Source organism: Rickettsiales bacterium (genome assembly GCA_041396965.1).
GTDB lineage: Bacteria > Pseudomonadota > Alphaproteobacteria > Rickettsiales > SXRF01 > SXRF01.
In genome coordinates, this window is sequence record JAWKXN010000001.1 from 1,150,451 (window position 1) to 1,208,121 (window position 57,671).

Below are 57,671 nucleotides of genomic sequence, written 5' to 3' on the forward strand. Positions count from 1 at the left end.
CAAATTACTGTACAAACTGATTGGAATTCAGGCGGAAGCAATAATACAAGAGGCTTTTGCAACCAGAGGCTTCGGAGAGTGGCTACCTAACTCACCACTTACAGTTAAATTAAAGGGTTCAGATAGTCCGCTAATTGATACTGCAGAACTGAGGAAAAGTATAAGTTCAGAAGTAGTAAGCAAATGAATTATATGAATAAAATTAATAAAATGCCTAAAATGAATAGAACGTTTGGCAAATGGATGTTACCAGTCACCCTTAATATAATCACTCAAAATATAGAAGATGGACTAGTTGTAGAGAGGGTTAGGAAAATAGATTTCAAAGGAATGATTCAACCATTAAGTGCGGAAAAGATGGAATCTAAGCCTGAAGGCTGGCGTTCTTGGCAGTGGCTACAAATTCATGCTGTCGCAGGAATCCTCAATTTAAGCACCAATGATATTATAGACTATGATGGTATAAAGTATAAAATAATGAGCGTTTACGACTATAGTCTAAACGGTTTTATAGAATATCATTGTGTGAGGGATTATGAACAGATTAGTGGAGCAACTTGTAGTTGAGATTTTAAGAAAACAACTTAATTTGGATGAAAATAGAGTCATAATAGGATTGCTAAACAAAAAAGCGCCTAGAGACGACAAAATGTATATAACCGTAAGCTCAGTCAGCGACATGGTTTATGGTAGTACTAATAAGATAATTGAAAAAGTAAAAATTGAAGATGGAACTATACAGTATTTTGAAAGACAAGAGACATCCAATGAAGAGCTTGTACAGATTGATGTCATGTCTTATTCCAAAGATGCTTTGCTTAGGCACAAGGAAGTGGTCACTGCTGTAAATTCGGTGTACTCCAAACAATTGCAGGAAAAATATAACTTTACTTTAGCAAAAGTATTCAATGCTATTAACGCCTCTCATTTAGAAGGCAGCGGCAAGCTTACGCGAATAGTTTACACATTAAAAGCTCTTACTTTTTTTAGAAAAGACATAGAACTTAATCCCAGTGATTCTTTTAACGAGTTTACTATAGGCGTTGATAACGCCGAAACTATTGAGACAGACAAAAGACTTATAGAACTTAAATTTTCTGGAGAGGAAACATGAGCCAAATAGATATTAGCAACATAATTAATGTTAGTATAACTAACACTCCTCAGGGCGTAGGGGTTCGTAATGTAAATAATTTACTTTTGCTTACTAATGAAAAGCCAAACAATTATGATGTCTATCGTAGTTATGTATCAGCTTCTGCCGTAGCTGAAGATTATGGTACCGATTCACTTACCACGAAAATGGCAACGGCTATTTTTGCTCAAACTCCTAATATATTAACTGGAAAAGGAAGACTTAATATAACCCCGATGAAATCTGCGGTAAGCGCGACATCAGGAAAATCCACTACAGTGAATTTAACCAGTGAATTATCGGCTATTACAGCCGTTGGTGATGGAGATTTGAGAGTTACCATAAATAGTGTAATTAATGATCTTGCAAACTTAGATTTCACAGGTGCAACTACTTTGGAAGATGTGGCGGCTGTCATGGGTAGCAGGCTCATAGATGCTGAAGTAAAAGCGCTTAACAATACATTAATATTTACCAGCAAGAAAGTTGGTAGCTCATCAGCGGTAACTATATCAGCTCTTAGCGGTGGTTCTGGTACTGATTTGGCAGGAGCAAGTTACTTTGATTCGGCAAACGCTACTGAAACGGTAGGGAGTAATAGTAGCGGTGAATCGGTATTAGAAGCCATAACTAGGATAGATGGCGGCGTGCCTTTTACTGGTGTAATGACTAGTTTGGATTTAGAAGACGCTGCTATCTCAACCATTGCCGCATTTATTCAAGCCAGAGACAATCTCTTTCTACATCACGCGGCATCAACTCAAGATATAGCGGGAATAGTAAAAACTATAAAAGACGCATCACAAAAGAAAACAAGGCTATTACTTTATACTAAATCTATAGCAGACGCTAATATTATGAAAGCCGCTTACGCGGGCAGAGCTTTCAGCGTTAATATGGATGGTTCTCAATTAGCGCAAACCATGCACTTAAAAAGCCTGTCTAACATAACTCCTGATACAGGTATAAGCCAGACTCTGTATGATTTAGCAAAAACTAATGGTTGCGACATTTATGTTGATTATGGAGTTCCAGCCATTTGCTCAACAGGTGGCAACGACTATTTTGATAACCAATACAGCAATCTTGCTATCAAATTCGCCCTTACTACCGCTGGATTTAATTTTTTAAGACAAACTAATACTAAAGTACCTCAAACAGAAGAGGGTATGAACGGACTTAAATCAGCCTATAGTGTGGTATGTGAACAATTCGTAAAAAACGGATTTATAGCTGGCGGGTCGTGGACTAGCTCAGAAACTTTTGGTGATCCGGAGATATTCAAAGAAAACATTTTAAGAAAAGGCTTTTATGTATATAGCCTACCTATAACCCAGCAAAACTCTACGGAAAGGGAAGCAAGAAAAGCTCCACTTGTACAAATAGCGCTAAAAAGATCTGGGGCAATTCATGAGTCAGACGTAATAGCTATAATTAATCCATAATAAAGAGGTAAATCATGAACATATACACCATAACTGGAAGTGATACGCTTACCATTTGGGGTCGTACTTTTGTAGATTTTGCAGATGGCGATAATTCAACGATCGTATTTCAGAATGATTTAGTGAAAATTAAAACTGGAAAAAATAAAAACACTATATTCTCAAGGGACGAATCCGGCAATAATTGTGAGGTGACTTTAAGAATATTAAGAGGTTCAGCAGATGACCGCTTTTTGCAAGGTAAGCTTAGTCAGATATTGGGAGATTTTCCATCAACTGAGCTAGGGGAAGGTCAATTAGTTAAACGTTTAGGTGATGGTCTAGGTAATGTTATTAGTGATGTGGTTACACTACAAGGTGGGGTTATAGCTCGTAATGTTGATACAAAAGACAATTCAGAAGGTGACTACACACAAGGCATAAGCATTTATAAGATATTCTTTGCTTCAGGTAAACGCTCTATTCAGTAAGAGGTAGATTATGGACTTAAAAATAAACATAGCTTCTTTTGAGGAAGGTTGGAATTTGCAACGAGCAGTTCTAAGCGCTGTAAAGAAAGAAGGATTTAATATAAATGAGATGCAAGGAGAGGATGCCCTGCAGAAGCTTATAGATATAGTCTTGACTATAAACTGCGATATAGAGGTAAATGAGGCTTTGTGGATTTGTTTGCGGCGTTGCACTTACAATGGAGAAAAAATCACTAAAGATAAATTTGAAGACGCGGAATCCAGAAAGGATTATATGATGGTGGCTTTCAAGTGTCTGGAGATGAATTTGGAGCCTTTTACAGACGGGTTGCTTTCAGTGTTCAAAGCCCTTTCCGGCAACCCGCAAATTATCCAAAAACTACAATAGAAAACGATATATCTTTCTGGGCAATAAAACTCGCTAAGGCTGGGTATTATTCTGGAAACCCTGATAAAGTCCGTTGCGCGCCACTTACAACCGTACTTGATATTATATCCTACGAGAAATTTGAAGAAGATTATTACAACAGTTATACCGAGTTAAATAAATGAAATTAGGTGAATTATTCTTTGAACTCAAAACCAAAGATACCAGTTTCAGCGCTCAAATAAAACAAGCGGAAAAAAATACACTATTATTCGCCGCTAAAGTGTCTGGGGCATATTATAGCTTAGATCGTTTGGTCGGAGGAACACTCCGAACGGGAACCGGTCTTGTGAATCTTGCTACTGAAGCTGGGGTATCAGCAAGCGCGATAAACGCGGTAGGCATAGCAGCCGCAAAGCTCAACGCCGGTCTTAGCTTAGGTGATGCAAATAATCAGTTAGCTGGATTTCTTGCAAATCTGCAACAAATAAGAACAACAGGGCAAGGAAACACAGAATTTCTTGGCAAAATATCTGAACTTTCAGGTGTTGGCACAGGAGCGTTAAATTTATTAGATGGGTCTGTGCTTGACGCTTTCATGAGAATAGCCGACGTTACCGAAAAGATGGATAGGCAAAAAGTGTCTCAGATCGTAAGATCTATGGGGCTAGGCATTGGCTGGGTTGATTTTATGATGAAACCTAGAGCGGAAAGAGAAAATTTACTGGCTGAATCTGGAACAATATCCGATAAGCAAATAAAAGCCGCTGATGAAGCTAATAGAGCCATAAAAAATACAAGTATAGCTCTTGAAGTATTGACTAATAAGATTTTAGCAGAGCTTGCTCCGGCGATTTCAGATGCCGCGAAATGGATAACTGAAAAAATTAATGAAGTAGACGCTAGTAAAATAGAAATATTTTTTAATGGCTGGATTGATGGAATTAAAGGTGTTGGAAAAACAGTCGCAGATAGTGCCGACTTAGCCCTGACATCTGGAATGCTTGGTATTTCCAAACTTCAAGATCTTATGAGTGGCAAAGATAGACAGGAAACAGCGCAATTATATAAGCATGCGGGAAAATTGATTGGAGATATTGGGAATACTGTAGGTCTTTTTCCTAACATGAAAGAATCTGTAGAGGATTTTGTCGCCCAGCATGGAGGTAAGGGCGGGACTAAACCAGTAATACTTTTGCCTATGACGGAAGAACAAGACAGGGCGATGAAGATGACTGATATTTTCGGTGACAACGCCAATATTCCGCTGCCATCACCAGATAAAACACTTAACATGAATAACGATATAAAAGTAACAGTACACTCTTCAAATATTGATGACGGCAAAAAAGTCGGTGAGAATATAGGGAAGGGCATTAGTGGACAAATAATGAAAGCCGCTGACCGTCAGAATATAGGACAATATTAATGGCTGAGGAAGAAAGCGGCAAAAAAGTATTTAATGATGTTAAGGACTCTTTTGGTAAATATATCGTTGCCCCTATAAGTCAGTTTGGTTTAGGAGGCTTTGTTTTTGACGGTGAAGAAGAGACTGTATTAAATTTACATGCCGACATTACCGACCATTTTACTGAAGGCAATTTTTCTGTTCAAGACCATATAGCCTTAAAGCCGAAAATAGTTAAGTTAAACACATTTGTAGGAGAGTTGGTTCATCATAATGAAATACAGGGCAGTGGAGACACGCAGAGAATAGCGCGCAAACTAACGACTATAAATAGTTATCTGCCGTCTTTAAGTGCCGCATCCAACCAAATAAAAAAAATATTAGATAAAAACGACAAGGAACAGATTTTTAACAATGTAACCGATAATGCGCTTAATATATACGGTATGATTAAAAACATAGCTCCTCCACTACCAAAACAGCAAGTGGCTTATCAATATCTCAAAGCTCTATACGAGCAAAAAATACCAGTTAGTTTGCAAACACCTTTTGAATTTTGCTCTTCTATGGCAATAGAAGATATAACTGCCATTCAGGATGAGCATAGTCGCTACATCAGTAATTTTATTATTACCTTAAAAGAGATACGAACAGTATCATTTAACATTTTATCATTCAGTAAAATTTTAGACGGTAGGGCTGGGCAACAGGCCACAAAAGAAGTTGATAGAGGTGTTATAAAGGGAATAGAATCCACTGTGAACTCTATCGTGGAGAGTTTCAAATGAGGCTTATAGATAAGATTACAGCAAATGCTGCACAGAAAATAACACTAAATTCGGATGATGGAGAAGAAATAAAATTATATCTACGTTATTTACCATCTGTTGAATCATGGAGTTATGAGCTTAATTATAAAAATTATACGGTAAAAGGCGAGAGGCTGGTACTTTCTCCTAATATTTTAAGAAAATATAAAAACCTCTTTTTATTTGGAATAGCAATCATATCGGAGGACGGGCTAGATCCCTCATATATAGACGATTTTGCTACAGGTAGAGTTAAGCTTTATTTGCTATCTAATGACGATAAAAATGTTTTAGAAAACGAAATTTATGAAAAAATTTAACCGCAATTACCGGCTTAGTGTACAGGTAATGGTTTATGACGGCGGTTCTTGGAAAGCAGACAGTGATAAATTAATATTTTCTTATCCGCTTACCGCTGAATTTTCTATAAAAAGGTCTATTGGCGGTGATTTTAATAGTATGGATATAAATCTATACAACCTAGATGAAACTGTAAGACGTAAAATTTATCAAAATAGGTTCACAGCATCTAAAGAAATATCTGATTTCAAATCTAGAATGACTTTAGTTGAATTGGAGGCTGGGTATGGCGATGATATAAAGTTGGTTCATAAAGGAAGGATTCTAGACGCAGCAAACATACGGCAGGGTGCGAATATAATCACTCATATCCATTCGGTAGATAATGGAATAGGAGTTGATTACACTAACACATATGAAACATTCAGCGTGCCTTCAAACAAGCGGTTAATAGAAGAATTAGCTAAAACAATACCTTTTCTGCAAGTAGGAGTGATAGCTGATGACAATATAAGATACGATAAAGCGGTATCAATTTCTGATAACACATATAGCGCAATCCAAAAATTAGCTGGTGATGATGCGTTCATAGATTTAGGAATTCTTAACGTATTAAAACCTAATCAAGTTATTAATGATGAATTGGTAAATATAGACTCTAGTACAGGTTTACTTAGAGCGCTGGTTGTTGGTGATTCTAATCTCGTAGTTAGTGTATTATTTGAGCCATCAGTAAGGATAGGGCAGGCAATAAGCTTAAGTAGCGAGATACAACCAGAATATAACGGTACTTATAAAATAATAGCCATCCAACATGATTGCGTTATTTCTGGCGCGGTAGGCGGGATCTGTCAAACAACATTACAGCTTAATTCGGTTCTCTCAGGGTTTAAGAAATTTGAGTATATAGGGAAAACATAAAAAAGGTTGAATTTATGAGACAAATAACCAACCCTGATATATTTTCTTTAATAGAGCGCGGGAAAAGAGCTGCTAGTCTTGCTCTAAACGCAGTTAATATAGGTATAATAAATAAATATGACGAGAGCGAGCAAACGGCTGAAATTCAGATTGTTATTAAAAAAGTAGAAAATATTGATTTCTCAGGAGTAAAAACGATAAAAGAGCACCCTCTCCTCTTGCGTTGCCCTGTAATGACATTGTTTGGCGGTAATTCTTTTATCAGCTTACCGATAAAGCAAGGTGATAGCTGCATAGTTTTATTCAATGACCGTGATATTGAAAATTGGTTGCTTAAAGGTGGGATGCAAGTACCAAATACTAATAGAGCCCATGATCTAAGCGACGCTATAGCTATTGTTGGTATTAAGGATCTGCAAAACTCTATAGCAGCAATAATAACGAACGGTATTAGAATACAATTCGCCGATAACTCAAAAATAGATCTAACGAATGATGCTATAGAATCAATCGCTGCTTTGTTTACTCATAATGGAGATATTCTTGTAAAAGGAGGATTATCTATTACCGGCACGATGAAGGGGCTGGCATCTGGCGGATTAGAAATAGATAGCGATATTACACAAGCAAATGGCAAAGTTCTAAAAGCAGGTAATGGGGCTACCGGAACATTTGATCAGGTGGTAGTTGAAAATGGTATAGTGGTAGGCGGGACTTAGTATATGAAGATAAGGGGCTTAGATCTAAACCATGACTGGCTTTTTGGCAGAGGTAAAAACGATTATTTGCTTGCTGACTCAGCTATCGCACTTAATATAAAAACTAGAATTTTAAGTTGGGTTGGCGATTGTTTCTTTGACATGACCGCAGGAATTGATTGGATAAATCGTCTAGGTAAAACAAAACAAAGAGAATTGTTGGAGCTTGATTTAAGGAGAATAATTTTAACCAGTGAAGGAGTGACGGGGATAATATCATTTAATTCACAGTTAATAGATAGAAGTTTTTCCGCTCAATATGAAGTCAGAACAGAAAATTCCACAACATTTTTAGACAATATAAAAGCAGGCGGGTTTAATGGTTGACAAAATAGATGCTGATGGACTTTCTGTAAAATCTCTATCTGAGATAAAAACATCGTTAGAAAATGGAATGAAAGGCATTTTTGGTAGCGATATAAATATAGAACAGAATTCCCCAGATGGGCAGCTAATAAATATATTCGCCCAAGCAGCGGTTGATATTAGGGAGTTAGCAGTCTCAATTAACAGCGGATTTGACCCTAACCAAGCTAGTGGCAGGGTGTTAGATGAACGAGTTACTCTTAATAACATTATAAGGAAAGCTGGAACATACACTATCCAGCCCATATCTATTACAGTTGACAGAAATGTTTATTTATCTGGTTTAGACGCTGATTTTAACAATCCTGATGGCGCAGGTTACACTATTCAAGATTCAGCAGGAAATAGATTTATATTAATTGATAGCGTGACTCTTGTGGCAGGAACTACTTCTAAAAATTTTAGAGCTGAAAATATAGGGCAAACGCTTACCACAATAAATACTATAACAACACCGGTCACATCAGTGTTAGGCGTTACAGCAATAAACAACCCTAGTTCAGCTATAACTATAGGTGAAGATGAAGAGACAGACGCGGCATTGCGACTTCGTAGAGAAAGATCTGTAGCGATTAATTCTAGTGGCTATTTGAACGGATTAAACGGACTTTTACTTTCCATTGATGGGGTAACTGATGTCAAGATACACGAGAACCCGACAGGAAGTGTTGATAGTAATTCTATACCCGCACATGGAGTTTGGGTAGTAATTGACGGTGGGGCTAATTCTGACATAGCTAATGCTATTTATCAGAAAAAATCGTATGGATGTGCGTTAAAAGGTAGTGTTTCCGTAAATATAGACACTGAGTCAGGAGAGGTATTCATCGCTAAATTTGATAGACCTACAGCAGAAAATATTTATATTAGATTTGATATACAGCCTGTGTTATCAGGAGCAGTGTTTGATCAGGCTCTTATAAAAAATTCTGTAATAGACAGCCTTTCTTTTAACATCGGAGAATATTCGGAAACTTCTAGCCTTACAGCTATCGCTTTAGCCTCTATAAACGAGAACGGAGGCGGTGGTGTTCCAGTGAATATGGAAATATCAAAAAACGGCACTAACTGGTTTGATTATTTAATTCCTAGCACTCCAGATAAACAATTTGTCGCCGATGTCTCAAGAATAACCATAACCGAATTGTAAAATAATGGCTGATATTGGCAATATTGTAAGCGGATATATAAATCTGCTAATAATACAATATGCGACCAAACCAAAAGCGCGAGCTATTATAGAGCTGTTTGTTAGCGAGTTACTAGCAAATGGAATATTACAAGACATTAGAGACGCTTATAATGTTGATACGGCGACGGGCAGACAACTAGATATTCTAGGCAAATATGTCGGTGTAGATAGATTTTACAAAAATCAGGACTTAAAAAATTATTTTGCTGTTACTAATTACGATGAAGAAATTATAGATGTTAATAAATTTGGGTTTGTTAATTATTCAAATTCGGACGATGCAATATCAAACGGAACTTTAGATTATAATGATGTTATTCAGGCTAATTTTAGATTGAACGATGATAGTTATAGAATCTTAATTAAGCTGAAAATAATACAAAATCATTCTAATCATTCGCATAAATCAATAGATGATTCCATTTATAACTTTTTTGGCAGCACCGTAATTCCTAGTAGCGACGGGAAAATGGATGTTTATTACTTTATCCCTAAGGAATTAGAAGAAGTTATAAAAGCCGCCATTTTTAAGCAGGTAATGCCGAGACCTATGGGGGTAAGTATTGGGTATATAGCGCAAGAATCCCCATTCTTTGCTTTTACCGGATACGAGAACAACAATAGCGCAAACATCAATATAACAGGATTTACTGATTACGATTCAGGCTTTGAAAAGTCTGGCGCGTCACTTGATTTTAACAAAGTTAATAACGGAGAATAGAAAGTGGCTACTTTAGAAAGAAAACATCAAAAAATATTTGCCGGTAACGCAAATAATAATGGGCAATTTGGCAGCCTGCAAGCTACAACTAAAGTAAAAAGTCAGGACTTAGACGTGCTGCAAGCCCTTACCGCCTTTGTTAACGGCTGGACTGATGCTGTAATCAGCGGTAGACAACTACCAGCTTTAGAAGAATTTCAGGCGCTAAACTATATTAACACCTACCAGCTGTCTTACTTGTTTCAAGAGGGTATTCCAGAGTGGGATGTTGAGACTGAGTATAGGATAGGGTCTGTTGTTAAAAAATCAGAAGCAACAGAACTGTATAAATCAAAAATTAATGGAAATATCGGCAATTCTATCCCCGACGCAACCAGTGATTCAAATTGGTTATATTTAGGTGATTTAGCTGATTTAGTTAATATAAATGTTGAATCAGCAGGAGTGATTCCTATAGGTGGGGTTATTTCTTATGACGGTTCTACTGAGCCTGCAAACTGGATGTTTTGTGATGGACGAGCGATAAGTAGGACTACATATTCTGATCTATATGCCGCGATAGGTACTACGTTTGGGGTTGGTGACGGCTCTACCACCTTTAACATTCCCGACAGACGCGGCATATTTGACGTTGGTAAAGACGATATGGGCGGGACTTCCGCAGGAAGAATTACATCTTCAGGTGGTGGTGTAGATGGCACCGTTTTAGGAGAAACCGGCGGATCTGAAACACACACACTCACTGAATCAGAGCTTCCATCGCATGATCACGATATAGGTAATTTAATTTTAAGCGATACACCTCAACTTGGAACGGGTCCGGTCAAAACCTTTCTTGCCGCAGGTGGTGGCCAAGCTGCTGCTGAAACAACAGGAACGACTGGAAGTGGCGACGCTTTTAGCATTCTCCCTCCTACTATGGTAACCAACAAAATAATCAGGGTATTGTAGGTATACGGTATGATTCCAGCGCAATACGATATTGAGGTGATTCAAGGTTCTGATGATATTAAAGATTTTTTGGTAACCGACCCTGATGGGATTCCTGAAGATTTTACTGGATGCAGCGCAAAGCTACAGGCTAGGCAAGGCGTAGATTCTTCAAGCGCCTTTTTAGAGCTAACCACAGAAAATGGTGGTGTAATTTTGGGTGGAAATGAAGGGACGATTGAAATCATATTTAACAAAGAATTAACTTCCTCCCTAAAAATTTATAAAGGTGTTTATGATTTTGAGATTACCAGCCTCAGTGGAAATGTAAGTCGTTATTTTGAAGGAATTATTACCATCAATAGGGAAGTTACGCGATGAGTGATAAATGTATTGTGAAAATAGTCACGGAGTATCGTGGAGCAAAAGGAGCGAAGGGGGATACAGGCAATAGCGGTAGTACCCTAAGCTTGATAGCTGGTGAGGATCTAGCAGCTTTTAAGATTGTATACAAAAACCCACTAGATCTAAAAGCTTTTTATGCCGACAAAAATGCAATTGAGTCCGCCGATAAAATAGTTGGAATGACTTTAGAGGCGGCTAGTGCTGGCAATAGCGCAGAAATATCCATCGGCAACGAAGTTACAAATCTTGATTGGGATTGGGATTTAGATAAAGATTTAAGGCTATTTCTTGATTCTTCAGGTGAGATAGTGCAGGGCGCACCGGATGAAGCGTTAGTTCTAGTTAAAGTCGGGATAGTTTTAAGCAATACAAAAATATTAGTGCGGATAAGCGACTCAATTTTACTTGAAGGGGATGAGGATATGGTATCGCAGAAAATGGTAGCAAGCGAAAATCTTGCAGCCGGAGATTTAGTGAATATTTTTAATGATAATGGAACAACAAAAGCCAGAAAAGCAAATAACGCTCAAGACAGGCAAGCGCATGGTTTTGTTCTTTCGGCTGCTGCAGCTAACAGTATAGCCGTAATTTTTCTAAATGGCAAAATAACAGGACTCAGCGGATTTACTGGAGGAGCAACCATTTATCTTGGCGAAAATGGACAGCCTATTAACACCGCCCCTACTACTTCAGGATACATAATTCAAGAAATAGGAACGGCATTAAGCGCTACTGAAATATTTTTTAATCCGAATCCAATAATTACAATAGCTTAAAAAAGAGGGTTACTATGGCAACAAAAAAACCGTTAGTCCAAACAGGTGGGCAGTTAGAAGAATTAAAAGATGCAGATGCACTTGATTTAAGCGGTGTAAACACAATGATCGGGGCAACCGACGAAATTGATGGAAGCAAAGGGCTTGTGCCAGCTCCAACTATTGCTGATAAAAATAAATTCTTAAGAGGTGATGGCACTTATGCCGATGCTTTAACCGACGAAGAGAGAGCTGCTTTAGAACAAACATCTGGGGTTAACACCGGAGACCAAACTGATATTTCCGGTAACGCCGAAACTGTAAGTAGTATCGCTGGCAAAGTATCAGCGGGAAACAGTATTGAAATTAGTGGTGATGGCACAAACGATGTTCCTTATGCTATCTCAAAAAAACCACTGCTCAAGCTAATCGCTAATAACTGCGCATTGCCGAATAATTTTGCTGAAAGCACTAATCCGGTACAAAATTATCGCTCACCGCACAAAACTGGGAAAGAGGGGGTGTTCTTAAAAGAAATATTGTGGAAAAATGGTTATCTTGGCACTAATCAAGAAAGTAATGGTTTTCATGATATAAATATAACCGCAGGAATTCTAGTAGCTGATAAATACCACCAGCTACTATTTAATGGACAAGTTAGCGGTACGATGGCGAAGGAGTGGGGAACCGCTGTTGGTAAAGGCGATGTTTATATCCCACCGCACACATTATTTTGGATAAACTCTGACATGGAAGCGGCGGACGCTGACTCCTCAGTTGTGACTGTAGCTGGTATCAACAGAGGTGCTAACACAGTAATAACATATTCTGGAGTTGCCCCAAAAAATGGTGATAAAATAAGGTTTGAATCGGTAGGCGGAACTACTGAACTAAATTATGCTACAAATGGATTTACAGCTTACAAAGTCGCTAACCTTGACACTTTAGCAAATACTTTTGAGATAACTACAATAGCTGATGCTGCTGTTAATTCTACAGGTTACAGCGCATGGACTTCTGGGGGTATTTCAAGACGAGTTTACAACTGGGTGTATAACGCGACCACACCAGCGTTAAATGGTAATGGAGCGGGTGTAATTGGGCAAACCTATGCTAATAGGAAAGATTATACGATGGGCGTGGATTTGCCGGGCGGGATACTTCCGGCGACCATCCTCCCACTTACTCCAGCTAATGTAAATGCTGGAGCCATTCAGTCAGCGACTAAAGGGCAAGTGGGTAGCAATACGCTTAATGGCATTGGCGCGCTATACGCGGGTGCGCTTAATGTATCCGCTTGGTACGGTCAGGCGGGTGTAAATCAAGCGGGTTCTTTGTATAAAGCGACAACCGCCGCTAGCGGATATGCCGCGATGTCAGGTGGTTTAGTAAGTAGTATTGTTATGTCGTCTCAAGGTAGTGGTCATGACGCGCAATCCTTGCCTCCGCTCTTTATTGGTGGTGGCAGCAGTGGCGGGTTTGGTGTGGCGAATCAGGCTATATGGTCGCCACAAGCAATACTCGCTGAAGCTGGAGAAAATGACACGGTGCAAAGTGGAATATTAATAACGGATAGTCTAGGAGTCGCCGGTAATCCTGACCTTAATGGCAATAATAGTATTTATGAGGTAGCTATTAACAATGAGGCAGGATTCATTAATTTTTCAGTAAATGGTGAATCAGCAATTGGGTGGCTGGCTAATAACACGCAGCAATTAGCTTTTATAGATGAGCTGCTGGCGAAAAATGTAAGGCTTGATTTTGCGGTGGTCGCTCTTGGCGTTAATGATTTTGGCTCTTACAATTATTCCGATCAGGATAGTAGGGTTGCCGCCAATAATAATACTATTATGGGTATCCTTAAAGCAAAAGGCGTTAAAAGAACAATAGCCGTTACCGTGCCACCACATACCACTGGTACATTTACCTCAGCGGGTGGTCAGTCAGCGGCAGTTATAACCGATGGCGTAAATACTCCATCAAATGATAATTACAAAGAAAATGGCAGGGTAGCAGCTTATAATACCGGTATCCGCACCGGCTCTATAATCACCAATCAAGATGGATTTATTGATCTAGCTGCTTTGGTCGCTGATCCAAGTGAGTCATGGAAATGGCGTAGCGCCGGACAATTTACTCTTGGTTATTATTCTGGCGTAAAATTCACTGATGATGGAATCCACGCTAATTCAACGGCGGGAATACCTTATAGCGCGTTATGGCTTGATATGGGAGCGGTTACCAATCCGACGACTCTTAAATATAATAAAGATTTAAGCAATCCTAGAAACGGTATAATCGGACAGATTATTCAAAGCAAATTGCCATCATCCGCACCGGTAAGTCTTACTACAGCTAATGGTAAAACTGTAACCAGTATAGAATTGCCAGCAGGTCTTTGGAATGTGCAAGGCATAATAAAAACGGTTCTTGGCTCTGCTGATACTAGCGAGTTTATAGCTGGCATCTCACAAACCGATAATGGTTTTGGTAATGAGGACTCAACCAATATCTCACCAGATGTTTATACAGGAGCGACCGCCACTAAAACATTACTAGCGCCAACGCAAACAATAAAAGTACCAATCGGTAAAGTAGCCACGATTTACTTGGTAGTAAGAGTTAACTTTTCTACCGGTACCGCTAGTGCTTACGGCACTCTTACCGCCCATAGGATAGCTAATTTGTGGTAAGGATTATGGCTGAAGAAAACAAAAACCGTAATCTTACGGATGCGGATGTCGCCGCTATCACTGAGGCTCTAAGAAACAAAGTTATTAAGCAGTTTTACCAAGATTTGGGTAAAGGCGTATGGGGGCTGGTTTGGCGAGTAATCGTTCTTGCTCTTATAGCCATAGCCGCTTATGGCGCGCGAGAGTCGCTAAAATAAAAAACTTATTTTGTAGATAAATTTGTATTCCCTTCAGCCTTCCAATTCTTAGCTAGGGATTGTGCCTTCTCTATTTGCGCTAGAGTCATTTTGTTTTCTAGTATATCTAGCAATTGTTTTGCCTCTGGCAAGCCTTTTGACGCTAATATACTAATATACATATAGGCTTTAACAAAATCACTAGGAACGCCTTCTCCTAACATGTACATTTTACCAAGCTGGAAAAGAGCGGTTCCAAAAAACTTATCGCTTCTTGCCGATTTTTCAAACCATTCTATTGATTTTTTATAGTCTATAGGAACCGCTTTACCTTCTTTATAGATAAAACCAAGCCTTGTCTGAGCGATAGATTGCCCTTGTTTAGCCGCTTTAAGATACCAGTATAAAGATTTTTTATAATTTTTAGGAACATCCTCTCCGTTCATATATTTTTGAGCAAGACGTGCTTGAGCTGACGCCACACCTAACTTTGCCGCCTTCATCAGCCATTCTAATGATAACTTTTTATTTTTATCAAATCCACAGCACTCAGATTCATACATATCACTTAAAAAATATGAACCGATTTTGTCTCCTTGTTCAGCCGCCGCTTTACACCATTTTCCGGATTTGACGAAATCACTTTTTATTGTAGTACCAAAATTATACATTCCTGAAATAATATTTTCATCAAGAAAGCCAATTCCTAAGGATATTGAAGCTGGTAAATTTTCTTTAGATATTTTTACCATTTCATCATAATTATCTTTTACTCCTCTGTAGTAAGCGACGCATAAGATAGATTGCGCCTCAACATCTCCTCGTTCGGCTAGCCATACTGTGTTAGCAAAATTATGTGTTTTATCGGATTGTTGCTCTACATCTCTATTAACTATATTCTCTTCTTCCATAGTTTTATAGCTGTTGTTTTTAGAAGATTTACCGCTATTTCCACTTATGGCTATTAGAAACATAAAACCAAATACTGATGCTAAAAAACTCCAAGAGGTGCGGACACGCTCCTTAGGCTTATTAGCCCCACAATGTATACAGTTTTTAGCATCAGAGCTAAATTCTTTGCCGCAGTCTTTGCATTTGATTAATGCCATAACACAACCTATTTTTTCTCTATACCCTGCTTGATAAGCTGGCGGATGGCTTCGTTACGACTACCGATACGGTTTTCATGTCGCCAGTCTTCAATTTCTGACAACTCAGCTTCTGACAAAAGAAGTTGAATAGATTTATTTTTTTTATCGCTCTTATCCATAGGTAAAATCTTTACTTGTTATGTTCCTTGATACTTGACATGTAAGACATGTACATGATATAGATGAAAATGCTAATCTTTATCTATAACAACAGTAACAAGGAACACATCATGTATAATTCAATCGCAAGCAAATTACAAGCCTTTACACAATCCGGCAATTATGGCGGGTTTGAGGATAATAACGGAGAAATCTACCTTTGCAGTAGAGGTTTTAACGGCGATGTTCGTCTGATACAGGCGAGCAATGGCAAGTTCTGGGATTTAACCAAAGAACAATTTAACGGCTTATTCAATAATATATCTGAAAAGGAGGCTGCGTAATGTCTGATTTAATCATCCAGCAATTTGACGAGGCTGAAATCCGTATTATTGACGAAAACGGAGAACCATTATTTTGCGCTAAAGATGTTTGTGATGTTCTTGGATATGGAAATTCAAGGGAGGCTTTGTCAAAACATTGTAGAGAGGGGGGCGTCACGAAACGTGACACCCCTACATCTAGTGGTGAGCAATTAATGGCATACATAAATGAAGGGAATCTTTATCGCCTAATCGCCAAAAGCAAATTACCCGCTGCTGAAAGATTTGAATCATGGGTGTTTGATGAAGTCCTCCCCTCCATCCGTAAGAAAGGACATTATGGTAAAGACCCTGTTGAGTTGCTCAACGACCCGTCAGCGATGCGTGGGCTATTATTAACCTATAGTGAAAAGGTGATTGCTTTGGAGAAGAAAGTAGAAACGGACGCGCCGAAAGTAACTTTCTATGACAGTTTTGCCAACACGGATGGTTTGTATAATTTACAGAACGCAGCCAGAGCGTTAGGGAAGCAGCCTAATTTGTTTATTCGCAAACTGAAAGAAAAATATTTATTCTATCAGGGTAAATCTTTAGTGCCCTACATTCAGTACCGACAACGAGGATTGTTTGACGTAAAAGTAACTATCGTTGATGACAAGCAGAGGGCGCAGACCTTCATAACGCCGAAAGGTTTACAGTTCTTCGGAAGTCAGACACAGGAAGCTGTAGCATAAGAAAATTAACCAATTAACCATTTTAGACCCCGCCGTAACAAGCGGGGTTTTTTAATAAATAGGGATAGAGAAAGAAGGTAGGATATGCCACAGTTCAACGATACCAGCAAAAAGCGTCGTGACACCTGTCACCCGCATCTTATTGATTTGATGAACGAGGCGATAAAAATAATGGATTTTACCATTGTTTGTGGGCACAGGGGTAAGCTGGCGCAGAATACGGCATTTATGACAGGCAGGAGCAAGTTAAAATTTCCTAACTCCAAACACAATAAAACGCCATCCCTTGCCATAGATATAGCTCCAGTAAAATATAAGCCTAACGGGGCAATGTGGATAGACTGGAACGATATACAGAGCTTTGTTGATCTGTCGCAGGTGATATTTCCAATTGCCGATAAGATGGGTATCCATGTTCGCTGGGGCGGCGACTTCAATATGGATGGAAGAAAAACCACCAATGACGCGTGGGACAAGGGACACTGGGAATTAATGGGGATAGAATCATGAGCGTTGTACTCCCAATAGTTGAGATTGTCGGCGGGCTTATAGATAAGCTGATACCTGATAAGGAGGAGGCGGCAAAAGCGAAGGAGAGACTAAAAGAACTAGACCTAAAAGAACTGGAGTTGCACCTTCAGGCAAGGCAAATGCAGGCGGATGTCAACAAGACGGAAGCCACGCATAAGTCTATATTTGTTGCTGGCTGGCGACCTTTTATTGGCTGGGTATGCGGGATAGCCTTCTTCTATCATTTTGTTTTCCAGCCCATGCTGGTGTTCATTATGGCGGTGCAAGGTGTAGAAGTTAAGCTGCCACAGTTTGATATGAGTTCTTTGCTAACCGTTCTTATGGGAATGTTAGGTCTTGGCACTTTACGCACCGCTGAAAAAATTAAGGGCGTGAGCAAGTGACCGTGTATATGTTCAAAATAAGTTCAAGATAGGTTCAGCGTTGAACCTATTCGCTTGGTAATTGTTTGTTATATAAGCTGTAATTTTTAGCGCTAAATAAAAACACCAAAACTTTTACACGTCAGAAAAATATGTAAAGATTTTATAGTTTTTTTGATGTATGTTATTTTTTCGCTCCATACTGTATGGGATAAAAAATTAACATAGCCAATATTTTACGAAAAAATTACGAATAAAATAGAGTAGTATTTTGATATAAAAGAAGTTGTTTATGCCGGCTCGAGGCACCACCCCATGTTTCTGATATTTTTTATTTTGTAACTCAAGGTACATTTCATGCTTTTGAGACATTTAGTATTTTATATGAGCATAAAATAATGTTATGTTATAACATAATGAAAACTCTATTGACTAAGTTAATAAATTGCAATAATTAAGTATAAGCCTATCAAAATATATATGGAAGAATAAACATGGACGCTATAATCCGTGAGAAAATGAAATCTGAGAAAGAAAAAGCGAAAGATATAGCCTATACCATTAACCATGCTCTAGTATGCGCTACTACTGATATAATTGATCCTTTTGTCGCCGCTTGGTCACAAAAAAATCTAGGAAAGAAATTACATACAAGCTGGTGTAATTTTACCCATGATCACAGCCATGACCTTAGCGATAATCATGCTCATAGTCATCACGACCATAATAACCGTCATAAACATATCCATAAATGCGACGCTCATCATCCTTGCGATGAAAAAGCGACCTTTGGCGGTTCATTGAAACACTGGATTATAGGAGAGGCGATCGGTGACATTGGAGCTGTTCCAGTGACTATCGCCTTTCAGAGATTTACCCCCAAATTTATGGATTGGTTAAATGATAGCATGGAGAAAGTTCTCGGCAATCAATACAAAAATAGCGCGCGAATCGCCGCTAAGAAATGGGCTAAAAATAGTGGGATAAACAATAATTCTCTAAAAATAAAAGAATATGAAAATGAAATATATAATTATGAGGTAAAGCATTTTGGACAAGCGGCGGTGTGGACGGTAGCGTCAGTTGGTCTAAACATAGCCTCTCAAAAATTTATCACCGGCAACAAACATCCAGTTTCATATCTACTACTATATAAATCACTAGGAGCGGCGACTAGCGCCAGCATATTACTTGGAGGAAGGGCATACATGCCGGAAAAATTCCATTCATGGGACAAATGGACAGCCGACAATATGTTCTCTCCAGCGACTAAAACAATAGGTAAGTTGTTTGGAGTAAAGGAAAAAGAAGTAGAAAATATACTGAAGAAAGAAAAAAGCCTAACCGACTCCTCATGGCAGGAAAAAATAGATACCGACAAAAGCCAGCAGCTACAAAAAAAAGATAAGTCTGTAACTATATGATTACTCAGCAAGTGAATCTCCGCCAGCTTACGCAGGCGGTTTCACTCTAGTTCAAGCTTCGCTTGGCCACAATCTTCCTGCCCTTGTTTTTCTATATAACGCTGTATAATCTTTTCATTTATCCCCACCGTAGAAACAAAATAACTGCCCGACCATATACTATCTGTACCCCAATACACCTTTTTGAGAAACGGAAACTTTACCTTGATTTTGCGTGCTGTATTCGTCTTAATTATTCGTACAACATCTCCTACGCTCATCTTTGGAGGAATAGACACAAGAATATGTATATGATCTTTATCATCATTATATTCCATAATATCTATTTCTGGATAATGTTCCGTTATTTCATAGAGTCTATTCCTCAAAAATTCGCTAACACCTTCGTTGATAATCTTACGACGGTATTTAGTCGCAAAAACAAGGTGATAGTGACATAGATAGATGCAGTTATTTTGTTTCCTGTAACTCATATATTATTTGTAGCAGGAAGATTGTAGCTGCGCTACATCCGCCAGCTCACGCAGGCGGTCTTAGAACGCGGATAAATAAGTTAGATAGCTAACTACTATCAAGCTATTTATTAGGGATAACCATCATGGAAATTTGCCGACCTTCAATACGTGGGGATTGCTCCACCTTAGAGTGTTCCGCTAACATTTCTTGCACCTGATTTATAACTTTCATACCAAGCTCCGAATGGCTCGCCTCCCGACCACGAAAACGCAGCGTAATCTTAACCTTATCACCATCATTTAAGAATGAGATAGCATTACGCATTTTTATTTCCAAATCATGTTTATCAATCATTGGACGCAATTTTATCTCTTTTACTACAATGGTTTTTTGTTTTTTACGGGCTTCATGCGCTCTCTTCTGCGCTTCATAACGATATTTTCCGTAATCAAGAACCTTACATACTGGGGGAGAGGCATTGGGAGAAATCTCCACCAAATCAAGCCCAGATCTCTCAGCGAGCTTAATACCTTCTTGTACAGAAACTACACCTACCATATTTCCACTCGCGTCAATCAATCTAATTGAGGAAGCGATAATGTCACGATTAATACGCGGTTCATCAGCACGACTCATAATAAGCCTAATAACAGTTTAGTCAAACAGTCCTCCTAAAATTAAAACAACAAACCATAAACCTACAGGAAAATCCTACAGAGCGATTATAACTCAAAAAAGTTAAAAATCAATTCCATAGCGATAATACACAAAAAATCAAGGCTAAATTAGTAATGTAGGCTGTAATTATAACTAAAGTGGCACTTTTACTTCACCTAAAATACCTGCCTTTGCCTCTGTAAAAGAAACAGTTTTCTGTTCTTGTGAACCTAATCTTCTTACAGAAACGCCGCCATTTTCCGCTTCTTTAGCTCCAACCACAAACATAACCGGTACTTTTCTTAGACTATGCTCTCTTACCTTATAGTTTATCTTACCACTAGATATATCAAGCTCCGCTCTTATTCCAACCTCTAACAGACTTTCATAGACTTCTTTCGCGTAATCATCAGCGGCTTCGGTAATAGTAGCGACCACAACCTGCACCGGCGCAAGCCACATTGGCAGCTTGCCTGAATATTCCTCAATTAAGATACCAATGAAACGTTCAATTGAACCCAAAATCGCCCGATGCAACATAACCGGACGCTGCTTGCTACCATCTGTTGCTATATAATTAGCTTCTAGCCTTTCTGGAAGTACAAAATCAACCTGTAAGGTGCCACATTGCCAATCCCGTCCAATAGCGTCCCTTAATACAAACTCCAACTTAGGTCCGTAAAAAGCTCCTTCACCAGAATTTAATTCCCAATCAAGGCCAGTAGCGGCGACGGCTTCTTTAAGAGCGTTCTCCGCCTTATCCCAAACCTCATCACTTCCGGCTCTTACCTCAGGACGGTCAGAAAATTTTACACTTACCTGCGTAAAGCCGAAGCTTTTATAAACATCTTTAAGTAAATCACAAAAAGCGACAGTCTCACTAGTTATCTGATCCTCAGTGCAAAAAATATGAGCGTCATCTTGAACGAACTCGCGTATACGCATAATACCATGTAGGCTTCCAGAAGGTTCGTTACGGTGGCATGAGCCAAATTCCGCCATTCTAAGTGGCAAATCACGATAACTTTTGATACCTTGCCTGAAAATTTGCACATGACACGGACAATTCATCGGCTTAACCGCCAGCACATGCTCCTCATTTGATTCCGAGATAAACATATTCTCATGGAATTTTTCCCAGTGCCCTGACTGCTCCCATAGACTCTTATCAACCAAAACCGGAGTTTTTACCTCAATATATCCAGCCTTTTTAATTTTTGAGCGAATATAATTCTCAACAGCTCTATAAATAGTCCAGCCTTTATCATGCCAGAACACCATACCAGGTGAATGCTCCTCTATATGAAACAAATCAAGCTCCTTGCCAAGCTTACGGTGATCGCGCTTTTCCGCTTCCTCCAGCATGGTAAGGTAAGCTTTAAGGTCTTTCTCACTCGCCCAAGCCGTTCCATATATCCTTTGTAGCATCTCATTATTTGAGTTACCACGCCAATAAGCGCCCGCCACCTTAAGCAGCTTGAACCCTTTACCGATTTTAGATGTAGAAGCAGCGTGTGGTCCTCTACATAAATCCATAAAATCACCTTGTCGATATAGTGATATTACCTGCTCTTCTGGAATTGACGCTATAATCTCCGCTTTATATTCCTCTCCAATACTCCTGAAATAATCAACAGCGTCATTTCGCTTCCATTCCTCACGCCTTATATCATCACCTCTAGCCACAATTTCACGCATCTTATCTTCAATCGCTTCTAAATCATTACTAGAAAACGGAGTAGGGCGGGAGAAATCATAATAAAAACCATTATCAATGGCTGGACCAATCGTAACCTGCGTCTCTGGAAACAACTCTTTTACCGCTTGCGCCAAAACATGCGCCGTATCATGACGGATAAGCTCCAGACCATCAGCATCACGAGAGGTTATTATCTGAACCTCAGAGTCATTTTCAATCGGCAGGTAAATATCTCTAAGCTCACCATCAACCCGCACGCACAAAGCCGCCTTAGCCAGACCAGCACCAATACTTGCGGCAATCTCCTCACCAGTTACAGGGCTAACGAATTCTTTTTTAGAACCATCAGGAAGGGTAATTATCGGCATATATATTCAACATTCTCTTAAAATATTCAGTAACAACAAACATAACGGTTTATAATTTAAATAATTAGGAAACACTATTTACAATGTAACTACTGAAAATAAAAAGCATTATAAATAAATAAGTAATAGTGAATTTGCAATAATAAAGAGAAAACTATTTTTCTCCCATCACCACATCTTTCGCTATCTGGAAAACCTCACTAGCGTCTAGCTTAGAGCTATCTATAATGTATGAATCATCAGCAGGACGCAAAGGAGCCACCTCTCTTTGCTCATCACGCTCATCACGCTGACGCAAATCCTCAAGCACAGAATCAAAAACAACTTCTATTCCTTGTCCCTCAAGCTCTTTATGACGACGTTTAGCCCGAGCGAACATAGTAGCGGTGACGAAGAACTTAAAATCCGCCATTGGATAAACCACAGTTCCAATATCCCGTCCGTCAAGTATCACCCCTTTACCATTATTACGTGAACTATTCACAAAATCACGTTGAAATTTAAGCAAAATATCACGCACCTCTGAGAAAGCGGACACAATAGAAGCAGCCTGCCCAACCTTCTCTTGACGCAAACGAGGATTTACCAAATCATCTATGGTTATTTCACCAGCTGCCTTTATTGCTTCCTCTAAATCCGCTGGGTTTTTCTTGGCGTAAACTAGCCTCATACCAACCGCTCGATACAGACTTCCAGTATCCAGATAATCAAGATTAAAATTCTCGGCTAACCTTCTGGCAAGAGTACCTTTTCCAGAAGCGGCAGGACCATCAATAGCAACAACTATTGGCAAAACTGAAGAGGGACGACTACCAGAGGCTGTTATAGCGGCACCAAGGCTATTGCAAAGCTCAACAAAATTCGGGAAGCTGGTTGCTATAGCGGTAGCGTCATCTATGGTTATTGGGTTTTTGCTTGCCATTCCCATAACCAAAAATGACATAGCTATACGATGATCAAAATGAGTTTTTATTACCACGCCTCCATTTGGAATAGAGTCATCAGCGACTATATGCAGGTCATCACCATCAGCCCACGCTTTAACTCCACAAGCGGTGAGTGACTCAATAATAGCGTTCAAACGATCACTCTCTTTTACCCGCAATTCCGAAAGCCCCCTCATAATACTTTCACCACTTGCGAAAGAGCAAGCGACAGCAAGTATTGGATATTCGTCTATCATAGATGGAGCGCGCTCGGGGGGGATGTCAACAGGGTGTAATTTACTGGATTTTACCCTAATATCAGCGACCTTTTCACCGGCGATAATCCGTTCATTCTCAAAGCTGATTTTTGCGCCCATTTCTTTCAAAGTAATAAACAAACCTGTACGCAACGGATTTACACAAACATTACGCACTAATATATTGGAATCTTTACAAATAATAGCGGCAACCACTAAGAAAGCGGCAGAAGAGGGGTCAGCGGGAACGTATATCTCATAATTTGATATTTTTTTCTTATTTTTCTTTGTGATAGCACTATTTTCTAAAGTAATTGATAAAGAATCATTATCAAGTTTTTGTGTATCAACATTAAAACCAAAATATCTCAACATATTTTCCGTGTGATCACGGGTAGCTTGCTTTTCTATTACTGTCATATTACCAGCGATATTAAGTCCGGCGAGCAACACCGCTGATTTTACCTGAGCGGAGGCGACCGGTGATTCATACTTGATTGGCATAGGGTTTTTAGCTCCTTTAAGGGCAAGTGGTAACCTGTCACCACTATGCGAGTAAAAACTAGCGCCAATCTGGGTTAGGGGGGTTATCACCCGTTTCATAGGACGACTTCTAAGGCTCTCATCACCAGTAAAGAACGTGGTAAATTCATAAGAGGAGACCAAGCCCATAAGTAGGCGAATACCAGTTCCAGAATTACTCATATCAATTATATCAGGGCTTTCAGAAAGACCAGAAACACCAACACCAGTAACGCTGTAAATACCGCTAGATTCACGTTTAATCGGAACACCAAGCATAGACATAGCGGCGGAAGTACGCAAAACATCTTCACCTTCAAGCAATCCATGAATTCTTGTAACGCCAAGAATCTGTGAGGAAAGCATCAAAGCACGGTGTGAAATTGATTTATCACCAGCAACAACACATTCGCCACAAAATGACTTTATCTGCTTTGAAATTAAAGGTTTTTTTCTATTCTTATCAGTCACAATAGCGCCCAAATCCTTAGTTTTAGGGGTGCGTGGTATATTCTGTTTTTTATTTCCGATCATATCAATCCTATTGTCGTATAATATATATTATGGAAAAAATAGATATATATTTGAATAATAATATTTATTTTTCCATATTTTTTATATTTAATTTCTTTCTTATCTTTATTTCTGAGTTTATGGGGCATCTATAATCTGATGAACTTATCATAGCAGATTTTATTTTCTTAACAGTCAACTTATCAGATAAAAGAAACTGTTTGTCAGACAATTTTGTACTTATTTTAGTCTTGCCATCACCTTTTAACGTGCTCATGTGATACAGTTCTAAACGTACAGAATTCAAGGATGAAGCTAAGGAAGACTTGCCGGAATTTACAAATTTTCTGCCTAAATAGTAACCAGAAAGCTCCCAGTCTATGAGATATTCCCCATTTTCTGGAACATCAAATGAAAGTCTCCTATTTACTTCTTTGCCCACGTCGTAATAATAAATATCCACATAATACTCTCCACTTACCGTAAAATCAGTTAAAAAGCTGAAATTAATGCTTTCATACTCTTTTATAGAACCATCAACGGAGGTTGAAGGACACAAAAAAACAATCTCAGGAAAAGAAATTTTAATATTCTGTGGCAAATCAGCCTTTAGTTTTTCTAACTCAGCATAGAATTTTTTATCTTCCTCCATCTGATTACTAATATATCTGGCATTAAAAAAGGAATGTATTCCTATATAGACAAATAACAAAATATAGAAAGAACACAACGTCAGAACAAAGACCTTCAAAGTTTCCTTTTTACAAATAAACCAGGTGATAATTAACTGTAATAAATAACCAATCCATTGATAAAATATCAGGTAGTAATATACGATTGCTCCACCTATAACTCCTCCTATCATACCTGAGTTTTTAAGAGAAGACAGCAGATAGAAAACAATGGAAAATTGAATAACTAATCCTAATAATACAAAAACAACCAAACGATGCTTCTCAAGTGGTTTTAGCATATTAAAAACCCCTAATCTCCAAAAATACTGTTATGCCAATACGCGTTTTTGTTATCCTTAAACCATTTCTTATTTTCAGGAGTAACAAATTCCTTCAAACATTTTTTGTCAACATTATAGCGATGCATCACAGCTATTAAATCTCGCAAACTCTCTTCGCTCAAAGGTACATCAAGGGAAATATCTAGCTCATCTAAATACCCTGCAACCTTTACTACCCCGTCTATAGACTCCAGCCACGTGAAAAAGCTCTTTTCATCAAGATAAGAAAAAAACGGGTTAGGAGATTTTATAGTGATTATGTTTATCATAACGTTTTCACTGTTTTTTCTTTATTCATAAATCTTCTTTCCTATACATTAATCACCATACCGTCATAGGCAACAACGATACCAGAAGGAACTTCCGATGACAAAATATCATAATCAAATTCATGCGCCAAATGGGTTAAAATCGCATGTTTTGGCTTTACTCTCTCAATCCATTTCAATGTATTTTCTAAATTAGAATGGCTATAAGAAGGTGTATAACGCAAACAGTCAACTAGCCAATAATCCACCCCTGCTAGGGCTTCAAAGGCACTCTCCGGCAACACATTTACATCCGTAGAATAGGCGAAATTGCCTATCCGATAACCAAAAGAGGTGAATTTCCCATGTTTTTGCTGAAAAACAGTTATCTTTACCCCTTTAACCTCAAATTCGTGAACCGGCAAATCTGGTAGTGTATGAGGAGTTAAAGTCGGACGAAACAATACATCAGAGGTAGTAGGTTTTGGCAAAAAAGCGTATGGTATCTTTGACTTCAGAGAATCTATCGTATACGCGTCAGCGTAAATTGGTATAGCTTCGCCTTGTAAAGCATTGAATTGTCGCAAATCATCAACACCATGCGTATGATCGGCGTGGTCGTGCGTATACAAAACAGCGTCAATTTTTTTTATGTTATTCGATAACATTTGCTGACGAAAATCAGGTGATGTGTCAACAACGATATTTACCCCATTGATTTCAATAAATATAGAAGCCCGAAGACGAGTATTTTTAGGATTGTCAGAATTGCATACAGGACAATCACAACCGATAACCGGAACCCCAAACGAATGCCCACAACCAAGTACGGTTATCTTCATTTTATTATACCTTTATACTCTAAATATACCTCTATTTTATCAGCCTTAACTATAGAAATAAAAAGCAATATCATACAAAAAAGAACGCTAAATAAGATAATACACACATGATATGATGTAAAAAGCTTTATAAATCCGCTCAGTATCGCAATAAAAAACAGGCAATATGGAAATACATAAGAAAAAAAATTGGAATCTATAAAAATATTATTTAAATAACCATAAGGTAATAATTTTAATTCCAAATCCTTACCTTCATCTACACCCTTTATTATTAAACCATGACCTCTTCCTTTTTTTAACCAATCTATTGTATCACGGATATAGTTGTATTTCTCCTTTGTAGTACCTGCGAAATGCACAGCATTTTTTTCTCTTATTCCCTCTGACTGCAAGAATCTTAGCGCAAAAAATACTAAAGTAATCCAAGATAAAATAGCCAGAACATATATATTCTCAAAATGTACTGATATAAAAGGCAACCTTATTTCATTGTTTTCAAACCTGCCACCACCCCAAAAATATATAATAAAGACCATTGACGTTATCATCAAATTTCGCCTTTCTGGAATTGAGTCCTGCATATATTATACCATTTTGTTAACTTTATTGAAAATACGCTTTATCAAATAAGCGGAAAAAATTCTCCGTCGTAATTTTGGCGCATTCTTCCTCTGAAATTCCCCTAATTTCCGCTAGAACCTTATTCACTCGCGCCACGTAAGATGGCTCATTACGCTTTCCCCGATGCGGAACGGGAGCAAGGAAAGGTGAATCCGTCTCTATAAGCAGCCGATCTAAGGGAACATCAATAATAGCGTCACGTATCGCCTGCGCATTCTTAAAAGTTATAATTCCAGAAATTGATATATAGCCACCAAGTTCTACAGAAATATCAGCCAACTGCTTAGTAGACGTAAAACAATGGATTAAAAACTTAAAATAACCTTTTGATATTTCATTTTTTAATATATTTATCGTATCTTCTTCCGCGTCTCTGGTATGAACAATAAGCGGCAAACCACTTGCTCTTGCCGCTTCTATATGATTGATAAAACTAGTTTTTTGTGCCTGCCGATCGCTATATTCATAGTAATAATCAAGCCCTGTTTCTCCAATCCCGATCACTTTCTTACATGAAGTTTTCTCTATAATATCCTGAATAGAAGCAATTTCTTGCTTTCCAGACTCATGCGGATGCACACCAACCGAACAAAATATATTCTCATATTTTTCCGCTATGGCATAAACATCCTCAAACTCTGACATTTTGGTGCATATTGTTTGCATAACGCCAACTCCAGCATCCCTCGCACGAGCTATAACCGCGCCTATATCATCCTTAAATTCAGGGAAATTCAAATGGCAATGACTATCAATAAGCATAATATTCTCAAATAACTCTAAAACAGCTTGGAGTGACTTCCCGTCCGCGCAAGCTGTAGTTCACCATCTTCTACCCGATATATAAGCAACCAATCAGGAGCTATATGGCATTCACGAAAACCTTTCCAATTACCAACCAAGATATGGTCTCTGTACTTTTTATCAAGCTTTTCCTCTTTTACCAGTTTAATTACAATTAGTTCCAATTTTGATAAATCAACCCCTGATTTTTTTAATCTTTTTAGGTCTTTCTTAAATAAAGTAGACTGCCTGATAGTTAACATTACAAATCACGCCATTGAGCAAAGACATCTTCCACTCTATCTAACTTCTCCCCCTTTTTTGCATCTAATTCCCTCATCGCATTTATCGTGTCCATATTTGGTTGTCTAGCGCGTGGCTGAAACGGTATAGCGCCTTCATTTATACTTTGCTGCAAAAACATACGAATAGCTTCCGACATTCCGAGCCCCATGCTGTTAAACAAAGCCTCTGCCTCTTGCTTTAATTCGCTGGAAATTCGTGTTTGTATAACCTGATTTACCATAGCAACCTCTATAAATATTACAAATATATATTATTTGTATTACAATATACTACAAAATTACCAAATAAGCAATATATCGTTTCCTTTCGCCAAATCTACTCCCCCTATTCCCCTCTATTCTCTACAAAGCGCGGAAACACTGGCTCAGGGGGCGGAAGAGTCACACCTGATTTAATAGCGTATTCTGGCTTCAGATACTCAAAACCACGTTCATTTTCCGACACTGCCAATAAATCTAGAATTTTACTTGAAGAATCAGGAATAAATGGTTGAATCATAATAGCAATACAGCGTATAGCTTCCAGCAAATGATATAAGGTGGCGTTCATTAACCTCTCATCAATTTTCTTCTGCTTCCAAGGAGCTTTGCTATCTATATAGTTGTTCGCCTCACTGGCTATCGCCACAATATCCGCCATAATATCATTAAACCGACAGCTCATATATCTGTTATAAACATCCATCGGTGTATTATCTTTCGTGACATGAACTTTATCCAGAAATGATAAATCCAGCTCATCGGCTTCCACCCCGTCTTTTGATGGCACTTTGCCACCACAATTCTTAGCGACCATGCTAAGCGTGCGCTGTGTAAGATTCCCAATATTATTAGCAAGCTCACTATTTATCACCGAAATCATCCGCTCACGCGAAAAATTACCGTCACTGCCAAACGTTACCTCCCGCATCAAAAACCAGCGTGTCTGATCCAGTCCAAATTCTTCTATTAACTCCGCGGGAGCAACAACATTACCCAGTGATTTACTCATTTTTTCGCCTTCAATCGTCCACCAACCATGAGCGAATATTCGTTTTGGTAGTGGCAAATTCGCCGCCATCAGGAACGCCGGCCAATACACGGCATGAAAACGCAAAATATCCTTACCAACCATATGCATTGAATAGGAATTTTTCCAAAAATCCTGATAATCAGCCGCCTGCTCATTCGGATAACCAAGTGCTGATATATAGTTGGTAAGCGCGTCTATCCATACATACATGATATGTCTATCATCACCCTCACCTACGGCAGGAACCGGCACTCCCCATGAAAAACTAGTACGCGATATTGATAAATCCTTAAGACCACCTTTTACAAAGCTGATAATCTCATTGCGTCGTGATTCAGGAGCGATAAATTCAGGATTTTTATTATAATATTCCAGTAGCTTGTCCTGCCACTTTGATAAATCAAAAAAATAGCTTGGCTCTTCTATCCATTCCACTTCCGCCCCTGTTGGAGCTTTACCATCCACCAATTCTGCTTCCTGATAATAAGCCTCATCACGCACTGAGTACCAGCCAGAATATGAGCCAAGATAAATGTGACCATTCTCACGCATCTGGCTCCATAAGCCTTGCGCCGCTTGCTTGTGACGAGGCTCGGTTGTTCTAATAAAGTCGTCATTACTTATCTTTATTAACTTTGCTAACTCACGAAATGTCTGTGATACCTCATCCACAAAATCCTGTGTTTTAAGTCCCCTATTCTGCGCTGATTTCTCAACTTTCTGCCCATGCTCATCGGTACCAGTCAAAAATTTAACATTCTTACCAGAAAGACGGTTAAAACGCGCTAGCACGTCACAAGCGATAGAAGTATAGGCATGCCCAATATGTGGCTTGTCATTAACGTAGTAAATCGGCGTGGTGATATAGAAATTATCGGTCATTTATCCAAATATATAGAAAGTTAGTATAATAATACTTCACTATTATAGTAAATATAAGAAAATACAATAGCTAAGCGGCATTTTCTCTTAAAGAAAAACTTTTACGGCTGGGTAGTGACTCAAAAAATAAAAACGCTACCTGACGTAAGTCCAAATGCAAGTTATCAGCTATAGCGAATTGCTCGCTCGCTTCCTGCCATTTTTTTGCCCATATATCAGCACTATAAAGTGATGACAGCTTCGCCAAAGCCCCTTCCTCTGCATCACTTACTGCTTGAACACTATACCCTGATGACTTCTTAACAACTCTTTCCAATAAGCAAAGAACAATATGGTTAAATAGCCGCCAATTAGCATGAGCCTTGCTACCAGTCCAGATATTATCACAAAATTTTAATATATCAGCCTTATTCTCAGAATATATTAAAGATGCCACTGTATCATAAATATCCACAACACCATTTTCCTTGAGCTCTAAAGCCAGTGACGGACTATTTTTGGATATAGCAGAAAGAACGGATAACTCACTACTATCTATATCAACATCATGCAAATTTATTACCCTCACAAAGTCATCGTACGAAAGTGGTTTGAAAGGAATCACCCGACAACGTGAACGAATGGTCGGTAACAGCCTACCTATATTATGTGATATTAATATAATAACAGTACGCTCTGGCGGCTCTTCTAATATTTTAAGTATAGAATTAGCTGAGTTATTATTAAGATTATCAACACTGTCAATAATAACCACCCGCCACGCACCTTCCGCTGGAGTAAGTGACAGATTGCTGGCGATTAGTCGTGATTGTTCTATAGTTATTTCCTTCGCCAAAGCTCCTTTTTTTTCATCATAAACCGGCTCTATTACTAACAAATCAGAGTGAGAATTAGCGTTTATACGATGAAACACCGGATCATTCTCCGCCAGCTCCATATCCATGTTTCCCGAAAGTAACGCCCTAGTAAAACGATACGCCATCGTCGCTTTACCGATACCTTTATCGCCAGAAAATATCATAGCATGAGAAAGCTTACTAGATGCTACATCTGACAATAACAAGTTCGCCACATCATCATGCCCAAACATGCTGCTATTGCCACGTGGGGTTATAGAATTAAAGCTCATAACATTATACCACAACGCTCCTTGATAATTGAGATTACTATATTATGCAGCTCATCAATTTTCTTAGTAGCGTCAAGAACAACACAACGCTGCGGTTCTCTTACCGCTATTTCCAAAAATCCATCTCTTATTTTATTATGGAACTCTATAGCAAGCCTTTCAAAACGATCTTCACCATCACCACGCCCTTTCGCTCTCCTTAAACCTTCTTTCGGGTTAATATCAAGAATAATCGTAAGATCCGGCATAAAATTGCCAAATAACATATTATGCAGAGACTTTATATAATTCTTGCCAAGAGATTTACCTATACCTTGATAAACCAAAGTGGAGTCAACGAATCTATCACATATAACAGTCTTACCTTCTAGCAAGTTCGGCTTTATAACCTTATCTATATGATCACAACGTGCCGCCTGAAATAGCAATGTCTCAGCAAGCGGCTCCCAATTCCTATCATCACCACTAACCAATAATGAACGTATTTCCTCAGCCCCCTTAGAACCACCCGGTTCACGTGTCATAATAAATGGAAGTTTCGTCTTATTAAGTTTACCAGCGAGCAGCCCCAACTGCGTGGATTTACCACTGCCCTCGCCACCTTCAAAACTTATAAATTTACCTGATGACATCAACGAACTTTTATAGTGGCACTGCCAACACCTTCATCACGAACTATTTTAAGCACCCTATTCGCTCTACCCTTATCGTAAAAAGGACCTACATTAACCCGCCACCAATTCTTACCATCAACCTCAACTTTACTTAACACAACCATGTCACTACTATCCTTATGCCTAGTAAGTGAGTCAACCAACTTAGTGGCGTTACCTTCCACAGAATAAGAGCCAGCCATTACTATATATTCAACATCCGACTTTTTTTCTCTAGCTGATAGACCATTATTAACAGGTCCATCTAACCTATCAATCTCTTTACTAGACACTGACTGAAGAGAAGCATGATTACTTATCTCATTATTATCAAAATAACCCTCATTTACTGAATAATCGGAAGCACTCTCCATTTTAGCAAGTAGTATCTTATTTTCTTCTCTCATTTTAGTATTATAATCCTCATTAAAAGTAACCATATCAACTTTTGGCGAGCCTCCCATAACATCCGCTATGTATTGCTTGGTCTCATCATCTAGATACTGTACCCTAACTGTCTCAAGTCCTTTTATATTCAACATCTCAGCAGATCTTTTTGAGAGATCTATTATCCTGTTATCATGAAAAGGCCCCCTATCATTTATTCTTACCACCAAACTCTTATCATTACTAAGATTAGTAACACGAACGATTGACGGCATAGGTAATGTCGGATGCGCCGCTGTAATATCATTCTCATCAAAGACCTCACCATTAGCGGTCATTTTACCATGAAATCCAGGCCCATACCACGAGGCAATACCAATTTTGTCGTAAGTTGGGTTATGACTAGGGTAATATGTTTTTCCATTTACTGAGTAAGGATTACCGATCTTTATATTAGTAAAATTTTGACTTATATTTGGATTTTGTCTTTCCATCTGACCACAAGCCGTAAATAAAGACAATGCTCCTAAAATCACCAACAACCGCATAACAAACTTAACCCTCACTTTCTCTAACCGTAATACAGATAACATATTATTTCCTCCTAATTACTCGCCTTTATCGCTTTTGACAAATTAGAAACCGCTGTAGCGAAATAACGCGAACGATTCCACCTCAATACCACATTAAAATTATGACTACCTTCCTTGCCAACACCACTATATTTAGAATCCCAACCTTCCTTTGCTAAATAATTAGCTATAGAGGCAAATATATCTTCAGGAGTATCCCATATATCCCTCCTGCCATCACCATCAAAATCAACCGCATAGCGCAGATAACTACTCGGCATAAACTGACATTGCCCAAACGCCCCAGCCCATGACCCAATAAACCCATCAGAATTCATTTTCTCAGCTTCCATTATCTTAAAAGCGTTTATAAGCTCTTTTCTAAAAAACTCACTGCGCCTTCCATCATAGGCAAGGGTAGCAAGAGCGTGAATAGTATTAAAATTCCCTATATTACTCCCATAATTCGTCTCAATTCCCCAAAGAGCGACAATTACTTCCGGCGGAATACCATATTTCTTTGCTACTTTATTCAGAGATTTCTTATTTCTGGAAAACTCAGCACGACCATCTTCTATACGCTTTTTGCTTATCACTTTTTTTAAGTATTCATCCAGCGTCATAGTTCCTTCTGGCTGTTTTCTGTCAAGCTCTATAACCCGCTCAATCGGCGTAAATCCATCAAAAGAATCTTTCACTAAATTACCTGATATACCATTACCTCTTAACTCCTCATCAAGTTCAGAAATCCATGCAGAAAGAGGTTGTGTGTTTTTTATAAATGGATATTTGTTACTAGATTCACTAGCTGCGGAACCACTAAAGCTACTGCCAATGATCATTATAAAAGTTAGCGAAATAAAGTATAACAAAGAAATATTTTTCATAAAAAATGAATACACAATAGCTGTTAATAACGACGCTCTATTATAAATACATTCTCATCGTAAAAAGCAAATATAATATTACCAATATAAAAAATTTCTGCGTGAGCAACTAGAGAAATAAGGAAATTAGGAACAAGAAACTCGGTAATTAAGACCGAGCAAGCCCTGCGCACCATCTTTCCCGTATATCTCATGCGTGGTCATTAGACTACGCGAGCCTTCAGCTATGCTCCATGCTAGGGACAGTAGTCCCGCAGCGGGAGCGAAATAAAATTCTCAGTATTCTTTCACAGGGATAAGTATAAAAAACCAACTACCACCTAACTTCAAACTTCTTCCGCAGTATAATCGCTAACATATTCATTATCATGAGCAAAACTAAAAGTACTAATATGCCAGCGGCTGTTTTTTCCACAAACCCTGTTTCTGGACTACTAGCCCACAGATAAATCTGGACAGGCATTACGGTTGCCGGAGAGGTGAATCCATTTGGAATATCCGCTATAAAAGCGACCATACCAATCATAAGTAGTGGAGCGGTCTCACCTATAGCGCGCGCCATTCCCAGTATAGTTCCGGTCATAATCCCAGGCATGGCAAGTGGCAATGTATGATGCCATACAACCTGCAACGGAGTAGCCCCAAGTGCCCGAGCGGCATCACGAATAGTATTGGGAATAGATTTAAGTGAAGTACGAGTAGTAATTATTATCACCGGAAGTATCATAAGAGCGAGCGTCATTCCTCCTACAAGAGCTGAAGAACGTGGAATACCCATTACATTTATATATATAGCAAGACCAAGCAAACCAAAAACAATGGAAGGAACCGCCGCTAGATTATTTATATTAACCTCTATAAAATCCACCGCCCTATTCTTACCAGCAAATTCCTCAAGGAATACAGCCGTCGCCACCCCTAGTGGAAATACTACTAAAAAACAAATAACAAGCGTAAGAAGTGAACCTACTATAGCCCCTAAAAAACCAGCGCTCTCAGGATTGCGTGAATCCCCACTTGTAAAAAAATCCACGTTAAAAACTGTCCTCAGCTCACCTTTACCATCTAAATTCTTTAACCATCCAATCTGTGTATCGCTTAAATTACGGCTATCTTCCGGTATCTTTTCTATATTTCTATTCTTGTTAAAAAGATCACTATCGCTTGAAGCCTTAATCCATAAATCCTTCTTTTTGTCTATCAAAGAGCTATCACTTACCACAACTCGCTTGATCTGCTCGGAAGCGTCACCACTGACTAAATTATATAAATTACGTAATTCTCTTCTACTCGTAACTTCTGGAAAACGTTCCTTTAACGCGCTACGCAATAACACAACATAACGAGACGCTGGTATATCCGATAATTTGCGAGCGGGATATTCTGATAATAACGAAGAGTCAAAAAACACTTTTACTTTTATTTGCGTTTGTGAGAATCCGCCTAAACCTTGATTAAAAAGACTTCCAACTAATATAATGAGCATAGAGACAGCGATAAAAAGTGCCGATTTCCCATAGAATCTAAAGCGTGCTTCTCTACGCATACGTTTTTTATGCCAAGACCCCTTATTCGTAGCTATATCACACCCACAAAGATCTTCACTCATAACGTTTCCTGTATTTTTTTACCACCTTAAGCGCGATAATATTAAGAATTAAAGTTATAATGAATAAAGAAAGACCAAGAGCGAAAGCAGCCATCGTTTTGGGACTGTCAAACTCTTGATCTCCAACAAGTAAAGCGACTATCTGCACTGTAACAGTTGTAACAGCGTCCAACGGATTAACGGTTAGATTAGCTGACATACCAGCGGCCATTACCACAATCATAGTCTCACCTATAGCTCGTGATACCGCAAGTAACACAGCTCCTATAATTCCTGGAATAGCCGCGGGCAATACAATATTCTTTATTGTCTCCGATTGAGTAGCGCCAAGCGCATAAGCTCCATCTCTTAAATTATTAGGAACAGCGGTAATAATATCATCAGAAAGTGATGAGATAAAAGGTATAATCATTATACCCATCACCATTCCAGCGGCAAGAGCGCTTTCCGCCGCGACATTAAGACCAAAATACTCACCAACCATACGTAAATACGGTGAAACAAAAATAATAGCGAAATAACCATAAACTACCGTCGGTATACCAGCTAGAATCTCAAGAGCTGGCTTCAGTAAATTACGAGTATTCGCCTTCGCGTACTCCGATAAATATATAGCGGAAAAAAGCCCAACAGGAACAGCGACAGCCATCGCCACAAAAGTAATAAGCAAAGTTCCTACAAATAAAGGAACAGCTCCAAACGCTCCACTACTGCCCGCTTGATCAGCTCTAAGAGCCATTTGTGGACTCCATTTCAGACCAAAAAGAAAATCATCTATCGGAATTATATTAAAAAACTTTACTGCCTCAAAAAGTACGGAAAAAACTATACCAACAGTAATGAATATAGAAGTCGCTGAGGCAATCCACAACGTGATGACAACCAACTTCTCTAAACTCTTTTTATGAGCGGAAAGTTTTTGTCCTTTTAATGATATAACAGACGAATTATCCATAATAAAATCTGTTTATATCATATAAAACTCTATCACAATTCTTTTTTATCAAATTGAGATTGAGAGGACATAATATCATCATATATCGGCAGATAAACAGCGAATGTACTGCCTTCACCAACAACACTGTCTATTACTAAAGTCCCATGATGTCTGTTTAGTACATGCTTTACAATAGATAGTCCAAGACCAGTCCCCCCCACTTTTCTAGTACGCGCTGTGTCAACACGATAAAAACGCTCAGTAAGTCTTGGTATATGCTCATTAGATATACCCTCCCCATGATCACGTACCGAAAAATATATCGCTCTGGTAAGATTGCGAAAGTTATGGTCATCTGGCAAGCTTGAGGTAATTTTCACAGTAACAAGAACCTCCGTATCGGGACTTGTATATTTTATAGCGTTTCCTAGAAGATTGCGAACAACCTGCGCTAGCTCATCGTCATCACCTTTTGTCGCTGGCAAATTATCACTAAGCTTCATTTTAAGCTTAACATTTTTCTGCTTACAAACCCATTCAAAATGCTGTTTCTCGGTTCTTATTATCCTTAAAAAATCAACCTTTGCCATTGGCGAGCTGTGAGCGTTCATCTCAACTTTTGATAAAGACAGCAAATCATTTAATAACTTAGACATACGTTCAGCTTGATCACCCATCACTCTTAGGAACTCTTCTCTTGCCTTCTCATCATCTTTAGCAGGACCTTTTAATGTCTCAATAAACCCTATAATACTGGCAAGCGGTGTGCGTATCTCATGACTAGCGTTAGCCACAAAATCCGCCCTCATCCTTTGAATACGTTTCTGTTGGGTAATATCAGTAAGAGTAATAACGATAGTTATGCCACCCTCTGAAGGTATTGGGAAACGCTCTATTATCGCCTGAAAATCCCTAGGTAAAGGCTCTGGAAGATGGAACTCTATTTCTTGTCCACGCAAATCCTCTATAACCACAGTTATAGCGTTAAGTAGCTTATCATTTGGTATAATATCACGTAAAGAACGATTAGCTAAATTCTGCCCAAAAATATTCCGTGCCGCTCTGTTGGTGCGAACGATCTCTTTATCATCATTGGTCATAATCAAAATATCTGGCAGAGTATCAACAAGAATCTCTCTTTCCGTTATCACGGTCTCCATTTCATGACGCTTGTCTTCCCATGATTTCTGCAACCTGCCAAGAGCGCCAGATAATTCTCCGACATTACTTAAAAAACTTAAATCCGGCGCCCGACTACGCTTATCCTGAGCGAGATCCGTCACATACTCCGTAAGAGTGGAAATATTAGAAATAAAAGGTACAACAAATATGGCTGATGCCAGCATAACAAATACATAGCCGTATATAAAATAACGAAAATCAAGTTCATCCATCAATACATATACTGATAGCAGCAGTAAGGTAGGACCCGACACCACCATGATAGTTTTAAGGATAGAACCAAACGAAATTCCGTGTTTATATTGCATAATTATCTTTTTATCATGCTAAAACAAAAGTAGCAATTTCCATTTACATAGCCAAATATAGCAATATTTACAATTATAAACAATGTGTTACTTGGATTCTTGTAATTTACATGTTATATTTACAATGAATTCACGCGTACGTGCCGCTACCCTATCAGGCGAAAGGTAAATTCCAGAATCAGCTGTTTGATAACGGACATTATTCAACAACAGAAAGTCCTTAACAACTGGCAAACTTATAGCCAAATCCGACTTTCTGGTTATTTTCTCTCCGGTAAAGTTATTTCTAAGCTGCAACATGGTTTTGGCGACAATTACCCCAACCACATTACCAGCGCTATCCAATAATGGTCCTCCCGAATTCCCCATCTGTGCCGCATCCTCAAATTGCAACCACTTCTTTTCACCTATAGGACCTTTTACCTCTATAATACGAGAGTCACGAACAACAGGCTCTCTATTTTTCATCCATGAATTACCGGGATACCCCACCAACACCACTGGGTCTCCTTTCTTTAGTGTATTCCTCATAGAGTTAAAGTAAGCTTTATGAGAGTTATTAAGCATAGTCTGCAATAAAGCTAGATCATGTTCAGTATCACGAGCAACAATTATAGCCCCCGCCGATACATTATCGCCGTTAATTTTAGCCCTCTCACAATTTGCCACAACATGATTGTTAGTAAGAATATGACCAAAATGGGTTACAAAAAAACCAGTGCCCGAACTATAGCGAATATATTCCGCGTTAGCGGAACCACCTATAAACGATAAAAAAATACTCAAAAACATTAATCTATAAAAATTCTTCATATTATTCGCATTAAGACTAGTTGTTTTCTGGTAAACTAAAAATTGAATCTGTTGATTTAGCCTTCTCATTTTCTTTTTGCTTATTTTCTTTTTTACTTTTTTTATCCTTTTTGGGTTCTTTCTTGATAATTTTTGCGTCAGGTACAGAAAGCAATGAACGTGTGGTTGGCATCGCTTTTGGATCCTTAAAATAAGAATCTTTCAGAATTAAAATTGTTATACGGCGATTTCTTGGATTTGACGGTTCTTGCGGAACCAATAATTCTTTATCAGCAAGAGCCTCAACCTTAACTACACGCTCTGGCTCAAGTTGAGTAGTAATTAACATTCGTCTCGCCGCGTTAGCCCTATCCGCTGATAATTCCCATACCGTATATTGAGGGTTTGTCTCAGAAGAAGGTGTATCTGTATGACCTTTGATAGAAATATTATTGGGAGTTTTAGCTACCATTCTCGCCATGCCATCAAGAATCTTTTTACCCATACCAGTAAGAGTCGCACTACCGGGAACAAACATAGGATTCTTAGCGTCATCAATCATATTTATTTTTAGACCTTCAGGTGTCTCCTGCATCAATATACTATTTTTTATGTCCTTGAATTCGTCTTGCTCTAACTCACTCCTTATCTCTTCCATCACTTCCTGTATTTGTCTATCACTCTCTTTATCTTTTTCATTCTCTTTACTTTCCTCCTTCTTTACCGCGTCCTCAGCTTCTGGGCTACTTTTACCATCAACATTATTTGGAACACCAGCGATGTCTCCCTGTTTTACCTGACCAGCGACCAGACCAACTTTAACCAAATCATTCCTAGATGATCCCTCCTCTGATGATTTAAGCCCTCCTTTAAGACCAACTCCCATTGAGTCACGAATACCAATCGTAGGAGTAAAATATTCCGCAAGCCCCTGCTTCTGCTCAGAAGAAGTAACACTAAGTAACCACATCAATAAAAAGAACGCCATCATCGCGGTCACAAAATCAGCGTAAGCCACCTTCCACGCGCCACCATGGTGACCGCCTTCTATCTTTTTAATCTTTTTAACTATAATTGGTCTATCATCTGCTGCCATAATCAAAAAATTATAATTTTAATTAATTAACAAAGGATTATAGTTAACAGCAAATAATATTAATAATGATTTGATTTGTAAGACGTTAACTCATAAAATGGGTAGAAAATATATAATTTTTTTACCTAAAAATATTATTGAAATGCCCAAAAGAGCCAAAAAACGCCCATTTATTACCGTAACCGAAGCTATAATAGCGGGTATTATAATAGGATTTACTTCATTTACCTTTCAAAAACCTGACTTTTTATACAACAAGCTCAATGCTCCAACAAGATCTGTAATGGTACAAGAAGCAGAGCTGTTTTCTAAGGAAATCATAGAAATATCAGCGAATAACCTAATATTAACTATTGAGCAAAGTGATAATAAACCAACAATAGTAATGTTTCATACCTCATGGTGTACCTATTGCAGGCAGTTGTTGTATGATTTGGTAAGCCTAAAAAAAGAAGGAAAACTGAATGATATAAACCTAATGATCGTATCAAGAGATAAAGATAAGGTAGCACTTGCCGCCTATCTACTAAAATATTATTACGACAAACATATAGAACCCTACATCCTAACAAAAGCTGAACAGCAAAAAATTGACGATTATCTTTTCAAAAAAGGAATGGATTATACTGGAGGTGTTCCATACACAATGTTCTTTGACGATAATGGTAACATTATATCCGCAATTACTGGAGCCATAGAAAAAGATATATTAATCAAAAAGATAGAACAAATTAAATCTGATATAACAAATAGTGATTCCTCAGAATAATTCATAGTAAATTGCCTTTATTTTTCCCTATAAAAATAAAGGCATCTCGCTCGCTTCCGTCTTCGCCCTAAAGGGCTACGACGAGACAAGTCGCATCGCAAAACCGACTCTTTCGGAGTCAGTTTTGATAGTAACTTGGGTAATTTTTACCGCAAGTTACTATATGTAATAAAACTATAATAATTATTATATTTTAATATTTGAGAAAACATCATATATTGCCAGTATATAAAAATTAACCAGTGATTGAATAATGGCTAGATATAAAGCAAAAAACTCTAAACCTAAAGAGACAGTAAAATATGATATAATGAGTGAAGATGAGTTAAAGCAAGAACTTAAAAATTCTGTTTTAATACTCAACACCTCATCTCCTGATAAGCGTGATATTTATCGGGAAATGTTTTCTTCTCATAACAAGGGAAGTGACCATCACGCAGGGCTTGACCTATTCTTCACTGACAGTGGCTCACTTGGTATAGTTCCACGAAAAACCCCAGAAGAAACTGGTAAATACGATGGCAATCTCGCGGAAAAATCTGTTCAACTACTTGAGACCTTAAAAGAAAACACGATCCAGCAAAATATACGCCTCAAGTTAGAAAATGGCGGAACTAATGAATTTGACCCAAAAACAGTCAATATTATGGGTATGACTGAGGATTCAGGTTGGAAGATAACGTTCAAAGACAAAAATACTGAAAAAAAATTCGTTGAAAAAATCACTAAAAAAATAAAGCCAAAACTCAGAGAAAAAGATCAATGGCTGCTAAATGAAATAGAGGAAAATGGCTTTCCCGGTCCGAATCTAAAACCTATTCAGGAACATTTAAGCGGTGGTTTTCATGAGCTTATGGAACTTATTTATGAAACATCCGATGAACTAAATATTAAGAATCTACGCTATACCAACTCCACTAACGTATCGTTTATCTCCCCAAAACTTGGTAAAATATTGGCATAATTAAAAAAGTGTGATGCTTTTTAGAAAGAATTGAGGAAAGCTTTTATAGCTTTTTTCTTTCTATGGAGTTTCAACCCACGGTGGATATTTATTCTTTCCTTGAGGTGAGAGAAGAAGCCTTCTAGATGGTTGGTTGTTGGCGGAATATTCTGTTCTGGAAATTCCTTGTATGTAAATAGCCTGTGCAGATTTTCTTGCACGGAATTATATGCAGAACGCGTCCTTCCGTGCGTAAATCTTCCACCCTTTTTGGCATTCAGGAATCCTTTGTGCTGCTCTGCCAGAGCGTAAAATTGAGCCACAAAATCTTCTGGTTCGGTATTGCATAATTTTTCCATCAACTCCTTCAAATCCTTTGCAGGACGGAGCTTTGGATTATTTCCAGTATATCGCCTTACAATCGCTTTTTGATGGAAAATACACATTTGAATTGGTACTCCACCAAGTGTTTTTCTGATGTTTTCATAAAACCCTTTGCGCCCATCAATGGTCACTGATTTGAAGCAATATCCTGCCTGCACAAGCTCATGCAAAGCTTCACGCAAATGCTTCACTGATTCGGTTTTGATCTCTTGGTAATAAATGATTCTGCTGCCATCATGCGCACAGAAATAGCCATATTCTCTGCCGAAGAAAGACGCATCCATGAGCAGGTTAATCGCTTCTTTTGAGGCAGGAAAAATTAATCCTTCTGCCCACTCAAGAGCATCAAATTCGCTTGGGTGAGCTTGGGGATGGAAATATCAAGAATGCTAGCAATTTCTGCTAGTGTTCGGCGTTTGTGCAGCCAGTCTAAATAGTAACGCTTATAGTCGGTTTTTTTGCCGCGCTTATCAACCCATTGATGTAAGCACAAGTTGCAACGATACCGTTTACGACCACGCAATTTGCCATTGCTTTTTATGCTGCTCAAACCGCATTTTACACAGCGTTTTTAGACACTTTTATAATCCTTTTTTAAAAATACAGTATATCGCATTGTTTTATAAAGCAATTATGCAGATTCTAGCATCACACTTTTTTAATTATGCCAAAATATTTAATAAGAAAATAGAATCATCTGGCGATATCACAAGTAAAGATGAATATTTTGAGAGGATATTAAAAATAAGGCGAGGAGAACCAATAAATTCTGACTTTATTCAAATACCTGACGGTCAAAAAGATGGCAAGAGAAGAGCTTTTACCGTTCTGGAGAGAAAAGGAATATTTACAAAATCTTCTCATGAATTACCTGCCGATTTTGGTAGAAGAGAATTAACAGAATATCTACAAGATCTTATCGGAAAACGTAGATCATCCTATGCGGAACGAAAGCGTAGTGTTCATATAGCGTATGTTACACCAGACAACGTAGATAACAAAAGAACTCAATCTACCTACTCCTATCCTAAAATAAATGACTATAAAACCACAAATATACCCACTTATAACTCGCTAAGAAACAGACCAAACCAACCAATGTTTGGCGACGCGGATGTTGTGGTATTATCACCTAAGCTCATTGATAATAAAGATAATGACTTATATTCAGACCCCAATTATAGCCTACTTCTTAAATTTGCTGTAAGCGCGATTACTGACCCAAAATCCATGAACATACCTGTAGTAGTTGATAACAGAAATGGTGGATTTGACCGTTCATTAGAACTCATCAGCGATGCTTACGCTCAAGGCAGGCTAATTGGGAAAAATCCTTTTATAATAGCAAATAATAACAAACAACTAGAAAGCGTCCTTACCCTTTTGAAGGACATAAAACAACGTTCCCCGATAATTAGAGATATAACTTCAGCTAACTACGAAAAAGCTCATGAAGAGTTAAAAACAGCTCCTTCTGACGGTAAGTTCACAGTATTTATCGGCGGTGGTCACGCCAATAACTCTAAACGTGACCTAGAAGACGCTAAAGAACTCGGTTATATGGCAGCTTCCAAAGGATGGCGTATAGTAACTGGCGCTGGCTCTATAGAAGGATCTATGGGATCTGTACATACCGGATTTATCCAGTATCACCTTGATAAATTTCAGAAAAAGACAGTTGGTTCTCTTTCACAAGCTAATAAAGTCATAAAAAAAGCTCTGGAAAATTTTACAGGTGAAAACGGCAAGTATGACGCTGAGAAAATAATCAAAAATGCTCCAGAACTTTTAGAAAGGCTTGCTGATAATAATCAGATACCTAAAAATATGTTTATCGGCTACAGTATGCAGCCACTTTTGGAAATGGAAAGCCATTCTGGTAGTCATCCACCAGCTATAACTTATTATGAGGCAGGAAATAGGATAAGACGTTTAGATGGTTTGCTTTCAGCTGGTAATAAAATCATCATGCCCGGCTCAATGGGAACTGACGAAGAATTAGAGGACACGATAAATCAACATATCAAGGCCATTAAGGCGACAAACTCAAAAAATACTCTTAAAAATAATGAGAGTTCTTTTACTGATGGAACTCCCAACGATATGGGAACAATCGTAATATATAATCGCGACAATATATATGATAAAGTATTAAGGCATTATAAACTTCTTGGAGATGACCCGTTTACCGAGACCAGAAAGAAAAAATACAATATAAAGGTTGTAGATAGCTTAGAAGAACTAAAAAAAGCTAGCATAGAAAACGCTGAAAGCTGGGTTGAAAGAACGAGTAAAAACAGGAAAAACTCTTCGGTGAACATCGCCAAATAGTTAGCTGCAATTAATATATCATATAAAAAACTTGCCTAAAGGTATCATAACCTTTAATAAGACTCCCCTGTAAAGATAGCAACCTTAGTAAATAGGATTAAGTTATGGACATAAGCAAAATTCCAGCTGGGAAAAATCCCCCACACAACGTAAATGTAATAATTGAGGTACCTCAAGGTAGCCTACCGATAAAATATGAGATAGACAAAGATTCAGGCGCTCTGTTTGTTGACCGATTTTTGCAAACCCCTATGTTTTATCCATGTAATTATGGCTTTATACCACAAACATTATCAGGTGATGGTGACCCAGCTGATGTTTTAGTAGTAGGAGCATACCCCCTCACCCCATCAAGCGTTATTGCGGTTCGTCCGGTTGGCGTGCTAATGATGGAAGATGAAAGTGGACAGGATGAAAAAATACTAGCTGTTCCACAATCAAAACTTACTCCGCTATATGATGAGATAGCGTCATACTCCGACCTTCCAGACAGTCTTATCGCTCAAATCAAACATTTCTTTGAGCATTACAAGGATCTAGAAAAAGGCAAATGGGTAAAAGTAACCGGTTGGGATAACGCTGAGAAAGCTGGACAATTAATACAAGAAGCCATTGAACGAGCGAATCAGAAATAACCATTAAAACAGTTCTTGTAGATAAGCGGTTATTTTACTATCCTTCCGTCAGATAGTACAAAATAACTCCAACAAACTACAATAACTGGGACATATGGAAAATAGTGGTAACAGAATCACCGCGGCGGTTGAGCATTCAGAAGATATTGAACAACCTACCTTAAGGCCGCTTTTGCTGTCTGAATTCACTGGTCAAAATGAAGCTCGCGAAAACCTTAAAATATTCATAAGCGCCGCCCGTCTGCGCTCTGATTGCTTAGACCATACTCTGCTATACGGACCTCCCGGACTTGGTAAAACCACCCTAGCCCAGATAATTTCTAAAGAAATGGGGGTTGGTTTCCGCCCTACCTCCGCGCCAATACTCACCAAAGCCGGAGACCTCGCCGCCATACTTACCAACCTACAAGCTGGTGACATATTATTTATTGATGAAATACATCGCCTGCCAACCGCTGTTGAGGAAATTCTCTATTCAGCGATGGAGGATTACAAACTAGACCTAATGATCGGTGAAGGACCATCCGCCCGTACTGTCCGTATTGATTTACCTAAATTCACTCTTGTCGGAGCTACTACAAGGCTTGGGCTTATCTCTAACCCATTAAGGGATCGCTTTGGTATTCCCATAAGATTACGTTTTTATAACCATAGTGATTTGCAAAAAGTTATTGAGCGTGCCTCCGAATTATTCTCAGTCCCAATAAGCTCTGAAGGCTCTCTTGAAATAGCTAAACGCTCACGTGGCACTCCTCGTATAGCACTACGTTTACTCAAAAGGGTACGTGATTTTGCCGACGCTAATAGTAAAAACATTATAGACAAAAAACTCGCTGATTACGCCCTTAAAAGATTAGAAGTTGACGGTCTTGGTCTTGATTCAGCTGATCACCGCTATCTGATGTATATAGCCGAGTATTATCAAGGAGGGCCTGTTGGTATTGAGACAATATCCGCCGGACTATCCGAACAGCGTGATTCCATAGAGGAAACTATAGAGCCGTATCTCCTGCAAATTGGTTTTATTCAAAGAACACCAAGAGGAAGAATGATAACTGACAACTGTTTCAAACATCTTGGTATAACACCTCCTGAAGCACCCAATAAAGAAGAATTACTGTTAAGCGCTAATGATGAATAGTCAAAATAGTTTTTATAGGCAGTACAAAAATGAGCACCAAACTAAAATCAAAAATAATTAACTTTCCAGTACGTGTTTACTATGAGGATACGGACATTGCCGGAATAGTTTATTATGCTAATTATCTGAAATTTGCGGAAAGAGCGAGAACAGAGGCTCTACGTATAGCGAATATTAATCAATCAGAATTGCTTGAAAAACATGATACCGGATTCGTAGTAAAAAATTGTGTGATTGATTTTATAGCTCCCGCAAGATTTGATGACCTACTTACAGTGGAAACCGAACTTATATCAATGAAAAAAGCCAGCCTTAAGATGCTGCAAACTATTAAAAAGAAATATAATAATAAATCAGAAAAAGAAGAAATATTAGTCACACTTGAAATAAAGCTTGCGGTTGTCGGAAAAAACATGAAAATTACAAAAATTCCAGATTCAATACAAAAAGCAATTCTTGATATTTTTATAACAAAAAATCAATAACACAGGAATCGTCCATGCTAGAGATATTAAACAACCTAGAAATACTAAACAACCTACATATACCGACAATTTCAGCGGCGCTTGGCACCGATGTTTCCACTGCTGTAGAGGGAGTTGAAAGCACTACACTAGCTGGAAGCAGCGCCGGACATAGTTTTTCTATAACTGGGATGTTCATGCAAGCTGATTTAGTAGTAAAAAGCGTTATGATAATGCTACTTCTTGCCTCATTTTGGTGTTGGGGAATAATATTTGAAAAATATGTTCTATTCAGTGGTCTCAAGACTAAAACTAATCGTTTTGAAAAAGATTTTTGGTCTAGTGAGGCCTTAGATAAGCTATATGAAAAAATCAAAAAGAAGGCTAATCATCCAACAGCGGTGATATTTGTCGCGGCTATGGAAGAATGGACACGTTCAAAAACTAAAATAAGCAAACCAGAAAATGGACTAAAAATAGGTATGCGTGAACGTATAGTCCAAATAATGCAAGTAGCACGCAATCGTGAGATAGAACATCTGGAAAAAGGTCTTGGTTTCCTAGCGACAGTTGGCTCATCCGCTCCTTTTATTGGACTATTTGGGACGGTGTGGGGGATTATGAACAGTTTCCAAGCGATAGCGATTTCTAAAAACACTTCGCTAGTAGCAGTTGCACCAGGTATCGCCGAAGCGTTACTCGCGACCGCTATTGGGCTATTTACAGCTATCCCAGCGGTTATAGCTTATAACAAATTCTCTAACGAGCTTGCTGTATTTTCCAATAAGCTGGAAGATTTCAACACGGAATTTGATACTATCCTGTCAAGGCAATTGGAAGGAAATTAAACATGGGAAGTAAGATAGGCGGCGGCAACCGTAGAGGAAGAAATAAAGCTGATAGGTTTTCTGAAATTAACATTACGCCTATGGTAGATGTTATGTTGGTTCTGCTTATTATATTTATGGTAGCCGCTCCAATGATGACCAGTGGCGTAACCGTTGACCTTCCTGAAACCAGCTCTTCCGCCATCAGCGGACAAGATGAGCCTCTATCAGTATCCATAACCTCTGACGGCAAGATATATATACAAAAAACTCCTGTAGAAGCTGAACAACTTAAAGACAAACTAATGGCCATAACTAAAGAAAAAAAGGATACCAGAATATTCATAAATGGTGACAAAGGCATTGATTATGGCAAAGTCATGCAAATAGTCAGCGAAATAAACAGCGCTGGGTTTACCAAAGTAGCGTTAATTACCAACCCATCCGGCACAACAAAATCAGGCAAGAGATAGAAAGTGCATACCGAGCGCAGACAGGGATTATTCTATTCGCTTATTTTTCATCTGCTGCTAATATTGCTGCTGATATTCGGTCTACCTTCTCTACTAAATAAGGATCTAAGTACGGAGCCAGTTTCCATTACTGTTGAACTGCTACCGATAAAAGACATAAGCAACTTAAAATCACTTAGTAAAACCATTAATAAAACCGAAAATAAGGTAAAAAAAGAAATAGAAAAAACCTCTGAAAAAGCTTCTCCGATAGTAAAAACTGAAAAATCTGAAACTCCAGAACCAAAACCAGAAGTTGAAACTAAAAAAGAACCGGAACCAGAACCAGTAAAGCCAGAACCAAAACCTGAAAAAAAAGAGACTCCTAAGCCTGAAAAAAAACCGGAGCCAAAGCCTAAACCTAAGCCTAAACCTAAAAAGAAAATTCAGCCTAAGAAAGAAGATGATCTTGATTTGGACGCTATCTTAAAATCAGTAAAAGATACCGCAGCCAAGCAAAAAACAGATGAAAAGAAAGTAAAAGAAAGCAACAGAATCACCAACAAATCAGTTTCCAGTAACCTTTATGATCCAAGCAAGGATCTATCCATTAGCCAAAAAGATAATATAATGTCACAAATAGCGCCTTGCTGGAATCCACCATCAGGAGCGAAAGACGCTCATGAACTCATCATAGTTATAGACGCTGAGTTTGATAGCAATGGAAATAATCTACAAGCGACTATCGCTAATGAAAGCAGAGGTCGTTATAACTCTGACAATTTCTTTAGAGCTGCGGCCGATGCTGCGTTAAGAGCTGTACGCATGTGTGGTCGTCCATTGAAAAATCTACCACCTGAAAAATACGATACTTGGAAATTTATGAAATTACGTTTTGATCCAAGAGAGATGCTATTTTAGCTTCTTCCAAAATTGAGCTATTGACATGAACGTGTGATTTATGAATATTTGGGTCGTAATATCAACCCATATTTATAGGATTATTTTATGTGTATGCTAAAAGATCTTTCGTCATACTCTATAGCTATAATTACCACCTTATTTATTTTTTTATATAGCCATAATTCTTACGCCGTTCTTAAAATTGATATTACTAGAGGCAATGTTCAACCAATGCCTATCGCCCTACCTGATTTAGCGGGAGGAGCTACTGGAGCAAACATAATGCGTGTGGTCTCAGCCGACTTAGAACGCTCCGGTCTGTTCAGACCCATAGATAAATACTCATTTATTGAAAGAATCACCTCTCAAACCGTAATTCCAAGATTTTCAGACTGGCGACAAATAAACGCTAATGCTCTTGTCACCGGTACTGCTATTGAAAGCAGTGGAGGCAGGCTAAGAGTTACTTTCCGCTTGTGGGATGTATATGCCGGAGAACAAATAGCAGGTAAGGAATATAATACATTTTCTAGTAACTGGCGACGTATCGCCCATATTATGGCTGATGAGATATATAAAAGACTAACTGGAGAAAATGGATATTTTGATTCCAGAATCGTTTACGTGGCGGAAAGTGGCAATCCTCTAAAAAGGGTAAAAAGACTGGCTATAATGGATCAAGATGGTGAAAACCACAAATTCTTAACTGATGGTCGTTTTTTGGTTCTTACCCCTCGCTTCTCACCTAACTCTCAAGAAATTCTCTACATGTCATACGCTGGCAAACAACCTAGAGTTTACCTACGTGATTTGCAAACTGGTAGAGAGGAATCTCTTGGCAATTTCACTGGTATGTCTTTTGCGCCAAGATTTTCTCATGATGGGAACTCTATCGTGATGTCTATCGCCAAAAATGGTAGCACCCAAATATATAAGATGGACCTACGAAGCAGAAGAATGAGTAAGCTTACATATGGTAATACCATTGATACCTCACCTAGCTACTCACCTGATGGCAGAATGATAGTATTTAACTCTGATCGTGGTGGCTCACAGCAAATTTACGTTATGAGCGCTGATGGCAGAAGTGTCAAAAGAATAAGTTTTGGTGACGGCAGGTACGGAACTCCCGTATGGTCTCCACGCGGTGACCTTATCGCTTTTACCAAAATGGCAAACGGTAAGTTTTATATCGGAGTGATGAGAACCGACGGAAGTGGCGAAAGATTACTTACCGAAAGCTACCTTGACGAAGGTCCAACATGGTCACCAAACGGCAGGGTAATAATCTTTACCAGACAAACCCCTTCTTCACGCTACAGTGCTGGCAGTAGCAAGCTTTACTCTATTGACATAACCGGAAGAAATTTACGTGAGGTTATCACACCAATAGGTGCTTCCGATCCGGCATGGTCACCACTGTTGCCATTATAGCACATCACCTTATTTAATAGAAAAATAATATTATTATAATTGATTTATTGAGAGTTTTGTATGATTGATAGCAACAGAAGATTAAGATAATAATGATCCTGTGTTGTTGCCTGTATTGTACCTTGTATAAATGAAATCTAAAATGAAATATAAAATTGGGAGTTATCTATGAATTTTTTTGTTAAAGCTGTTTTAGCCGTTTTTTCTCTACTATTGGTCGCGGCGTGTGACACTGATCCAAGTGGTTATGGTTCAGCAGATGGTAGTGGTGGTGTTTCAGGAAGTGCTACTCCTGGTAGCCAAAGTGACCTAGAGCAAAATGTTGGGGATCGTGTATTCTTTAACCTTGATAGTTCGCAACTAACTGAGGAGGCACAAAGCACTCTCGGTCGTCAGGCGGCATGGTTAAAGCAATATCCACACCTAAACCTTACTATAGAAGGTCATTGTGACGAACGTGGAACTCGTGAATACAACATAGCTCTTGGTGAAAGACGCGCGAATTCCGCGAAGAAATACCTTATGAATCTCGGAATTTCTTCCAACCGTCTTGCCACTATAAGCTATGGTAAGGAACGTCCTGCTATTATTGGTTCAGATGAATCAGCTTGGAGTCAAAACCGCCGTGCTGTTTCTGTTGCTACCAATCAATAATTATACGAATAATTAAAAAACCTTTGCCCCGTATCAAAATACTTGTTTTGGTACGGGGCAAAGTGTATCTATGTACATGCAAATTTTCCAAACAAATTATTCCCATAAAAAATTAACTGATTAAACTTAAATATAAAGCCATGAAAAAATATTATTTTGTTTCTTTATTCGCTCTGTTTCTAATCTCATTAAACGCGAACAAAGCTATGTCACGTGACATGGTAAATAACGTAAATATAGATAGGATACAGAGAATTGAACGTGACGTAATGTTATTACAAAGACAGCTTGCCAATGGAAGTAGAAATACCTCATATAACAGCCTTTCTCCCTCAGCGGGAGACGATCCTAAAAGTAATGCTAGTTTTGAGGTAAGGCTCAGCGGAATAGAGGAGCAATTACGTAAACTACTTGGTAAAATAGAAGAAAATAATTTCCGCATTGAAAAATTAGAAAAGAATTATGAAAAGCTACAAAAGGATTTAGATTTTCGTTTTAATGAGCTAGGTGGAGCACCGACCACCACGAACCCTAGTCCTTTAACACAAAACAATTCCAGCACCCCATATAGCCAAGAAACACAGTCTGACTACACACAAAGAAAAACTCCAAACGGAAATATGGGATACACAGACATCAGTGATGACTCAGCGGCAAATAGTCAACGAGAGGAAGATGTCGGGTACGTTCAGACTGATTTCTCTACCCCGCGTGAACATTATAATTACGCTTTCCGTTTGCTCAATCAAGCAGAGTACGCAAAATCGGCGGCTGTCTTTAGAGGTTTTGTAGAAAAATACAAAGATGACTCCTTAATAGGCAACGCCCACTACTGGCTTGGAGAAACTTACTACATACGCCAGGACTATGTAAACGCCGCCGATAGTTTCCGCAAAGGGTTTGAGGCTTTACCTAATGGTCAAAAAGCTCCTGATAATCTGCTTAAACTAGCTATGAGCCTTAATGCCCTTAACCACAATAAAGAATCATGTGTAGTACTCAAGAAGGTAGTTAGTAAATTCAATAAAAAATCTCTAGCGGTATCCCAAAAAGCTAAACAGGAAATTAGAAGAATTGGCTGTTAATAACACTAAAAATATTTCTAATATCAAAATAGCTAACGACTCAGCTATATTACAAAAAAAATTTGACTCTTTAATGGAGTCTATAGGTTATTTTGAGGATAATCCCACCATATGCGTCGCCAATTCAGGAGGAGCCGATAGTACAGCGCTCCTATTACTCACAAAAAACTGGACTGACAAAAACAACGGAAAATTAGTTTCTCTTACCATAAATCATGGTCTTAGAAAGGAAGCGGAAAAAGAAGCCAAACAAGTTGTTAAATGGTGTGAATACCACAATATTGAAAGCCATATCATTAAATGGCAACATGGCAAAGTCTTATCATCAATCCAAGAACAAGCAAGAAGCGCTCGCTATGAGCTACTAACCAAATGGTGTAAAAATAATAGCATATTACATTTACTCACCGCTCATCATAACAACGATCAAATTGAGACTATGATTTTCCGCTTATTACGAAAAAGTGGAATAGAAGGATTAAGCGCGATACCATATCAAAGAGTTGAAAATAACGTTAGAATATTGCGCCCATTACTCAGCGTTAAAAAATCAGAATTAATAGATTTTCTAAAAAACAACTCTCAGGAGTGGATAGAAGACCCATCAAACCAAGATGATAATTACAGCCGTGTATTAATTAGAAAGTCGCTGAATGATTATAACCAAGTTAATAACAGTGAAGAACATATTATCAAATCAGCTAATAACATAATAACATCATTCTCTATTTTTCGTAACATACTGGAAAACAAAGTAGCTAGTTATCTAACTAATATAGTAAAAATTTATCCTTCCGGATATTCTACTATAACAGTAGAAGATTTTTTAAGATTAGAAAAAAATATCGCCATTAAAATACTAACCGCCATATCTCAAACAGTTAGTGGTTCATACTACCCTACCCGTAGTTATAAAATAGAAAATATTTACAGTGAGCTACTAAATGAACTGATAAAAGAAAAAAATAAAGTTAGGAAAAGTCTGTCTGGATTAATATTTGAGGTGATAAAAGATGAGATATTTATTTATCGTGAAGTAGAATATATTGAAAAACCCGTTAAAATACCGAATAACACCCTAATATTCTGGGATAATCGTTTTCTAATAACGCTTACAGATAGTAATTCATTACACAAAACACCTAAAATTCCTGAGTTAATAATACGTTCTTTATCAAATGATGGGCTTAAATATATTGAAAATAATAATAGATATTCACTTAAAAAGACTATACCAGCTAGGATTTTGTGTACGTTTCCATCTATCTGGATAATAAATAAAGAAACATCTCTTGAAGAACTGGTGGCAACTCCCCATATAGATTATACGAATAGGTCAGATATTATGGCAGAAGTTAATATTAATATACAATTTTATCCTACAAAACCGCTTGCTGGAAACGGTTTTTTCGTTATGAATAACGACTATATAGTTTAGTCATTTATAATTTTTGGAGGACATAGCAAGTGCCCAATTTTGGCAAGAATATATTTATATGGGTAATACTAGGATTATTACTCATAGCCGTCTTTGATGTAGTGCAGAGCAACTCAAGATATGCTGGTTATACTAGAATATCATTTTCTGATTTCCTCAATAAGGTTGAACAAGGACAAGTATCAAATGTCCGGATCAATGCCAGCGATAAGAAAATATCTGTAGTAACAGGTAATCTTAGTGATGGAACCTCGTTTTCTACACAATCGCCTGATTATCCAAAACTTATTGATATGTTGCAGGCACAAAACGTGAAAATTGACGTGTCCACTGATGAAGGTAAGGAATCTATCTGGAGCATATTGCTATCGCTACTACCAATTATATTATTTATCCTGATAGCCGTTTCTTTCATGCGCCAAATGCAGTCTGGCGGTGGTAGAGGCGGCGCGCTTGGCTTTGGAAAGTCGCGAGCTAAACTTCTTACTGAAAAAACCGAGCGTGTTACTTTTGAGGATGTCGCCGGCATAGAAGAAGCTAAAGACGATTTGCACGAAGTTGTAGATTTTCTTAAAGATCCTAATAAATACCGTCGTCTAGGCGCTAAAATTCCAAGAGGATGCTTACTAGTAGGTCCTCCTGGAACAGGTAAGACATTATTAGCTAGAGCGATAGCCGGAGAAGCTAAAGTACCATTTTTCACTATATCAGGCTCTGATTTTGTTGAAATGTTCGTAGGTGTTGGCGCAAGCCGTGTTCGTGATATGTTTGAGCAAGGCAAAAAAAACTCTCCATGTATAATATTTATTGATGAGATAGACGCGGTCGGCAGACATCGTGGCGCTGGATATGGTGGCGGCAATGATGAGCGTGAGCAAACCCTAAACCAATTGCTGGTTGAAATGGACGGCTTTGACGCTAATGAAAGCGTTATCATAGTGGCAGCCACCAATAGACCTGACGTTCTTGACCCTGCCCTGCTTCGTCCCGGTCGTTTTGATCGTCAAATAACAGTTCCTAACCCTGATATTGGCGGACGTACAAAAATATTAGAGGTACATTTACGCAAAGTTCCAAAAGCCCCAGATGTTGACGCTAAAATAATAGCTCGGGGAACTCCGGGATTTTCCGGCGCCGATCTCGCCAATATCGTAAATGAGGCAGCTCTTCTTGCTGCCAGAACCGGCAAAAAAGTTGTAAGTCAAAAAGACTTAGAGTCCGCTAAAGATAAGGTTATGATGGGCTCTGAACGTAAATCAATGGTCATGAGTGATGATGAGAAGAAAATGACCGCCTATCACGAAGGTGGGCACGCTCTAGTCTCTTTGCATTTTCCGGCATGTGATCCGATTCACAAAGCCACTATAATACCACGTGGTCGTGCTCTTGGTATGGTAATGCAGTTACCAGAGGCCGATAAACTCTCTTACTTACGCGAAAAAATGATCGGAGATCTGGCTGTCGCCATGGGCGGTCGGGTAGCTGAGGAGATAATATTTGGTTACGACAAAGTATCAAGCGGTGCGTCCTCAGATATAAAATACGCGACAAGACTTGCCAAAGCTATGGTAACTGAGTGGGGAATGAGTGATAAGATAGGTCCTATGTATCATGGTTCTGAACAACAAGAAAACTATCTAGGATATGGCGGCGGCGGTGCTAGCAATTCATCGCCTAAAATGAAAAATGATATAGATGATGAAATAAAAAAATTCGTGGAAAGCGGCTATAATGACGCTAAAAGGATTATAACTGAAAATATAGATCATCTGCATAGTATATCAAAAGCCATGCTTGAATATGAAACCCTAACCGGTGACGAAATTAGGGGATTGATAAAAGGCGAGCCGATTAAAAGGGTTGAGGTTGAAAAGAAAATAATCAGCAAATCCTCTTTACCATCATCCAGAGCGAAAAAGAAAAATAACACTGAACAAGCGGAAAACAAAGAAGCCGAACAATCCGAACAAGAAGATAGTTAGTAGGATAAAATGAAACTTTTTGGTACTGATGGAATACGTGGAACCGCTAACTCTTATCCAGTGACCGCTGATATAGCGTTAAAGGTTGGAATGGCGGCTGGACAGCAATTCTTGCGTGGCAATCACCGCCACCGTGTAGTAATAGCCAAAGACACAAGACTATCCGGCTATATGATAGAACCCGCCCTTACCTCTGGTTTTGTCTCTGTTGGAATGGATGTGATATTGGTTGGACCACTGCCAACACCAGCGGTCGCTATGTTGGTAAAGTCATTACGCGCGGATCTAGGAGTCATGATTTCCGCTTCCCACAACCCGTATCATGATAATGGTATCAAATTATTTGGTCCCGACAGCTATAAATTATCCGATGAAGTTGAAAACAAAATAGAACAGCTTATATCAGAAAATAGTTTTAACGCCTACGCTACACCAGATAAGCTAGGAAGAGCGAAAAGACTTGATGATGCGGCAGGACGTTATATAGAACACGCCAAAAGCACTTTCCCAAAGCACCTTACCCTTGAAGGACTTAAGATAGTCGTGGATTGTGCTAATGGCGCTGCTTACCAAGTAGCTCCCACCATATTAAGAGAATTAGGTGCTGAAGTAATTTCAATTGGCATAAACCCTAACGGCTTTAACATAAATGAGAAATGTGGCTCTACCTCCCCTAAGTTACTATGCGAAACTGTAGTCAAGGAAAAAGCCAACATTGGTATCGCCCTAGATGGTGACGCTGACAGAGTTATAATATGTGACGAGAAAGGTGAAATAGCCGACGGCGACCAACTAATGGCGATAATCGCCACTACTCTACATAAAAGCGGAAAACTAATAGGAGGTGGAGTGGTAGCCACCCAAATGTCCAACATGGGTCTTGAAAAATACTTAAATAATTTAGAACTTACCTTAGAACGCACTAATGTCGGTGACCGCTATGTTGTTGAACGAATGAAAAGCAACAACTTCAATCTTGGTGGAGAACAGTCTGGTCATATAATTTTGGGTAATCATAGTACGACAGGCGATGGTATAGTGGCATCTTTACAGATACTCGCTTATTTATGTGAAAATGGTAAAAAATTCAGCAAATGTGGTAAATTATTTACCCCTATGCCACAAATCCTCAAAAATGTTCGTTATAATGGTAAATCCCCATTACAAGATAGCAAGGTAAAACAAACTATTACGGAAGCCACCGAAAAACTTGGCGATAATGGACGTATCTTTATCCGTAAATCAGGTACCGAGCCTTTAATAAGAGTAATGGCGGAAGGTAACGATGAAAAAGAAATCAACTCCCTTGTAAATAAAATCTGCGAAGAAGTCGCCAAAGCTAATGGATAACTACCCAAAAATATTGATAATCGCCGGATCCGACTCTGGTGGTGGTGCTGGTATTCAGGCTGATATAAAAACTGTTACCTGTCTTGGTGGTTACGCTATGACAGCAATAACCGCCCTCACCGCCCAAAACACATTAGGTGTTGATGGAATATTGGATATAGATGAGGAGTTTATCGCGAAACAGATAAAGATTACTTTATCCGATATAGGCGCTGACGCTATAAAAACTGGTATGCTTAATAAACAAAACGTAATTGAGACAGTAGCGGATACTCTGCTAGAATATCCTCATATACCATTAATATTAGATCCTGTTATGTTTGCCAAAGGTGGTAGCTGCCTGCTTCCACCTTCCGCTCTTACTGCCCTTAAAGAAAAACTCATACCAAAAGCCTTAATAATAACTCCTAATATACCAGAAGCTGAGTACTTATCAGGAATCACCATAAATAACATTGATGATATGAAAAAAGCGGCGCGAAAAATACTTACTTTTGGCTGTAAAGCTGTTTTGCTCAAGTCAGGTCACTTAAAATCCGATAGAATAACCGACTTACTGTTAACAGAGGATGGTGAGAATATCATTGAGCACGAGCGAATTGCCAGCAAAAATACTCATGGCACCGGCTGTACGTTAGCATCCGCCATCGCTTATGGAATCGGTAGCTCCATGTCATTAGAAAATTCGGTTAAACAAGCTGAAAATTATGTACTACAAGCCATAAAATCAGCATATGATATAG

At 38.5% G+C, this 57,671-nt stretch carries 63 protein-coding genes and 2 pseudogenes (2 of these 65 running past the window's edge); 40 read left to right on the plus strand and 25 right to left on the minus strand.

Annotated elements, in window-relative coordinates; translation table 11 throughout:
• The 19 genes from R3D71_05960 to R3D71_06050 all read left to right on the plus strand — a co-directional run.
• Positions 1-187: the 3' end of a hypothetical protein gene (locus R3D71_05960; protein MEZ5691190.1), read on the plus strand. It extends 278 nt beyond the left edge of the window; 187 of the gene's 465 nt are visible here — the last part of the coding sequence; its start codon lies beyond the left edge, outside the window; its stop codon occupies positions 185-187.
• Positions 188-219: 32 nt separating this feature from the next.
• Positions 220-567 (plus strand): hypothetical protein, encoded by a 348-nt coding sequence (locus R3D71_05965; GenBank protein MEZ5691191.1) that lies wholly within the window; start codon positions 220-222, stop codon positions 565-567.
• Entirely contained in the window at positions 536-1,114 is a 579-nt protein-coding gene (locus R3D71_05970) for a hypothetical protein (protein MEZ5691192.1), read from the plus strand. Before R3D71_05965 ends, R3D71_05970 begins: the two co-directional genes overlap by 32 nt.
• Positions 1,111-2,580, plus strand: coding sequence for a DUF3383 family protein (locus R3D71_05975; GenBank protein ID MEZ5691193.1), 1,470 nt, complete (start codon positions 1,111-1,113; stop codon positions 2,578-2,580). Before R3D71_05970 ends, R3D71_05975 begins: the two co-directional genes overlap by 4 nt.
• A gap of 14 nt (positions 2,581-2,594) precedes the next feature.
• A complete protein-coding gene (locus R3D71_05980) occupies positions 2,595-3,050 on the plus strand; it encodes a hypothetical protein (GenBank protein ID MEZ5691194.1) in 456 nt (151 codons plus the stop codon).
• Between the two features lie 10 nt (positions 3,051-3,060).
• Positions 3,061-3,438 (plus strand): hypothetical protein, encoded by a 378-nt coding sequence (locus R3D71_05985; protein ID MEZ5691195.1) that lies wholly within the window; start codon positions 3,061-3,063, stop codon positions 3,436-3,438.
• Positions 3,439-3,598: 160 nt separating this feature from the next.
• Positions 3,599-4,846 carry a hypothetical protein gene (locus tag R3D71_05990; protein ID MEZ5691196.1) on the plus strand — a complete coding sequence of 416 codons (1,248 nt, stop codon included), beginning with the start codon at positions 3,599-3,601 and terminating at the stop codon, positions 4,844-4,846.
• Complete coding sequence (locus R3D71_05995; GenBank protein MEZ5691197.1) at positions 4,846-5,613, plus strand: hypothetical protein; 768 nt, start codon at positions 4,846-4,848, stop codon at positions 5,611-5,613. Before R3D71_05990 ends, R3D71_05995 begins: the two co-directional genes overlap by 1 nt.
• On the plus strand, positions 5,610-5,954 hold the full coding sequence (locus R3D71_06000) for a hypothetical protein (GenBank protein MEZ5691198.1): 345 nt from the start codon (positions 5,610-5,612) through the stop codon (positions 5,952-5,954). The genes R3D71_05995 and R3D71_06000 overlap by 4 nt, the downstream gene beginning before the upstream one ends.
• Positions 5,941-6,855 (plus strand): hypothetical protein, encoded by a 915-nt coding sequence (locus R3D71_06005; protein ID MEZ5691199.1) that lies wholly within the window; start codon positions 5,941-5,943, stop codon positions 6,853-6,855. The genes R3D71_06000 and R3D71_06005 overlap by 14 nt, the downstream gene beginning before the upstream one ends.
• Positions 6,856-6,869: 14 nt before the next feature.
• Positions 6,870-7,574: a Gp138 family membrane-puncturing spike protein gene (locus R3D71_06010; protein MEZ5691200.1), complete on the plus strand. Its 705-nt coding sequence runs from the start codon at positions 6,870-6,872 to the stop codon at positions 7,572-7,574.
• Between the two features lie 3 nt (positions 7,575-7,577).
• Entirely contained in the window at positions 7,578-7,940 is a 363-nt protein-coding gene (locus tag R3D71_06015) for a hypothetical protein (GenBank protein ID MEZ5691201.1), read from the plus strand.
• A complete protein-coding gene (locus R3D71_06020; GenBank protein ID MEZ5691202.1) occupies positions 7,933-9,129 on the plus strand; it encodes a baseplate J/gp47 family protein in 1,197 nt (398 codons plus the stop codon). The genes R3D71_06015 and R3D71_06020 overlap by 8 nt, the downstream gene beginning before the upstream one ends.
• Before the next feature lie 4 nt (positions 9,130-9,133).
• Positions 9,134-9,892 (plus strand): DUF2612 domain-containing protein, encoded by a 759-nt coding sequence (locus R3D71_06025; GenBank protein ID MEZ5691203.1) that lies wholly within the window; start codon positions 9,134-9,136, stop codon positions 9,890-9,892.
• A gap of 3 nt (positions 9,893-9,895) precedes the next feature.
• Entirely contained in the window at positions 9,896-10,843 is a 948-nt protein-coding gene (locus tag R3D71_06030) for a tail fiber protein (protein MEZ5691204.1), read from the plus strand.
• Between the two features lie 9 nt (positions 10,844-10,852).
• Positions 10,853-11,203: a hypothetical protein gene (locus tag R3D71_06035; GenBank protein MEZ5691205.1), complete on the plus strand. Its 351-nt coding sequence runs from the start codon at positions 10,853-10,855 to the stop codon at positions 11,201-11,203.
• On the plus strand, positions 11,200-12,003 hold the full coding sequence (locus R3D71_06040) for a hypothetical protein (protein ID MEZ5691206.1): 804 nt from the start codon (positions 11,200-11,202) through the stop codon (positions 12,001-12,003). The genes R3D71_06035 and R3D71_06040 overlap by 4 nt, the downstream gene beginning before the upstream one ends.
• Before the next feature lie 14 nt (positions 12,004-12,017).
• Positions 12,018-14,675, plus strand: a complete 2,658-nt coding sequence (locus R3D71_06045; protein ID MEZ5691207.1) for a hypothetical protein — start codon at positions 12,018-12,020, stop codon at positions 14,673-14,675.
• 5 nt (positions 14,676-14,680) lie between these two features.
• Positions 14,681-14,872: a hypothetical protein gene (locus R3D71_06050; GenBank protein ID MEZ5691208.1), complete on the plus strand. Its 192-nt coding sequence runs from the start codon at positions 14,681-14,683 to the stop codon at positions 14,870-14,872.
• A 5-nt stretch (positions 14,873-14,877) separates the two neighbouring features.
• Here the strand turns inward: R3D71_06050 and R3D71_06055 are convergent, their stop codons facing one another.
• Both R3D71_06055 and R3D71_06060 read right to left on the minus strand, forming a co-directional pair.
• Positions 14,878-15,960: a tetratricopeptide repeat protein gene (locus R3D71_06055; GenBank protein ID MEZ5691209.1), complete on the minus strand. Its 1,083-nt coding sequence runs from the start codon at positions 15,958-15,960 to the stop codon at positions 14,878-14,880.
• Between the two features lie 8 nt (positions 15,961-15,968).
• Positions 15,969-16,121 carry a hypothetical protein gene (locus tag R3D71_06060; GenBank protein ID MEZ5691210.1) on the minus strand — a complete coding sequence of 51 codons (153 nt, stop codon included), beginning with the start codon at positions 16,119-16,121 and terminating at the stop codon, positions 15,969-15,971.
• 111 nt (positions 16,122-16,232) lie between these two features.
• Between R3D71_06060 and R3D71_06065 the strand changes: the two genes are divergently transcribed.
• The 5 genes from R3D71_06065 (at position 16,233) to R3D71_06085 (ending at position 19,475) form a co-directional block, all read left to right on the plus strand.
• Complete coding sequence (locus R3D71_06065; GenBank protein MEZ5691211.1) at positions 16,233-16,445, plus strand: hypothetical protein; 213 nt, start codon at positions 16,233-16,235, stop codon at positions 16,443-16,445.
• Positions 16,445-17,158, plus strand: coding sequence for a BRO family protein (locus tag R3D71_06070; protein ID MEZ5691212.1), 714 nt, complete (start codon positions 16,445-16,447; stop codon positions 17,156-17,158). The genes R3D71_06065 and R3D71_06070 overlap by 1 nt, the downstream gene beginning before the upstream one ends.
• 84 nt (positions 17,159-17,242) lie before the next feature.
• Positions 17,243-17,668 carry a hypothetical protein gene (locus tag R3D71_06075; protein MEZ5691213.1) on the plus strand — a complete coding sequence of 142 codons (426 nt, stop codon included), beginning with the start codon at positions 17,243-17,245 and terminating at the stop codon, positions 17,666-17,668.
• On the plus strand, positions 17,665-18,072 hold the full coding sequence (locus R3D71_06080; protein MEZ5691214.1) for a holin family protein: 408 nt from the start codon (positions 17,665-17,667) through the stop codon (positions 18,070-18,072). Before R3D71_06075 ends, R3D71_06080 begins: the two co-directional genes overlap by 4 nt.
• Before the next feature lie 473 nt (positions 18,073-18,545).
• Positions 18,546-19,475, plus strand: coding sequence for a hypothetical protein (locus R3D71_06085; GenBank protein ID MEZ5691215.1), 930 nt, complete (start codon positions 18,546-18,548; stop codon positions 19,473-19,475).
• Positions 19,476-19,516: 41 nt separating this feature from the next.
• On the opposite strand, the gene tnpA is transcribed toward R3D71_06085, so the two are convergent.
• The 21 genes and pseudogenes from tnpA to R3D71_06190 all read right to left on the minus strand — a co-directional run bounded on the left by tnpA (position 19,517) and on the right by R3D71_06190 (position 40,136).
• On the minus strand, positions 19,517-19,948 hold the full coding sequence (gene tnpA, locus R3D71_06090; GenBank protein MEZ5691216.1) for an IS200/IS605 family transposase: 432 nt from the start codon (positions 19,946-19,948) through the stop codon (positions 19,517-19,519).
• 103 nt (positions 19,949-20,051) lie between these two features.
• Positions 20,052-20,567 (minus strand): translation initiation factor IF-3, encoded by a 516-nt coding sequence (gene infC, locus R3D71_06095; protein ID MEZ5691217.1) that lies wholly within the window; start codon positions 20,565-20,567, stop codon positions 20,052-20,054.
• A gap of 174 nt (positions 20,568-20,741) precedes the next feature.
• Positions 20,742-22,655, minus strand: a pseudogene (gene thrS, locus R3D71_06100) (threonine--tRNA ligase).
• A 154-nt stretch (positions 22,656-22,809) separates the two neighbouring features.
• Positions 22,810-24,894 (minus strand): 3-phosphoshikimate 1-carboxyvinyltransferase, encoded by a 2,085-nt coding sequence (gene aroA, locus R3D71_06105; GenBank protein ID MEZ5691218.1) that lies wholly within the window; start codon positions 24,892-24,894, stop codon positions 22,810-22,812.
• Between the two features lie 64 nt (positions 24,895-24,958).
• On the minus strand, positions 24,959-25,846 hold the full coding sequence (locus R3D71_06110; GenBank protein ID MEZ5691219.1) for a hypothetical protein: 888 nt from the start codon (positions 25,844-25,846) through the stop codon (positions 24,959-24,961).
• A gap of 11 nt (positions 25,847-25,857) precedes the next feature.
• Positions 25,858-26,157, minus strand: coding sequence for a hypothetical protein (locus R3D71_06115; protein ID MEZ5691220.1), 300 nt, complete (start codon positions 26,155-26,157; stop codon positions 25,858-25,860).
• 41 nt (positions 26,158-26,198) lie between these two features.
• Entirely contained in the window at positions 26,199-26,978 is a 780-nt protein-coding gene (locus R3D71_06120; protein MEZ5691221.1) for an MBL fold metallo-hydrolase, read from the minus strand.
• Positions 26,975-27,562 (minus strand): hypothetical protein, encoded by a 588-nt coding sequence (locus R3D71_06125; protein ID MEZ5691222.1) that lies wholly within the window; start codon positions 27,560-27,562, stop codon positions 26,975-26,977. The genes R3D71_06120 and R3D71_06125 overlap by 4 nt, the downstream gene beginning before the upstream one ends.
• Before the next feature lie 22 nt (positions 27,563-27,584).
• Complete coding sequence (locus R3D71_06130) at positions 27,585-28,364, minus strand: TatD family hydrolase (GenBank protein ID MEZ5691223.1); 780 nt, start codon at positions 28,362-28,364, stop codon at positions 27,585-27,587.
• Between the two features lie 17 nt (positions 28,365-28,381).
• Entirely contained in the window at positions 28,382-28,648 is a 267-nt protein-coding gene (locus R3D71_06135; protein ID MEZ5691224.1) for a type II toxin-antitoxin system YafQ family toxin, read from the minus strand.
• On the minus strand, positions 28,648-28,911 hold the full coding sequence (locus tag R3D71_06140; protein MEZ5691225.1) for a type II toxin-antitoxin system RelB/DinJ family antitoxin: 264 nt from the start codon (positions 28,909-28,911) through the stop codon (positions 28,648-28,650). The genes R3D71_06135 and R3D71_06140 overlap by 1 nt, the downstream gene beginning before the upstream one ends.
• A 104-nt stretch (positions 28,912-29,015) precedes the next feature.
• Entirely contained in the window at positions 29,016-30,584 is a 1,569-nt protein-coding gene (gene metG, locus R3D71_06145) for a methionine--tRNA ligase (GenBank protein ID MEZ5691226.1), read from the minus strand.
• A 70-nt stretch (positions 30,585-30,654) separates the two neighbouring features.
• A complete protein-coding gene (locus R3D71_06150; GenBank protein MEZ5691227.1) occupies positions 30,655-31,713 on the minus strand; it encodes a DNA polymerase III subunit delta' in 1,059 nt (352 codons plus the stop codon).
• Positions 31,710-32,345 (minus strand): dTMP kinase, encoded by a 636-nt coding sequence (tmk, locus tag R3D71_06155; protein ID MEZ5691228.1) that lies wholly within the window; start codon positions 32,343-32,345, stop codon positions 31,710-31,712. Before tmk ends, R3D71_06150 begins: the two co-directional genes overlap by 4 nt.
• Positions 32,345-33,346 (minus strand): septal ring lytic transglycosylase RlpA family protein, encoded by a 1,002-nt coding sequence (locus R3D71_06160; GenBank protein ID MEZ5691229.1) that lies wholly within the window; start codon positions 33,344-33,346, stop codon positions 32,345-32,347. Before R3D71_06160 ends, tmk begins: the two co-directional genes overlap by 1 nt.
• Positions 33,347-33,357: 11 nt before the next feature.
• Positions 33,358-34,212: a lytic murein transglycosylase gene (locus tag R3D71_06165; GenBank protein ID MEZ5691230.1), complete on the minus strand. Its 855-nt coding sequence runs from the start codon at positions 34,210-34,212 to the stop codon at positions 33,358-33,360.
• A 313-nt stretch (positions 34,213-34,525) separates the two neighbouring features.
• Entirely contained in the window at positions 34,526-35,821 is a 1,296-nt protein-coding gene (pstA, locus tag R3D71_06170) for a phosphate ABC transporter permease PstA (protein ID MEZ5691231.1), read from the minus strand.
• Positions 35,814-36,776 carry a phosphate ABC transporter permease subunit PstC gene (gene pstC, locus R3D71_06175; protein MEZ5691232.1) on the minus strand — a complete coding sequence of 321 codons (963 nt, stop codon included), beginning with the start codon at positions 36,774-36,776 and terminating at the stop codon, positions 35,814-35,816. The genes pstA and pstC overlap by 8 nt, the downstream gene beginning before the upstream one ends.
• A 32-nt stretch (positions 36,777-36,808) precedes the next feature.
• Positions 36,809-38,248: an ATP-binding protein gene (locus R3D71_06180; GenBank protein MEZ5691233.1), complete on the minus strand. Its 1,440-nt coding sequence runs from the start codon at positions 38,246-38,248 to the stop codon at positions 36,809-36,811.
• 87 nt (positions 38,249-38,335) lie between these two features.
• Complete coding sequence (locus R3D71_06185; protein MEZ5691234.1) at positions 38,336-39,034, minus strand: serine protease; 699 nt, start codon at positions 39,032-39,034, stop codon at positions 38,336-38,338.
• A gap of 43 nt (positions 39,035-39,077) precedes the next feature.
• Positions 39,078-40,136: a flagellar motor protein MotB gene (locus tag R3D71_06190; GenBank protein ID MEZ5691235.1), complete on the minus strand. Its 1,059-nt coding sequence runs from the start codon at positions 40,134-40,136 to the stop codon at positions 39,078-39,080.
• A 142-nt stretch (positions 40,137-40,278) separates the two neighbouring features.
• Here R3D71_06190 and R3D71_06195 point away from each other — a divergent pair, with 142 nt between their 5' ends.
• Together R3D71_06195 and R3D71_06200 are read left to right on the plus strand one after the other, a co-directional pair.
• A complete protein-coding gene (locus tag R3D71_06195; GenBank protein MEZ5691236.1) occupies positions 40,279-40,905 on the plus strand; it encodes a thioredoxin fold domain-containing protein in 627 nt (208 codons plus the stop codon).
• A 253-nt stretch (positions 40,906-41,158) separates the two neighbouring features.
• Positions 41,159-41,869, plus strand: a complete 711-nt coding sequence (locus R3D71_06200) for a hypothetical protein (protein ID MEZ5691237.1) — start codon at positions 41,159-41,161, stop codon at positions 41,867-41,869.
• A 20-nt stretch (positions 41,870-41,889) separates the two neighbouring features.
• Here the strand turns inward: R3D71_06200 and R3D71_06205 are convergent, their stop codons facing one another.
• Both R3D71_06205 and R3D71_06210 read right to left on the minus strand, forming a co-directional pair.
• The gene (locus R3D71_06205) at positions 41,890-42,516 is read right to left on the minus strand and encodes a hypothetical protein (protein ID MEZ5691238.1); all 627 of its coding nucleotides are present in this window, start codon (positions 42,514-42,516) and stop codon (positions 41,890-41,892) included.
• 35 nt (positions 42,517-42,551) lie between these two features.
• Entirely contained in the window at positions 42,552-42,782 is a 231-nt protein-coding gene (locus R3D71_06210; GenBank protein MEZ5691239.1) for a hypothetical protein, read from the minus strand.
• A gap of 83 nt (positions 42,783-42,865) precedes the next feature.
• Between R3D71_06210 and R3D71_06215 the strand changes: the two genes are divergently transcribed.
• The 14 genes and pseudogenes from R3D71_06215 to thiD all read left to right on the plus strand — a co-directional run.
• A complete protein-coding gene (locus R3D71_06215; GenBank protein ID MEZ5691240.1) occupies positions 42,866-44,563 on the plus strand; it encodes a hypothetical protein in 1,698 nt (565 codons plus the stop codon).
• A 104-nt stretch (positions 44,564-44,667) separates the two neighbouring features.
• Positions 44,668-45,198: an inorganic diphosphatase gene (gene ppa / locus R3D71_06220; GenBank protein MEZ5691241.1), complete on the plus strand. Its 531-nt coding sequence runs from the start codon at positions 44,668-44,670 to the stop codon at positions 45,196-45,198.
• 94 nt (positions 45,199-45,292) lie between these two features.
• On the plus strand, positions 45,293-46,339 hold the full coding sequence (ruvB, locus tag R3D71_06225) for a Holliday junction branch migration DNA helicase RuvB (protein MEZ5691242.1): 1,047 nt from the start codon (positions 45,293-45,295) through the stop codon (positions 46,337-46,339).
• Between the two features lie 29 nt (positions 46,340-46,368).
• Entirely contained in the window at positions 46,369-46,824 is a 456-nt protein-coding gene (gene ybgC, locus R3D71_06230) for a tol-pal system-associated acyl-CoA thioesterase (protein ID MEZ5691243.1), read from the plus strand.
• 14 nt (positions 46,825-46,838) lie between these two features.
• Positions 46,839-47,651, plus strand: a complete 813-nt coding sequence (gene tolQ / locus R3D71_06235; GenBank protein ID MEZ5691244.1) for a protein TolQ — start codon at positions 46,839-46,841, stop codon at positions 47,649-47,651.
• Positions 47,652-47,653: 2 nt separating this feature from the next.
• A complete protein-coding gene (tolR, locus tag R3D71_06240) occupies positions 47,654-48,103 on the plus strand; it encodes a protein TolR (protein MEZ5691245.1) in 450 nt (149 codons plus the stop codon).
• 3 nt (positions 48,104-48,106) lie between these two features.
• Positions 48,107-49,003 carry a hypothetical protein gene (locus R3D71_06245; GenBank protein MEZ5691246.1) on the plus strand — a complete coding sequence of 299 codons (897 nt, stop codon included), beginning with the start codon at positions 48,107-48,109 and terminating at the stop codon, positions 49,001-49,003.
• Positions 49,004-49,096: 93 nt separating this feature from the next.
• The gene (tolB, locus tag R3D71_06250; GenBank protein ID MEZ5691247.1) at positions 49,097-50,419 is read left to right on the plus strand and encodes a Tol-Pal system beta propeller repeat protein TolB; all 1,323 of its coding nucleotides are present in this window, start codon (positions 49,097-49,099) and stop codon (positions 50,417-50,419) included.
• 168 nt (positions 50,420-50,587) lie between these two features.
• Positions 50,588-51,073 carry a peptidoglycan-associated lipoprotein Pal gene (gene pal, locus R3D71_06255; protein ID MEZ5691248.1) on the plus strand — a complete coding sequence of 162 codons (486 nt, stop codon included), beginning with the start codon at positions 50,588-50,590 and terminating at the stop codon, positions 51,071-51,073.
• Positions 51,074-51,213: 140 nt separating this feature from the next.
• Entirely contained in the window at positions 51,214-52,158 is a 945-nt protein-coding gene (gene ybgF, locus R3D71_06260) for a tol-pal system protein YbgF (protein MEZ5691249.1), read from the plus strand.
• Positions 52,148-53,596 carry a tRNA lysidine(34) synthetase TilS gene (gene tilS, locus R3D71_06265; GenBank protein ID MEZ5691250.1) on the plus strand — a complete coding sequence of 483 codons (1,449 nt, stop codon included), beginning with the start codon at positions 52,148-52,150 and terminating at the stop codon, positions 53,594-53,596. Before ybgF ends, tilS begins: the two co-directional genes overlap by 11 nt.
• 29 nt (positions 53,597-53,625) lie before the next feature.
• A pseudogene (gene ftsH / locus R3D71_06270) lies at positions 53,626-55,494 on the plus strand (ATP-dependent zinc metalloprotease FtsH).
• A 93-nt stretch (positions 55,495-55,587) separates the two neighbouring features.
• Positions 55,588-56,928 carry a phosphoglucosamine mutase gene (glmM, locus tag R3D71_06275; protein ID MEZ5691251.1) on the plus strand — a complete coding sequence of 447 codons (1,341 nt, stop codon included), beginning with the start codon at positions 55,588-55,590 and terminating at the stop codon, positions 56,926-56,928.
• Positions 56,921-57,671, plus strand: the 5' portion of a protein-coding gene (gene thiD / locus R3D71_06280; GenBank protein ID MEZ5691252.1) for a bifunctional hydroxymethylpyrimidine kinase/phosphomethylpyrimidine kinase. Its footprint extends 53 nt past the window's final position; only the first 751 of its 804 coding nucleotides appear in the window; it begins with the start codon at positions 56,921-56,923; the stop codon falls past the right edge of the window. Before glmM ends, thiD begins: the two co-directional genes overlap by 8 nt.

What these genes read in the sequence shown, in the direction of transcription:
- R3D71_06025 (MEZ5691203.1), top strand. Translation starts at nt 9,134, where the DNA reads ATGGCTGATATTGGCAATATTGTAAGCGGATATATAAATCTGCTAATA.
- R3D71_06020 (MEZ5691202.1), top strand. Translation starts at nt 7,933, where the DNA reads ATGGTTGACAAAATAGATGCTGATGGACTTTCTGTAAAATCTCTATCT.
- R3D71_06075 (MEZ5691213.1), top strand. Translation starts at nt 17,243, where the DNA reads ATGCCACAGTTCAACGATACCAGCAAAAAGCGTCGTGACACCTGTCAC.
- R3D71_05995 (MEZ5691197.1), top strand. Translation starts at nt 4,846, where the DNA reads ATGGCTGAGGAAGAAAGCGGCAAAAAAGTATTTAATGATGTTAAGGAC.
- pstC (MEZ5691232.1), bottom strand. Translation starts at nt 36,776, where the DNA reads ATGGATAATTCGTCTGTTATATCATTAAAAGGACAAAAACTTTCCGCT.
- R3D71_06160 (MEZ5691229.1), bottom strand. Translation starts at nt 33,346, where the DNA reads ATGTTATCTGTATTACGGTTAGAGAAAGTGAGGGTTAAGTTTGTTATG.
- R3D71_06140 (MEZ5691225.1), bottom strand. Translation starts at nt 28,911, where the DNA reads ATGGTAAATCAGGTTATACAAACACGAATTTCCAGCGAATTAAAGCAA.
- R3D71_06125 (MEZ5691222.1), bottom strand. Translation starts at nt 27,562, where the DNA reads ATGCAGGACTCAATTCCAGAAAGGCGAAATTTGATGATAACGTCAATG.
- R3D71_06040 (MEZ5691206.1), top strand. Translation starts at nt 11,200, where the DNA reads ATGAGTGATAAATGTATTGTGAAAATAGTCACGGAGTATCGTGGAGCA.
- R3D71_06035 (MEZ5691205.1), top strand. Translation starts at nt 10,853, where the DNA reads ATGATTCCAGCGCAATACGATATTGAGGTGATTCAAGGTTCTGATGAT.
- R3D71_06080 (MEZ5691214.1), top strand. Translation starts at nt 17,665, where the DNA reads ATGAGCGTTGTACTCCCAATAGTTGAGATTGTCGGCGGGCTTATAGAT.
- R3D71_06065 (MEZ5691211.1), top strand. Translation starts at nt 16,233, where the DNA reads ATGTATAATTCAATCGCAAGCAAATTACAAGCCTTTACACAATCCGGC.
- R3D71_06050 (MEZ5691208.1), top strand. Translation starts at nt 14,681, where the DNA reads ATGGCTGAAGAAAACAAAAACCGTAATCTTACGGATGCGGATGTCGCC.
- R3D71_05975 (MEZ5691193.1), top strand. Translation starts at nt 1,111, where the DNA reads ATGAGCCAAATAGATATTAGCAACATAATTAATGTTAGTATAACTAAC.
- ruvB (MEZ5691242.1), top strand. Translation starts at nt 45,293, where the DNA reads ATGGAAAATAGTGGTAACAGAATCACCGCGGCGGTTGAGCATTCAGAA.
- R3D71_06130 (MEZ5691223.1), bottom strand. Translation starts at nt 28,364, where the DNA reads ATGCTTATTGATAGTCATTGCCATTTGAATTTCCCTGAATTTAAGGAT.
- R3D71_06190 (MEZ5691235.1), bottom strand. Translation starts at nt 40,136, where the DNA reads ATGGCAGCAGATGATAGACCAATTATAGTTAAAAAGATTAAAAAGATA.
- infC (MEZ5691217.1), bottom strand. Translation starts at nt 20,567, where the DNA reads ATGAGTCGTGCTGATGAACCGCGTATTAATCGTGACATTATCGCTTCC.
- aroA (MEZ5691218.1), bottom strand. Translation starts at nt 24,894, where the DNA reads ATGATCGGAAATAAAAAACAGAATATACCACGCACCCCTAAAACTAAG.
- R3D71_06195 (MEZ5691236.1), top strand. Translation starts at nt 40,279, where the DNA reads ATGCCCAAAAGAGCCAAAAAACGCCCATTTATTACCGTAACCGAAGCT.
- R3D71_06215 (MEZ5691240.1), top strand. Translation starts at nt 42,866, where the DNA reads ATGCAGATTCTAGCATCACACTTTTTTAATTATGCCAAAATATTTAAT.
- metG (MEZ5691226.1), bottom strand. Translation starts at nt 30,584, where the DNA reads ATGACCGATAATTTCTATATCACCACGCCGATTTACTACGTTAATGAC.
- R3D71_05965 (MEZ5691191.1), top strand. Translation starts at nt 220, where the DNA reads ATGAATAGAACGTTTGGCAAATGGATGTTACCAGTCACCCTTAATATA.
- tolR (MEZ5691245.1), top strand. Translation starts at nt 47,654, where the DNA reads ATGGGAAGTAAGATAGGCGGCGGCAACCGTAGAGGAAGAAATAAAGCT.
- R3D71_06180 (MEZ5691233.1), bottom strand. Translation starts at nt 38,248, where the DNA reads ATGCAATATAAACACGGAATTTCGTTTGGTTCTATCCTTAAAACTATC.
- R3D71_06110 (MEZ5691219.1), bottom strand. Translation starts at nt 25,846, where the DNA reads ATGCTAAAACCACTTGAGAAGCATCGTTTGGTTGTTTTTGTATTATTA.
- tolB (MEZ5691247.1), top strand. Translation starts at nt 49,097, where the DNA reads ATGCTAAAAGATCTTTCGTCATACTCTATAGCTATAATTACCACCTTA.
- glmM (MEZ5691251.1), top strand. Translation starts at nt 55,588, where the DNA reads ATGAAACTTTTTGGTACTGATGGAATACGTGGAACCGCTAACTCTTAT.
- pstA (MEZ5691231.1), bottom strand. Translation starts at nt 35,821, where the DNA reads ATGAGTGAAGATCTTTGTGGGTGTGATATAGCTACGAATAAGGGGTCT.
- R3D71_06165 (MEZ5691230.1), bottom strand. Translation starts at nt 34,212, where the DNA reads ATGAAAAATATTTCTTTGTTATACTTTATTTCGCTAACTTTTATAATG.
- R3D71_06205 (MEZ5691238.1), bottom strand. Translation starts at nt 42,516, where the DNA reads ATGGATGCGTCTTTCTTCGGCAGAGAATATGGCTATTTCTGTGCGCAT.
- R3D71_06120 (MEZ5691221.1), bottom strand. Translation starts at nt 26,978, where the DNA reads ATGAAGATAACCGTACTTGGTTGTGGGCATTCGTTTGGGGTTCCGGTT.
- ppa (MEZ5691241.1), top strand. Translation starts at nt 44,668, where the DNA reads ATGGACATAAGCAAAATTCCAGCTGGGAAAAATCCCCCACACAACGTA.
- R3D71_06000 (MEZ5691198.1), top strand. Translation starts at nt 5,610, where the DNA reads ATGAGGCTTATAGATAAGATTACAGCAAATGCTGCACAGAAAATAACA.
- R3D71_05980 (MEZ5691194.1), top strand. Translation starts at nt 2,595, where the DNA reads ATGAACATATACACCATAACTGGAAGTGATACGCTTACCATTTGGGGT.
- R3D71_06115 (MEZ5691220.1), bottom strand. Translation starts at nt 26,157, where the DNA reads ATGATAAACATAATCACTATAAAATCTCCTAACCCGTTTTTTTCTTAT.
- R3D71_06085 (MEZ5691215.1), top strand. Translation starts at nt 18,546, where the DNA reads ATGGACGCTATAATCCGTGAGAAAATGAAATCTGAGAAAGAAAAAGCG.
- R3D71_06055 (MEZ5691209.1), bottom strand. Translation starts at nt 15,960, where the DNA reads ATGGCATTAATCAAATGCAAAGACTGCGGCAAAGAATTTAGCTCTGAT.
- R3D71_06015 (MEZ5691201.1), top strand. Translation starts at nt 7,578, where the DNA reads ATGAAGATAAGGGGCTTAGATCTAAACCATGACTGGCTTTTTGGCAGA.
- R3D71_05970 (MEZ5691192.1), top strand. Translation starts at nt 536, where the DNA reads ATGAACAGATTAGTGGAGCAACTTGTAGTTGAGATTTTAAGAAAACAA.
- tmk (MEZ5691228.1), bottom strand. Translation starts at nt 32,345, where the DNA reads ATGTCATCAGGTAAATTTATAAGTTTTGAAGGTGGCGAGGGCAGTGGT.
- R3D71_06005 (MEZ5691199.1), top strand. Translation starts at nt 5,941, where the DNA reads ATGAAAAAATTTAACCGCAATTACCGGCTTAGTGTACAGGTAATGGTT.
- R3D71_05990 (MEZ5691196.1), top strand. Translation starts at nt 3,599, where the DNA reads ATGAAATTAGGTGAATTATTCTTTGAACTCAAAACCAAAGATACCAGT.
- R3D71_06060 (MEZ5691210.1), bottom strand. Translation starts at nt 16,121, where the DNA reads ATGGATAAGAGCGATAAAAAAAATAAATCTATTCAACTTCTTTTGTCA.
- ybgC (MEZ5691243.1), top strand. Translation starts at nt 46,369, where the DNA reads ATGAGCACCAAACTAAAATCAAAAATAATTAACTTTCCAGTACGTGTT.
- R3D71_06135 (MEZ5691224.1), bottom strand. Translation starts at nt 28,648, where the DNA reads ATGTTAACTATCAGGCAGTCTACTTTATTTAAGAAAGACCTAAAAAGA.
- R3D71_06200 (MEZ5691237.1), top strand. Translation starts at nt 41,159, where the DNA reads ATGGCTAGATATAAAGCAAAAAACTCTAAACCTAAAGAGACAGTAAAA.
- R3D71_06070 (MEZ5691212.1), top strand. Translation starts at nt 16,445, where the DNA reads ATGTCTGATTTAATCATCCAGCAATTTGACGAGGCTGAAATCCGTATT.
- R3D71_05985 (MEZ5691195.1), top strand. Translation starts at nt 3,061, where the DNA reads ATGGACTTAAAAATAAACATAGCTTCTTTTGAGGAAGGTTGGAATTTG.
- ybgF (MEZ5691249.1), top strand. Translation starts at nt 51,214, where the DNA reads ATGAAAAAATATTATTTTGTTTCTTTATTCGCTCTGTTTCTAATCTCA.
- tnpA (MEZ5691216.1), bottom strand. Translation starts at nt 19,948, where the DNA reads ATGAGTTACAGGAAACAAAATAACTGCATCTATCTATGTCACTATCAC.
- tolQ (MEZ5691244.1), top strand. Translation starts at nt 46,839, where the DNA reads ATGCTAGAGATATTAAACAACCTAGAAATACTAAACAACCTACATATA.
- pal (MEZ5691248.1), top strand. Translation starts at nt 50,588, where the DNA reads ATGAATTTTTTTGTTAAAGCTGTTTTAGCCGTTTTTTCTCTACTATTG.
- R3D71_06010 (MEZ5691200.1), top strand. Translation starts at nt 6,870, where the DNA reads ATGAGACAAATAACCAACCCTGATATATTTTCTTTAATAGAGCGCGGG.
- R3D71_06045 (MEZ5691207.1), top strand. Translation starts at nt 12,018, where the DNA reads ATGGCAACAAAAAAACCGTTAGTCCAAACAGGTGGGCAGTTAGAAGAA.
- R3D71_06150 (MEZ5691227.1), bottom strand. Translation starts at nt 31,713, where the DNA reads ATGAGCTTTAATTCTATAACCCCACGTGGCAATAGCAGCATGTTTGGG.